Below are 57,671 nucleotides of genomic sequence, written 5' to 3'. Positions count from 1 at the left end.
CGGGTTTTTTTATATCAGTAAAAAGGTAAGATAACTTTCGCTAATACAATAACCTAGGGAACACAATGGAAGATGATAAGCACTTTTATATCGATTTAAAACGAACCCTCATAAAAGATGGACCTAAGTTTTTATCCCACACAGTGATGGCCAAAGGGGATGTTGTATTTTTAAAGCCCACCCTGGGGGCGATGATTTTTTGCATCATCTATATTGTGGTTGGTTTGTTTTTATTGGGCCTGGCAGGCTTAATTTATTGGAATTCTCGTCAATTAGATCTGACTGTTTTTATTGGGATGTTTGGCGGTGCGATTGGTTTGTTTGGGATGGCGCTTATTAAGCCGTTTATGAAACGCGCTCGGTTTGATAAAAATACCGGATTGTTTGATAACAACAAAGACCGAGATGTAAAGCTTAGACACATAGTGTCATTGCAAATCCTAAACAAGATAGTAGAACGAGGGCAAGCGCCTAGTTATCAGTGCTTTGAGCTGAATATGCTGACCAAAAATGGCCGACGTATCAATATTCTCAACCATAATGACTTACCACAAATGCAACTTGATGCGGCTATCTTAGGTAATTTTCTTAAGGCTGAAGTCCTAGATTTACGACGAGAGATTGAGATCTAGGGAATCTGCGAATAAGTCACCTCTTCTCAGTCTTTAAAGAAAAAATATCACACAAGGCGTTACTTTGACGTAATGTAGGTACCTTTCGAGAAGTAACAACACAGGGTGTTACTTTTTCTGAAAGACCCGAAGGGCGTGGTCTAAAAGCCCTATCTTAATGTTGAGGACCTTATCAATAGAATAACTATTAAGTTTCGTTCCTCGCCATAAATCTAGGGGCTTTTATTAACACGCTGAGGCGGGAGGACTTATTCGCAGGTTCCCTAACCCTTAATTTAAAATGAAAGTCTATTCAGTTAGGTGACCTTGAAAGCCTTTTTAAAAATAATCTTAAACGTATTTTTTAACTGAGATAACCTGGTTAATAGTATTAAATTGCTTGAAATATAAACAATTTTTGACCTTTTTACAGTTTGTTTACCTGAACTCTTGATAAAACTACGTAACGTAACAAGACTCTTGTCGATTCTTAGACCGAGACCCTTTTTAATTGATATGTATTTTTAAAAATAGGGTGAGTAGAGTCTATGCAGTTTTTAATTCGATTTTTATCACCACAGCTTGGCGTATTAGTCCTGCTGCCATGTGTTCTTTTAGGCGGCGTCATTTTTTACGATGTATTTCATTCCTATAACAGAATGCAAGATGCTTATGAAGCGGAATACAACGCCTTTATGTCCCACGAAGTACTTAAGGTGGTGCACGAAGTACAAAAAGAGCGTGGAGCAAGTGCTGGCTATATTGGTTCAAAAGGGAGCAAGTTTGGTGATCAATTAAGAGCACAGCGTACTAAGGTGGATCAAACCTATCAAACACTTCTTGCTAAGAATAAAACGTGGCAATTATCTGAGCTGATGCAAGAAGAACTCGATCATTTTACAAGCGCGTTTAATGGGATTAAAAGCATTCGAAGTGACGTAGATGCCCTTAACATTCCGCTTAGAAAAGCCTTAAGCTTTTATACAAATATTAATAGTTTTGGCTTACACAGTGTTATTTTTGCTTCCAAATATAGCGCAGATCCTGTTATTTCTTCTGAACTATTCTCCATTTATAACTTTTCGTTAGCCAAAGAATCGGCAGGTATAGAAAGGGCGGTGTTAGCAAATGTGCTATCGTCAGGGTCATTTACCCCATTGTTAAGAAATAAACATGTGCAGCTGATAACGAAACAGGAAGTGACGTTACAAGAGGCCATTGATGCCGCCCCCCCTGCGATACTCTCTATTTTTTCCCGATTTGCTGACAGTACCTCAAATCAAAATGTGTTGAAGGTGAGAAAAGAAGTCGCAGATAAAGATACTGGCTTTACAACCGATTCTGAAACTTGGTTTTCTTATGCCACCAAGCGCATTGAAGAATTAAAGAGTCTTGAAGAAGAAGCCCTATCTGTGGTTGATAAAACAGCGATACGTATTCAGCAAGATGCTGTGACTGTGCTTGTGGTTGAGGTTGTGGTATTCGTCATTGGCTCTTTGATAACCATTGCTTTATTTTTGATTATTCGAACCAGAAGCAGGCAATCATTAAAAATTGCTGAAGGGATACAAATTGCAATTCAAGACAGAAACATGGCTCATGAAATCGATGTGATTAGCTTTGATGAGCTTGGAGAGGCGGCATCAGGTATAAATCGATTAACCCAATTATTCAGTGAGGATCTCAAGTCATTTGACCATGCTTCGCAGAAAATTTCAGCCTCAACCAATGAAACTTCAATCTCGATTAAACAAAGTAAGGTTAACCTTATAGAGCAAAAGTCTGTCGTGCAAACTATCGCCACGGCGGCTGAGCAAATGGGGGTAAATGTTTCTGTGATTGCTGATTCAATGGAGAGTAATGCCCACTCGGTATCTGAAGTGGTCAGCAATGCTCAAGAAGGCCAGGCAACGGTTAGTAAGGCCGTCGATGTGATTCATCAAGCGGCAAAAGATATGGAAGAGTCCTCTACCGCAATTCATTCATTAAATGAAAGAGTTGGCAGTATTTCGTCTTTAGTGGATATGATTAGAGGTATCGCAGAGCAAACAAACCTATTGGCATTGAACGCAGCGATTGAAGCGGCCAGAGCGGGTGAGCAAGGGCGTGGTTTTGCAGTGGTTGCTGATGAAGTGAGAGGGTTAGCTAATCGAACTCGGGTCTCAACAGATGAAATTGCAGACGTTGTGAGCAAGCTGCAAGAGGATTCAACCAATGCTTTTCGTATTATCGATTTGGGGCAGAAAAATGCCTTACTCGCTTCTGAGCAATCAGAACTGATTAAGATAGTGTTGGATAAAATTACAGGCCAAGTGGAAAATGTGCAATCGGTTACAAGTTCTGTCTCTAAGAATACTCAAGAGCAAGCAACCGCGTTAAGTGCGGTAAACGCCAGCCTAATTAACATTTCAGATCAGGCGAGTGAAAATGTGGCGGGTGCCGAACAAATATCTGTGGCGGCGTCCAGTATTGAGCATTCTGCGATAGACATGAGAGATCAAATTAAACAATATAAAATTTAATCTTTAGCGAGCTGATTGTGAAAACGAGTAAAAAAGAGCGCGTCATTGCGCTCTTTTTTTATGCCTATAAAAGGCTAGTAGAAACCGTTAATAGACACTCCTACTAAGTAAAGTTGATAGGAGAGCCTACAAGGTAAAGTTAATAGACACTCCTACTAGGTAAAGTTAATAGAAGTGCCTATTAGCAGAAAATGATTGAAGCGCTAGGCCGCATAAATTACGAATACTTTGCGCAGCGTTTCATGCACTGTCCAGTTGCCACACCAACCCACTGGGAAGACAGCGCTTGACCCTGCTGTTAAGGTGACCGCGTCACCACCATCTTCCACGACTGTCATGCTACCTGAAAGCACATAAATCACTTCGCCTCGTGTTGTGAACTCCCAGCGAGATTCACCCGGTTCACATTCCCAAGTTCCTGATTTTATAGATTCATCGTCATTGTTATAAAAGGCAAGACTTCGGGTTGTGATCTCTCCTGATAAGGCTTGTGCCGTTGGTTGCTCTAATGGCTTTTCAGTGAGTTCTTGATTCGATAATTCGGCTGCACGGTAATGAATCGTCATTTTCTTGTCCTTTATGTTTGTTTTTTTGATTTGATAGGCAAGATAGCAGTTAGATTTGAGGCTAATTTACTCAGTTACGTCAAAATGTTAATGAAATACACGATGAAAGGGGATGTTGCTTCTGTATAAAATGTATAAGGAAAGACTGAGCTTTCTAGCCTGACGTGTTGTAAATCCTAAATAAAGCTGGCTAGGGTAAGGCTCCTGATCGCTAAGGCTCAGAAGCTTTAGGTGAATCCCATGGGTGTGACGCTTCAAAGAGGTTAGAAAGTCTACCTAGGTTGGAATCAATAAAGTCTTGTGAAAGGTCGTTATTTTTACCCAAAAAAGCCAAAATGATTGAGTTCCTAATGATTTTACTCATCCTTTAGCGTCGCTCTCAATGAATAGGTCATACATGATTGAAAACCTTGAATTACATCATTTAAAAACATTAGATGCCTTGTATCGTAATAGAACCCTCTCTCTTGCTGCAGAATCCCTTAATGTTTCTCAACAAGCCGTGAGTGCCAAATTAAAAAGGCTGAGAGACATATTAGGTGATAGGCTTTTTGTAAGAGAAGGGCATGGTATTGTACCGACGCCATATGCATTAACCATTCAGCCCTTTGTTGAAAAGATTATTCAGCAGCTTAATACTTTTCCTTTACCTCAAGACAATGATATTGCTCAATCTGAGCGTACTTTGGTTATTTCTGCGACGGATTATGGTCAAGAGATTATCATCAAATCATTGGTGTCCAAACTTGAGGCGGCCGCCCCTAACGTTAAGCTGATAGTTTGTAATATTGAAGTGGCGTCATTAACGAAAAAAATGAGCCAAGGCGAAATCAATCTTGCTTTTACAACCTCTGGTTATGTGCCAGATGGTTTGATTAGTGAACCCCTTTTTCAAGAGAAATACCTGTGTGTTGAGTCTTCTCAAGCCGCTGTTGCTGATCTATCTGCTCCTCTTTCGTTACAAGCCCTGATTAAAAGAGAGTTCGTCATTGTTAATCCTGGAGCACCAAGCCTTATCGGTTCGGCAGATTCTTGGTTTGAGCAACAAGGGTTCAAACGTCAAGTGTATATTTCTGTTCCTAGTTTTTATATGGCAAAAACCTATTTGGCATCATCAACAAAAGTGGGTTTTATTCCCGCACGTTTACTCTTGAATGCCAAGCCATTGCGTCAAAGTGAACAAGGGCAATCCTTGAGGAAGATAGCGCTGGAGAAATACCCACCAGGCTTTGAAGTAGTGGCTGTTTATCATGCTAGTGCCAAGCAGGATCCATTAATTCGCTGGGTCATAGAGGCCGTAAAACAATTAGCCTTATGACGACTTAGTGTTAAGGCAGAGGCTTTATTGATACAAGGTGCGTTTGTATCAGTTACATCGTCTGCTTGATCCTGCTTGTTGGCGTTAACCTTTAAGCTTAGCTCTATCAATTAATCACGATTTGGAGCAAGTAATGACACCTTTAAAAATTAATCCTGCAAGTTTATATGATGGCTCGGCTAATGGTTTATCCCATGGGGTTGTTGTTACCTCATTAGGTCTGGTGTTTGTGTCAGGCCAAGTGGATTGGACTAAAGATTTTAGGGTACAAAATAGCAGTATCGAAGGTCAGGCAGATGTTGCCATGCAAAATTTAAAGACGGTACTTGAAGCGGCTGGGTCCTCATTAGAGGATCTGTTACAGGTGCGCATTTATGTAAGAGGTGAAGTTGCTGATCATATGGCAGCCTTAGGTCCTGTATTGGCTAAATATATTGCTCAGTCACGTCCTGCGCTAACAGGTGTTGGGGTCAGCTCTCTCGCAAGCCCTGAAATGTTAATCGAAATAGAAGCCATTGCTCAGCTGTCAGCGAGTTAATCGCAGACTCCTTAGGCTTTTGCTGGCGAGAGCCTGCGATTAAATAAGTAATTAGTAAGTAAGCACAAGATCATGACTGGCGGAATATACATGGGGTAGCTGCCAGTTATGTTTCATTAAAATAGGCTTTTATAAAATCTAAAAACACTCTGACTTTCAAAGGCACATAATCCAGTTTTTGATAATAGGCCCATAATTGAAATTCACCACTGGTCAGTGAGGGTAGCACAGGTATTAGCTTGGCCTGTGCCAGTTCCGCTTCAATAATCATTTCAGGAATATAAATGATTCCTTTCGCCGCAATGGCAGCTTGAATAATCACTTCTGTGTTATTACTGACCAAATTGGCATTCACGTCGACGGCTTCACCATTGGCAAAACGCCAGGTATTTTGGGTCTGTTGACCATAGGTTAAACACGAGTGCTGGCTTAAATCACTTACCGTTTGCGGCATCTTATTGCTTGTACTCACGGCTCTTTGGCTTGTAAGCACTTGCGCTTCATCGTTGAAATAAGTAGGTGCAGCAAATAAACGATTCACATAGGGGCAAATAGGCAAACCGACGGTGGTTGCAGTATCCAAGGTATCTAATTTTCGACAGAGACTGAGGTCCGCTTGATGGTTTGGTAAATCTTCATAATCCCAAGACTGTAAAACCAATTTTATGTGTGGGTAACCTGTTTGAAATTGCGTAACAGCATCAAGTAATACACGGGTTAAGACTGGCTGTGGTGCCGCGAGGGTTAACACACCTTTTGCCTCTTGACCCAGGCTGATTGTTTCATCGATAAGGCTTTGCCATTGTCCTTTTAAATGACGCATTTGTTTGTAAAAAGCCTCACCGGCTTCTGTGAGAGAGATGCGTCTTGTTGTTCTTCGTAACAGCTGCACCCCAAGTTCGGCTTCTAATTCTGCTAAGCGCTTACTGACAACGGAGGGGCTAATGTCCAGTAGGCGCGCCGCTGCCACTAATGAGCCTTGGTCTACCACCTTAATAAATAATGATGCACGCTCAAAATTATCCATATTCATTCCAAAACAAGAATAGTTAAGTTCTATTTTGCTTGATTATCTCTCAAGTGAAAATAAATATCATGATCTCATCTAATGGCAGTGTCTGACAAAGGTAAGCGCCTAGAGATGAGAATAAGTGAGCAGCGTTTAATAAAAAGCGCTTAATAAGCAGTGAAAGACAAGCCTGATACATAACGTATGCATAGGCATTGGCGATACTTTAGAAGGAGAAAATAATGTACGTGACTGAATTACTAAGTTGGCAAGCTAAAGACAAGGTGACCGATCAGGCAATGGTCTTGGCGGTGGAAGCCATGCTTGATGATCTTAGAAGCTTACCGGGTTTTTTATTTCAAAACTTGAGTAAAGATAGCCAAGATAATTGGGTTGAAGTCTATTTTTGGCGTACAGCTGAAGATGCCCATCAATCAAATGAACGTATGGCTAATAAAGCATCACTGCAGCAGCTTATGCAGTTAATCAAGCCTGAAAGCCTTAAAATGGAGGTGATGACGCCTTTGCAGGACTCGGGATTCTTTCTAAAAAATAATATCAGCTTATGAGTAAGTGGTTGTTATTAAATATATTTTTACATAAAAAAAATTCTGGCTAGAAGAGAACTTGATATACTCATTGTCAGTAAAAAATACTATTTTATTGCATGAGTAAGGAGACGAGATTCTGATGAAAGCTGTCATTATTGGTGCGGGTATAGGGGGGCTAACCACAGCCATTGCGTTACAAGAAAAGGGCATCGAGCCCTTGATCTTTGAAGCCGCCGGTGAGTTAACAACTAAAGGTGCTGGGATTTTAATACCTCCCAATGCGATGGCCGTGTTAGACCAATATAATTTGACCGAACAAATTCAATCTATGGCTCAGCCTATTCAGGCGATGCAAATTTTGAACAACCATGGACAGCTTTTAAGTTCATCCCCAACCTTGCATGAGTATCAAGGGCAAGGCTTTCAAACCCATGCCATTCATAGGGGGAGGCTTCAGCAAATTTTACTGAGTAAGGTGTCAAAAGAAGCGATTAAGCTTGATTATAAGTGTCAAAAGCTCGTTTTTAGAGGTGATCAAGCCATAGTCGACTTTCAAAATGGTTATAAACAAGCGGCAGATTTAGTGATAGGGGCAGATGGGCTGCGCTCTAAAATCAGGCATAACCTTTTTCACCCAAGGTCTCCAGAAAAAGCGCTACGTTACTCTGGTCAAATTTGTTGGCGTGGTATTGCAAGTATTGAGTTGAAGGAAAATTGGCAACATCGACTAACAGAAGTCTGGGGGCGAGGAACACGTTTTGGTTTTGTGCAAATCGCACCGGGGGAAATCTATTGGTATGCCACCCAACACCAAAAAGTGCCTTTTACAGAGAGAGTAGATTTAGCGACGTTGCAAAAAACCTTCAAACATTACGTGTCACCCGTCCAAGATATTCTTGCCAGTACTCCAGAGAATAAACTGATTCATGACCATATTTATGACCTTGACCCACTGACGACTTGGTCTCTTAATCGAGCGGTTTTACTCGGTGATGCGGCCCATGCCACTACGCCTAATTTAGGGCAAGGCGGTGCTCAAGCGATTGAAGATGCCTTTGCCTTAGCGCAGGCTTTATCTGCGTCACGTTCTAGTCAATCCGATATAGAAAAAGCCTTTACGGACTATGAACTCGCTAGACGATCTAAAGTGGATAAAGTGGTCCAAGCTTCTTGGCAAATTGGACAAGTCACCAACCTGTCTAATCCTCTTGCCTGTTATATGCGTAACACCGCAGTAAAGCATATGTCGAAACGTATGCTGCAACGTAGCACAAAGCAAATTTATGCTTGGCCTTAGTGATCAAGTATGATTGCCTGAAACGCATGTCTATCGCTTTTTAATGGCCGGTTAGGGAAAAGTAGAATAGCTGCTTTTCCTTTTTCTCTTATCTTTTGTGCTTTATTTCTTAGCTTTTTCTTATTTCATTTCCTTCGCTTGTTTAACGCCATCTTCTCTAATATGGCGCACTTTTCTTTAGCTCTTCTTTAGCTCTTCTTTAGCTCTTCTTTAGCTCTTCTTTTGTTGAAAATGGTTTTCTGTCGCCTAAAGAGAATTCTTCTCTGTGTTTTTTTGCCGCTTAGTGAATCAGTTACTTAAGCTGGTCAATTTATTCTGATTTTTATTAAATTATTTTTATCAAAATTATAAAGAATAGATCTTATTTTATTTTTATATTTTTCAAAGGGTTAAGCGTATTTCTACATGAGTTTAAAGCAGTTTAATTATGCCTATTAGTGAATTGTAAAACACATAATGACTGTATTGTGGTTGACATGTATCGTTTTGCGGTACAGTATTTATTGCAAGAATAGCTAAAAAGATTCGTTAATGACTTCGTTTATTGCGTTTCTTTTTAAGCAAAAAAATAAAAATAAGAGCAATAAAAAATGCAAAATATCAATACAATCGCAGTAATAGGTGCGGGCCTTATGGGCGCTGGCATCGCTCAGGTTTTTGCTAGTCAGGGAAAAGAGGTCAGAGTGTATGACCCAATCGACGCCTCATTGATGAGTTTGGCTAAACGCATTGGCCAAAACTTAGCTTTGCTTGGACAGTCGCAAGATTGTCTCGAAAACCTGGTTATTTCATCTTCTCTAGCTGATACGGTTCGTGATGCTGACATCGTATTTGAAGCCGCACCTGAGCAGCTTGAAATCAAGCGCTCCATTTTTAGAGAGTTACTTCCCTTAGTTAAAGACAGTGCCATTCTGGCCAGTAATACCTCTGTTATTCCTATCAAAGACATTGGACAAGACCTTGATCATAAAGGCCGTCTTGTTGGTACCCATTGGTGGAACCCTGCCTACCTAATTCCGCTTGTTGAAGTTGTACAGTCAACAACCACAAGTGACTGGGTTGTCGCACAGACTATTGCCCTGTTAGAGCAGGTGGGTAAGAAGCCCGTTCATGTCAAAAAAGATGTGGCGGGATTTGTGGGGAATCGACTTCAACATGCTCTTTGGCGTGAGGCCATTGCCTTAATTAATGACGGTGTTTGTGATGCTGAAACCGTCGATATTGTCGTAAAAAACTCTTTTGGTATGCGACTTCCTGTACTCGGTCCCATTGAAAATAGCGATCTGGTTGGCTTAGACCTGACCTTAGATATTCATAATGTCATTTTGAAAGGCATAAACCGTGATGAAACGCCATCTGCTCTTTTACAAGAAAAAGTGGCACTGGGTGAGCTGGGAATGAAGTCAGGAAAAGGCTTTCGACACTGGACTGACCTTGAGGCTGATCAAGTCAGAAATAACCTAGTGGATTACCTGGTTAGGGTGAATCACAAAACTAACACTTGAGTTTTTTATTCCTGAATGTGGCAGTGAAAATTGCCATTTTGATATCAACATTGTTCTAGATCGAGGTTCACTATGTCACTTGACGATAAAGTCATATTAACGGTTGCTTGTACTGGCGCATGGCCTAAAAAAGCGGATTCGCCTTATGTCCCTTTAACACCACAAGAAGAAGCGGATGAAATAGTGCTTTGTGGTGAAGCAGGAGCATCAATTGCCCATATTCATGTGCGTGACGACGAACATAATGCGTCGATGGATTTTGATAAATTTGCTGAAACCGTTGAGTTGGTTCGATCGCGTTCAGACATTGTCATTAATTTAACCACCTCGGGAGGCTTGGGGCTGGATGATGACGTTCGCATGCGACCTTTCCAAGAATTACGTCCTGAAATTGCTTCTTTTGATGCAGGTACCATGAATTGGGCCCATTCCACCATTTTTGAAAACAGTCCAAAGTTTTTAGAAAAATTGGCTATCTCCATGGCGGATTGTCAGGTGAAGCCTGAAATAGAAATCTTTGATGTGGGCATGATTTACAACCTAGTTTATTACATCAAAAAAGGCCTGATTCAAACCCCACCTCATATTCAGTTTGTCTTAGGTGCGCCAGGAGGCATGACCGCCGAAGTTAAAAACTTGATGTTTTTATTAAGTGTTTGCAAGGACAACCTTGGAAATAACTTCACTTGGTCTGCCTTGGGTATTGGCCGCGGACACCTTCCTATTATGTATGCGGCGTTAGCACTGGGTGGCAATGTCAGAGTGGGGATGGAAGACAATATTTTTTATCGCAAAGGCCAGTTAGCAAAATCTAATACCGAATTTGTAGAGCGCACAAAGCGCATGGTCGCTGAGCTAGATAAAAGCATCGCTACCCCAGATGAAACTAGACAAATTTTGAGTTTACAAAACACCCCTGAAATGCGGTTAAAGCGCATATAAGGGATTAAATATTCTATATCAAATCAATCATACATCCACCAAGAAGAGGTGGTTAATTAGTTAATTTCACTATGCAGGAGAGAAATTATGGGTAAGAAAGTACTTGTCGATTTAAGCCATCCATTTGGTTCTAATATGCCAGTGTGGCCATATTTTAAGAAACCAAAAATTGAAACAATGCACGGTCTTTCCAAGGCAGGTGTATTAACACAAAAAGTAGATTTTGTGATGCATTGTGGTACCCATGCGGATTCGCCACGCCATGTTTTGGAACATGAGTTTGATGGGAAGCGTGCGCGTTATACCCATGAAATGGAGCTTGACGAATATTATGGCGATGCTGTTTGTCTCGATGTAAAAATACATCAATGGGGCCTGATCTCGGCGGCAGATCTAGATGATGCGGTTGAACGTTCTGCTGTGACCCATGAAGAGCTTGAAGGCATGATTATTATTATTCGTACCGGTATGCATTTGAAATGGGATGATTCAAAAGACTACTTTCATTATTGCGCGGGAACGGGTGTAGAAGCGGGTCATTGGTTTGTAAAACATAAGGTGAAAACCGTAGGTTTGGACCAACAAGCTCTCGACCATCCACTGCACACGTCAATGGGACTTAACGGCACTAATATGAACCTTGTAGGACGTTCATCTAAGCCAATTACTGAAGAGTACATAGAGAAATTTGGCGAAGAAGCTTATGCCTGGTTCCATAAAGAGACATTTATCAAACTCCATGGACAAGCTGCCTATGACGAAATGTATGGCTTAATCGAAGAAAAGGCAGGCTGTGTTGGGACATGGGAGCCTTGTCATAAACTCATGCTGGGTAACGGCATTACTGGCTGGGAAAATGTTGGTGGAGACCTTGATAAAGTAGTGGGTAAACGCTTCAAAATTATGGGATTTCCTATCCGTTGGGTAGAAGGTGATGGCTCTATGGTTCGCTTAGTGGCTGAAATTGATGAAGCGGATCTGAATGATGTACCAACCCGTGTTTACCCATACGGTGATCACTAGGTTAATGCAAAAATAAACTAGGGAAGTAAACGGATGAGCTTATTCATGTGTTTGATTAAGCTCATCTCATTTCCCTACGCGTTCTATGAGGTGATTAAAAATGAAAAAAGTATCACTAGAAAAGGTTCAGCCTTATAACCCTCCAGCCCATTTCGATATGACAGCCCTTAAGTTACAAGGCAAAGAAGAAACCGGTATTACTCAATTCTGGCAAGGTCTTTCTTACTTTTTACCTAAGGGTGGGGCAGATATGCAGTATGAAAAAGGCAGCTTTGGTGCCGAATTTGAAAAAACCTATTTCATCATTAAGGGCGAACTTACCATCACCAATGCAGAAGGCGACAGTTTGGTTTTATGTGAAGGTGATTCCATTGCCATTTATCCAAACGAAGGTCGCAGTGTGTTTAATCATACCAATAACACCACAAGCGCTTTGGTAACCGTTTCTACAGGTTAATTTAGTCTTTGTATTAATTGATACGGGTTAACACGCCTTATTAAGGCCAAGAATAATAAAAAGTGAGTGCATTATGTCTATGACAGAAACTTGGAGTAATACCTTTGCTCTAAATATTTTTAATTTAAAAGAAAAGGTCGTTGTTATCACGGGGGGAAATGGCACTTTAGGTGCAGCCTATGCGCAAGCCTTCGCGTTACATGGCGCAAAAGTGGTGGTGACAGCGAGAAATATGTCTACCTTAGAAGAAACGGTAGCGAGTGTTAGGCGAGTGGGAGGGGATTGTGTTGCAATCGCATCCGATGTAACCGACCCCATTGGTGTACAAAGCTTGGTTGAAAAAATTGATGCTGACTTTGGCCAAATAGATATTTTGATTAATAACGCCGGAATGGCTTTTCGCGCAGCGGCAGAAGAGATGCCAGCGGATAAATTTAATCAAGTAATGCAAGTGAATGTAACGGGTACCTTGATTCCTTGTCAGGCTTTTGGTCGTTATTTTATGCAGCAGGGGCATGGTAAAATCGTTAATACGTCCTCGGTGAGAGGTTTTAGTGGTCATCCTGATGGCTATACTGCCTATGCCGCTTCTAAAGCTGCGGTTGATAATCTCACTAAACAACTCGCAACTGAGTGGGCATTTAAAGGCAGAGATGCAGGTTTTAACATCAATGTGAACGCGATCGCACCGACGTTAGTTAAATCGCCGCTTACGCAAGAAATTTGTGAAGACCCAGTTCGAATCGCTCCTTTTTTAGCCCGTCTTCCCATGGGGCGTGTGGCAGAAACCCGTGACATGATAGGCGCTGTGCTCTTTCTCTCTGCGCCTGCTTCTAATTTTATGAATGGCCAAACACTTTATGTTGATGGAGGTTGTACCGCTGGCTAGCTTTATATAAGTGAATAAATAACTAGAGATAAAATAAAAATAACATTATCGAGGTTTAATATGAGCAGTATATTACTCATGGTTTTGATCTATAACATCTTTGTCATTGGTGGAATAGGTTGGTACCTAAGATGGAAAGAAAAGCAAACTCACTCAATTACCGATATGGCTTTGGGTGGACGTGATGCTGGTATTGCGATGTTCTCTGTCACGATTGCAATCACATACCTAGGCTCCGCCCATGTTTATGGGTTAATGGAAATGTCCTTTGTGCTAGGGGCGGTTGCTCTTTGGTTTTGCTTTGCTCATACCATATTAATTTGTGTGATTTGTTTAGGCACAGGGCGTTGGATTCGACGTGTCGGCACAGCGACCATTCCCGAATTGATCGGTAAGCTTTATAACAAGCGATTAAGAACCTATACCGCCTGTGTCGGTGCTATGGTGGTTTTTGGCTTGGTGACACTTGAAACTCAGACACTAGGCATAGGTATTTCCGCTATGTCAGATTGGTCATTGGGTTGGTCATCTGTTTTGGGGGCGGTTATTGGTACTGCATATGTTTGCATGGGGGGAATAAAGCAGACTATGTGGGTTAACCTGATTAATGCAGTGGTGATGTATACCTCAATAATAATTGCCGGAATTTACCTTGCCTTTGTCCTGCCAGGTGGCTGGGAAGGGGTCACAGAGCACTATGTTTCAAATGGGCAAGAGTTTAAGTTATCTATTCTTGCAACCCCTGATCTGCTTGTAGGCTTCTCATTAGCCGCTATTTTTTCTGTTGTCTTCTCTCAATCGGTTAATCAGCAGGGGATGCAGTCGGCCATGTCTGCGAAAAATGAAAAGGTCATTAAACGTTCTTTATGGATTGCAGCCCCGATAAATGGCATGTTTGGGGTCTTTCCTGTGCTCGTGGGTCTAGCTGCGGCAACCATTCCAGAATTCGCAGCGTTAGGGCCAAAGCTCGCTGGTGCAACCATGATAGTTGAGCTTTTACCAGCTTGGCTGGTGGTTTTATTGCAAGCTGGATTCTTAGGGGCACTTTTATCAACCTTTGCTATGTCTGCCTTAGCCCCTGCGACTATCTTTGCTAAAGACATTGTTGGAGCCAATGTGAAAGGTGGCTTATCGGCAAAAATGGAACAAAGCTTGATCCGAAATGTCATCATCCTCATTGGTATCATTGCCGCTAGTATGACCTTTTTCTTCCAGCCTAATGTGATTTTGGCTATTACTTGGTTGTTCGCTTGGTTAGTACCTTTCTTCTTCATTATCTTAGCGGGATTGTTCTGGAAACGACATTCAACCGTGGCTCTGATTGTGGTGTTAGCAGCTTGGATAGTGAACCTCTTATGGTCATTTAGTGACATTAAACAGGGTTTAGGATTAGCCGCTTTTGAAAATGCACATATAGTTGCCATAGTGTCACTGATAGCGACGCTTGTGGGGAATGCTTTAGTTAGCAATGCCAAGCCCGGTCTTTTTAAAGAGTCTAATGGTGAAAAACAGCCTTTAACGGCCCAAGCTTAATTAAATAGGAGTAGAGCAGATGAACTTTGCCACAGAACTGTTACTTATTTCGTTTGTTACCATTATGGGAATCGTTTTGGTATCCATTGTTGTTTCTAAAATTATTGAAAAAATGGGGGCTTAGCCATGAGTCTTGATACAGGTACTGAGCTATGGATGCTTGGAGTGAATGGTTTTGGTGTCGTCTTTTATTTAGTTTCCCTTTATTACTCAAAAATCCTTTCTAAAGGGGGATCGAATGACGAGCTTAAAGAGATGTCTAACAAAGAGTAATTAGGTGCAAGCAAGGAATAAAAAATGCCTTTCTTAGAGATAAGAAAGGCATTTTTATATGTAGGAATGAAACAATGAGTAAGTCAGAAAAATTAAGAAACTTTGCCCAAAGCGACTTCAATAATGTCACAGTACTTAAGTAAGACCTTAGCAAGTTTGTCTTCATTACCATAAAAACGAACTGAAGGTACCGGAATCGAAAGAGCAAGATTTTGTCCGTACGGCCCAGAAATACATGCGCCAACAGCACATAGTCCTTGATGATGCTCTTCTAAATCAAATGCAACACCCATTTGGCGAATGTTATCTATCTCTTTTAAAATCTCGTTTTCTTCAATCAACGTCTTGTTGGTAGACTTTTCAAGTGGGTAGCTAAGTAGCTTTTTAATCTCATCATCATTCATAGCTGCCAATACGGCTTTACCATTGGCACAGCTGTGGATGGGGAAGGGCTGCCCGACCGCCGAAACGGCCATTAACCTTTGCTTCTCAGTAATAATTTGATCGATAAAAATCATGGAAGCGCCATCATGAACAGACAGATCGACGGTTTCTTCGATTTCATCTGATAATTGCTTCATATAAGGCAAGATCACTCTATCGATATCTGCTTTAGCAGCCGAACCTAAGGACACGAGACCAGGGCCAAGCCTGACTCTACCAGTTGGTGATGCAGCAATAACAAAACGCTCTTCATCGAGTGCATAGACAATACGTTGAACTGTAGAACGGGCTAAACCCAAGGCTTTTGCAATGGCGCCTAAACTAAGACCATCGGGTTGGTTTTCAAGCACACGTAAAATGGCTGCTGCTCGAGCAATGACTTGAACACCTTGGCGAGAGCTGCTTTCTTTTTCCATAATTTAATATTTATCTTATTAATTTTAATCAGTTTATGACGAAATATCATAACACAGGGTAAAGTTGACCGTTTATAAATAAATTAGATTAAGCTGAGGTTAAACGGCCTAAGTCACTGCTTCTTTAGTGAGGAAAGCGATAGATTATTTGTCTCTACGACTAGGCTTAATGTTTAACCCCTTCCTGATTCATGGTGTGCCTTATTGAGACAGTTCAGCCACCTTTTTTGTGTAAAAATCATAAGCTCCTTGACCATCTATCCCTTTACAATTTGCTTTTTCAATCCAGTCCTCTGTCATGTATTTGGATGCTTGTTTTAGTTGTGCTTCAAAGTCTGGTTTTGCCGTCACAATCTTGCCCCCCTCGTTGCTAAATTCTTTTAATGCTGCTTCGGATGCCTCTTGCCAGTAGCCCGATGCCAGTTGTGAAAAATGTTCTCCACTCACAGACATGATTGCTTTTTTATCCTCTGGGGGGAGTGATTGCCAAACATCTTTATTCATGACTAAAGAAAAGCCGCTGGCATACACATTATTGGTAAAACGCGTCATAGACTTTGTATAAGGAAAGAGCTTAAACGCACTAACATCACTAGGATCAAGACCTATATGCGCGTTTACAACGCCTGTGCTTATTACTTCACTGGATTTTACTGGTGGAATGGCAATGACTTGGGCACCAATTTTATTCATTAAATTTTCTAATACGCCAGGTAAAGACCAAAGGGTGCGAGAAGTAAGCTCGGCCATTGAGTTGATCGGTGTGTCCGTTTGGCTATAAAGCTCGGCAGGAGAGATTACCCATTGGGATAAAAGATGGATTTGATTTAATTCATCAGGAAAAAACGTTCGATTTGTTTGCCATAAGGCAGCGGACATGGCTCTGGCATCATTGGATGCAACAAAAGGTGTCATAGCGACTAATGCTCCCGTTGTGTGCTCGGGAATAAAGCCGTTGAACTGAACGGCAACATCAACAATACCTGCCTCAACTGCTTGCACTTGCTCTTCTGGGCTGGCAGCAGATGTCGCTAATACTTTGCCACTGACTCTGCCTTTAGATGCCTCTTCAACTTGTTTTAACCAATTGGGTAAGACCTCTTGGCAAACCAGGTGCTGGGCAGGCCAAAAGCAATTCACTTTAAGATCTGTTGCATTAATAGAGGTTGACCAAAATGGGCTTGTGATTGAGGCGAGTGTTATGGCTGAAACTTTAATATGGTTTTTCATTATTTTTTTCCCATAGTTAGAAAGTTTAAAAACGTATGATGTATAAATGTTTATTTATTATCAATATTTAACCGTATTGTAGTTCATTTATATTGCTTTGTGGTTAATTTTTAAAATTATTCTAAACAATGGAATGAATAAACAAAATCAAAAATGGTGCATTTTATTTCGCAAGTGGTCTTAAGCCCACTTGCGTTAGATGGTGCCATAAATTATCCATGCGTTTATTTTTTAAAGCGCAATCGTTTTATAAAATGCGACCCTATTATAAAAGTGCAATCAAATAGCCTATACAGGCTAAAAAGGAGCTGAAACTTCTTAGGTGATTCCAGCGAGTCCATTGCACCTTGTACATGAGCCAGATTTGTTGAGCTTCTTTTTCATTTTTGGCATTTTCAAGGCGATTGTTCAAAGGCACGTTAAAAAACAATGTGCAAAGGAACATGCCAACCACATAAATTGCCCCTGCTCCTTTTACCCAAGGCGCTTCTAGTGGGTTATCCACGATAAATATTAACGTTAGAGCCAATAAGCTAGAGCCAAAAAACAAGGGCATAAAGCCAGATGTGAGTATGACTTTATTAATGCTTTGCATGCTAGCAACGGCTGTTGGGCTTGGTAATGCTTTAAATGAATCCATAATGAAAACGGAGAAAGCGAAGTAAATGCCTGCCATCATGCCTGTGCTGATGGCCGCTATCCCTATGGCAAACTCACTGTATAAAACCGGCATTAGTTGTTTTCTGCTGCTGGAGTTGGAAGAGTCCATACACCTGATGCGAAGGCTTTGGTGGCATAGTCGTAGAATGAGGTCGCAGGTCGACCAAGGGCTTTCTCAACCCCATTTTGGGGGTTACGATTACGGCCATCCATGACCACAGTGAATAGTTCATTCATTAACCAAAGCACCTCTTCAGGTAAGCCTTGTTCTGCGAGCGCACTGAGAAATGTTTTAGCTGAAATCGGCATAAATTGAATGTCTCTTTGTGTGACATTCGCAATAATTTTTACACAGTCATTAAAGGTCAGCGCTTCTGGTCCTGTGACTTCAAAGACCTGATTAACCAGGCTTTGTTGTGTCAAACACGCAAAGGCAACATCAGCGATATCATCCACATCAATAAAAGGTTCAGGAATATCGCCAGAGGGGAGAGCAACTTGCCCTGATAAAATGCCATCGATTAAAAATCCTTCGCTAAAGTTTTGTGAAAACCAGCTAGCACGAACCACATTCCAATCAAGACCACTATTTATCAGAATCTTCTCTGCTTGTTGTGCACCTTCTTCACCACGACCTGATAAGAGGACTATGTGCTTAATTCCCGCAATTTTTGCCTGTCGAATAAATTCAGCGATGGCGGCTTGTGCATTAGGCACTGCAAGGTCAGGCTGAAAGCAAACATAGGCGCGAGTACACCCCTGCATTGCTTCAAGCCAATTGTCTGGCGATAGCCAATCAAACGCAGGGCTAGTACTACGAGAGACGGCTCGTGTTTCTTGGCCTGCGGCGATCAGGCGTTCTTCAACACGGCGTCCAGTTTTACCATTTTTACCAATAATTAAGGTGGATATAGTCATAATGTGTACTCTTTGATGATGAATTAGATTTGGTGTTTCTCGTCTATGTGGCTAGTATTCGATAATTGAGATGGATGTTTAATGCTTAAAGATCTAAGTAATTTAACTTTTCGTCTAAAACTGAGTGTCGTCGTCAATGTGTGAGGAGCTAACCTTGAGAGATACTACTAGGCAGATAGGGTCGTCAAAATTTCCTGCTGCCAATGACCCCTTAGGGGAAATACTGCATCAGCTTAGGTTGGATGGCAGCTTATATTGTCGCTCCACCTTGTTTGGTGATTGGTCTTTAGCCATGCCTGTTCTGACTGGAAAAATGATGTTTCATATCATAAGTCATGGTCAATGTTGGCTCACCATTGAAGGGGAAGCGCCGCAATTACTTAAGCAGGGATCATTGGTGCTCGTGCCTCATGGTTTAGGGCATAGCTTGTGTCGAGACCCAGGGCTAGAGGCCACGCCATTATTTGAAGCAGGTATTAAGCAAGTCAGTGAGCGCTATGAGACTTTGCAGATGGGAGAAGAGAGCGAAGGGGAGTTAACCGAACTGACTTGTGGCTTAATTAGCTTTGATCAATTTGCCGCAAAGCAATTGATTCAGATGCTACCACCATTAATTATGTTAGAAACACTCGCTCAAAGTAAGAGTCGCTGGCTCAATGCAAGTTTGGACTTGATTGCAGCAGAAGCCCGTCAGCTTAAACCCGGTGGGGAAACCATTATTACCCACCTTGCTGATATTTTAGTGATACAGCTGATTCGTCATTGGTTGGAAGAATCACCAGAAGCGAATCAAGGTTGGTTAGGAGCGTTAAGGGATAAGCACCTAGGTATTGCTCTAAGAGCGATTCATCATCAACCGCAAAAAAACTGGACGGTAGATTCACTGGCGAGAGAGTGTGGTATGTCCCGTTCGGGCTTCTCTGCGCATTTTACGTCGCTAGTGGGTAATACGGTTAAAAACTATCTGACCCATTGGCGTATGAACTTGGCTTATCAAAGGCTTCAGAAAAAAAGTGAGCCTCTAATTATTTTGGCCGAGGAGTTTGGTTATAGCTCAGAAGCGGCTTTTTCCAGAGCGTTTAAGCGTGTGATGGGGGTGTCTCCCAGCCAGATTGGTTCCTCATTGCTTTGATCTAATGCCCTAATTCTCACCCATGGCGAATAGTCCATGAGCCGCCACTTGTTTTATTAAGGGCTCGATACTGCTTGTCTTATCTTCTCTCTCTGGGCTAAAGTGGACAGTGCCTTTTAGGTTAGATTATCTTTAGGCATTAAATTATTTATGGTAATGAATGGATTCAATTGATTGCAAAGGTCTGCTGCTAGCCATTATGTGTGAGCAATCATATGAACTTAAGATACAAAATATCGCTATCCTTAATTTTTTCTACGCTTGTTCCTGTCTCCCTTATGGTTTTCTTCGTACTTTGGCATGTCACCAATGATGCAGAAGAAAGTGCTAAACAAACCATTCAAAATTACATGCAACTTATGTCAAGTAAACTCACTGACGAGTTTTATACTAGCATTCGTGAAGTTGAAATATATGCGCAGGTTGAGCAGGTTAAATCCATGGAGCCTGCTAATTTTATCCCTTTTCTTAAAAAAGAGTTTTTACGTCAGAATGGGCGTTATGAAAAACTTCTTGTCAGTGATATCGATGGACATTTATACAATACAGCATGTGGAAATCCAGCATTAAACTATAAATGCAGTTTTGATGACAATGACCCTAATTCATCCCCTAAGCTTTTAACTGGCCGACAATATTGGCAAGAAACTGTCGGTAATAATGTATCGAAAACACAAGTCACTTATCTCTCAGATCCCATTATTTCTTATACAACGGGGGTTAGTCAGCTCATTATTGCTAGCACTGTTTTTGATGACAATAATCAGCTTAAAGGAATGATTGGGGCATCCATCGAATGGGCCAGAATTTCTAAGCTGATCACGGATTTATCACAGAAAATTTTTTCCCAATATAGTTGGCAACCAAAAATTATGCTGATCAGTGATAGTGGCACTTATTGGTATCACTGGGATAAAAATAAGCTGGTGCATCTTAAAAAAGATGCTCAAGGAAATGTCATTAAAGATGAGAAAGGCTTACCTATATCTAAAGCGTATAGCATCAATAATGAGCCTGAAACGGCTCTTCATTTAGCGCACAGGGATATGCTGCAAAAAAAATCTGGCATCACTGAGTTTGAACTTGCTGAAACAGGCGACATTCAGTATTTGTTTTACCAACCGATTGAATCAAGTCAATATTCCATTGCCTTGATGGTGTCAGAAAAAGATGTAAACCAAGTCTCCTATGACTTAAAAAGCCTCTATGTGGTTGTTTTTATGATCGCTTTATGTGTGTTTATGTTTGCAGCTATTTGGATTGCTAAAGCAATTACAGATCCTATCGGTCGTCTTATGGGCCAAGCTAATCGCCTAAAAGAAGGGAATTACGCCATAGAAAGTAAACAGTCAGGCAGTGGTGAGCTAAGTGAGTTATCTGAAACCTTTGCCCAAATGGCGACTGTGATTCTTGATAGACAAAAACGCCTTGAAATCAGTGAAGAAAGGTTTGAGTTAGCAATGAAAGGGGCAAATGATGGGCTATGGGATTGGAATTTACTCAATAACGATGTTTATTACTCGCCTCGTTGGAAAAATATGTTGGGCTATGGAGAAGATGAGCTCGACAGTGAGTCAGGTACCTATTTTAGGCTCTTGAATAAGGGAGACTATAAGTACCTAAAAAAAGAAATTAAAGCGGTTCGCTTGTCCGATAAAGATGCTTTTAGCTATAAAATCCGTATGCGACACAAGGCCGGGCATCTTGTTCATATTTTGACTCGGGGTGTTGTCGTAAGGGATGAAAAGGGAATTGCAAAACGTTTTGTTGGTACCCATGTGGACATAACGGAACAGACGTTGAATCAGGAAAAAATTCAAAAGTTGAATGAAGATCTTGAAAAAACAGTCAGAGAAAGAACCCTAAAATTAGAAGTGGCAAATCGACACCTTAACGAGTTAGCCATGCTGGATATGATGTTAAACATAGGTAATCGCAGAGGGTTAGAGCGACACCTAAATCTAACGCATACTCGATTCAAAGAAGAGGGCCAAAATTACGCTGTACTGCTATTTGATGTGGATTATTTTAAAAGATATAACGATTTATTTGGGCATCAAGAGGGTGACAATGTATTAATTAACGTGGTCAATTGTCTGAAGGATAATCTCAACAAATCTGAAAAGATTTACCGTTATGGCGGGGAAGAATTTATTTGTGTGTTACCTGAAAGCAGCCTAAATAAAGCCATAACCTTAGCCCAAAAAATGGTACTGTCGATTGAAAATCTGCAAATCAAACACGCTAAAAGCCATTATGGTGTGGTCACTGTGAGTGTTGGCTGTGCTGAAGTGAGAGCGGATGATATGAGTTGGGAACAACTGATTAGTCGCAGTGATAAAGCCTTGTATGTGGCCAAAGCCAAGGGGCGCAATCAAATCTCTGCTGATAGCTCTCCTTATGAAAGTATGTTTAATAGCTAAGCCATGGGTTTTTACACAGGCATAAAGTTGAGGAACCTGCGATCTAAGGATACTGCGATTAAGTTACCTCTTTTTAGTCCAATCTTTATAGCCTTACACAAAAAAGTGTCAAACAAGGTGTTACTTTTATGTTTGATCTTGACCCTATTAAATTGAGTGGCAAAAAAAGGCTTCCGAAGAAGCCTTGTGAATCTATAAGATAAATCGAAAAACGTATCAATCAACAAATAACACTTTGATAAGCACGATTATTTAATCACTGAATTTAAAATTTCACGAATCTCTTTGAGTGTAATCGCCTGATTCTCGCCAATGGCTAATAGCCCATGGGCCTCAACTTGTTTCATCAAGCGCTCGATGCTGCTGGTCTTATCTTCGCCTTCTGGGCTAAAGCGAGTATCGGCTTTTAGGCTTAAATAAAAGTTCTCTATTGCATCTATGGTCTTAACTGCAAGGTCATCACTCGCTGCTAGACCAAAAACCTGTTGTCCCATTTGCTCTAGCTTGGCACGCTTAGCAGTGAGTTGGTTGCGTAATAGCGCTGGTTGAATCAGGGTTAAAGAGCGAGCATGATCAACGCCATATAAGGCGGTTAATTCATGACCTATCATATGGGTTGCCCAATCTTGAGGAACACCAGCGCCGATTAAGCCGTTAAGCGCTTGGTTTGCTGTCCACATCAGGTTTTCACGCCAGTTATCTGTGTCTCTGTTTTCAAAGCCAGCTGCAAGGGCTAATAAGTTTTTAAGCAAGGTCTCGGCGTAACCATCTTGCACCATGGCACCTGTTGGATAGGTGAGATACTGCTCGCAGACATGAACCCAAGCATCAAGTAAGCCATTAATAAGTTGGCGTTCAGGCAGTGTTTTCATGACATCAGCATCAAGTACGGCAAAAACCGGTCTGACAATAGGGTTATAAAAAGACAGCTTTTCTTGAGTGGCGGCTTTGGTAATGACAGCAGCCGGGTTAGATTCAGAACCCGTGGCAGGTAGGGTGAGAATCGCACCGATCGGTAGGGCTGTTTTAGCTTGATATTTGCCTTGTAAGATATCCCAACCTTCACCTTGGTACAAGCTGGCAGCCGCAACGTATTTTGAACCATCAATGACTGAGCCACCGCCCACTGCAAGTATGTATTGAACCCCTTCTTGTTTTGCGAGAGCAACCGCTTTATCCAAGGTCTCCATGGTTGGGTTAGGCTCAATGCCTGAAAATTCTAGCCAATCATGTTCAGCCAGGGCCTGGACAACTTGATCATAGACACTGTTCTTTTTGATAGAACCACCACCATAAAGCATGAGTACTTTTTGGTCTTTAGGAATGCTATTTTTGATGCTGGCTATTTGACCTTTGCCAAAATGTATTTGAGTTTGGTTAACATATGAAAATTCCATCTTTTACCTCTTTGAGTCTTCTGATAACGAACAAAGACGGACACTTTGCGGTTAAAGTGACTGCCTTTGTTTTATTTTATGATTGCATAATATCAATATGATATTGACTTAAATAGATCATATTATGTATAAAACTTGCCTAATTCTGTTTTGGGTAATATATTCTGCATAAATTCATATCCAATCATACTGTCATATTAGATGGCACTTACAGAAGACGCTTAGAGACACCATGACCCAGCTTGCTAACCTTATGCAATCCTTCGCAGAGGCGAAATCACTCAACACCTTAGATGGTTCTTTTGCGACACAAGTGGAAGGTGTGAGCTTTTTTCGCAGTACCAAAGGGAATGCGAAACAGCCATTTGTTTATCAGTCTGGCATTATCGTTATGGGTCAAGGGAATAAAAAAATTTATCTTGGTGAGCAAAGTGTCACCTATGGTGCAGGTAATTATCTGGTTGTGGGTGTGCCTATGCCATTAGAGTGTGAGGCCTTTATAGAAGCGGATCTACCCATTTTAGGTTTGTCGATTAAGGTCGATGCTCAGGTCTTGCAGAATTTGGTGAACCACTTAAATCAAACGGCTTTTTTCCAGAACCAAGCAAATCAAACGCATGCCCTGTCTTTTCCTTATGATAAGGACAAAGGGCCTTTGGAGCTTGGTATACAGTCTGAAAGTATTAATCAAGATCTAGATGATGCCTTTAAGCGTCTATTAAAGGTGTTGCATTGTGATAGGGATGCCAAGGTGTTAGGGCAAGATATTCTCAAAGAAATTATCTATCGTATTTTGCTTGGACGAAGAGGGCATGTCTTATTCGATTTAGCCCAACATGATGGGCATTATGCCCGTATTGCTAAGGTGCTTAATCATCTTCATCAAGCCTATGCTAAAGAGATTAGAGTTGAGGACTTAGCTGAGCAGGTGCATATGAGTCTATCAGGCTTTCATCGAGCATTTCGTGAAGTCACGGCTGAAACGCCTTTGCAGTATCTCAAAAAGGTCAGGCTGACTAAGGCCAAAGACCTTATCGTACTAGAAGGAAAGCGTGCGAGTGAAGCTGCCTCATTGGTCGGTTATGCCAGTCCTACTCAATTTAGCCGAGAGTTTAAGCGATATTTTAATGGCACCCCCAAATCATTTGGCTAGTTCAACGCCCCTTACTAGGGAAACGTTATAAATCTAGCAGCTTTTATCCACACGCTGAAGCGGGAGGACTTATTCGCAGGACTCCTAGTTCAACGTCAATTGCTTAATTAAAAGTAAGTACTCATTCCCCCAAACTATAAGATGGAAAACGAGATCGATTCTCCATCTTTGCCTCTTCGTTTTAATCTCTTTTATTTATCACTTTCCTAGGATTAAGTTTCTTCCTCACTAAATAAAACTTGTATTTGTATTCAATGTCTAGTTATGAGTTATATTCAATATTTGAATAATATAATATAACGAAAGTTATAGTTTTATTTTCTTTCAAATGAAACTAAATTTTTGTTAAACCTCTTTCTTTGAATATAGATTCAAAATCAAAATGTGATACCAATGGGTTTATATTTTAATCTTTAATTGATTTATTGAAAATTAACCAATGTTATATATGCATTCTGCAAGCATTGAATATGTTTTTTTTATGTCGTTTAGTATAAAAAATCGTTTTTTTTAGCATGTAAGACTAGGGCAAGTAGACCAAGATGAGTCAATTATATTGATACGAATGAGAAGGGAAGAGATTTTTTTATAAAATAACAAAAAAATTATAATTTTTTTATAACTTACTTCTGATTGATTGAATCATGTATGAAAAGTGTAATTTATGCTCGATTCGGACAAATTTTTTAACAAAACTTACACTTCTTAAGTGTTTTTTAAGCTGACTAAAAGGCCAGTTTAAAACTTCTTAGTTAACCTTAACGGAAACATCTAACTCATTGAAACTAGATAGTTTAATTTTTCACTACAAAAAAATATAGAGAGTTAACGCTGATAAGTTAACGATTTAAATATTTTGTCTTTAGTCTTTTAATAAAAAATGATTTTTGTTATTTAAGATTTAATTAATAAAAGCCGCTCTAAGTTTTTATTTAAAGTTTTGATGGTTTATTTGATCTTTATCGCTATTGACAAAATATTTTATCAAATTTAATTTAATCGAAATTAAGCGAACGGCTAATTTAGATATGTTTAAATAATTAGCTAATTAAGAATGATTTTCAAAAACAAGATCTTAAGTAATATTTCGAAATTTCGATTTAACATCTTATCTGGATGGATTTCGTAGTCATTTTTGTCGCCAACTTAATATTTGATTGCTTATATCAATCCTATTTAGGTTGGCATCATGTTCTCATAGCAAAGGTTTTGAGCATGTTAAGGGCAAATGCAAGCGAGTCAGGTTTAAGGGAGTAACGTATATGTTGTACACATTGGCAGATCTATATACCAAGCTAATGGAAAATAGATGGCAAGGAAGGATCGCATGTTATCCAAGTGAGAAGTTGTTTAATCTTGATTCTGTTAAAACGCATACAGAGTACTTAGACAAGGCGTTTTCATCTTATGCCCAGCCACTTCAATTTGGCGAACCTGTTCTTGTTATGGATGAAGTGTGCCCAAAAACCTTGGCAAGTATGTTTTATCTGTGGGCTAAGGGGGCTGTACTTGTTCCTGTTCGCCACACTATGTCTCAAGCCGCTAAGCTGGCGATTGCTAAAGACTGCGGCGCGCGTTTTTGCCTCAATAAAGATGATCTTGTTTTAGTAAATCAAGGCCCAGAAACAGAAACAGAAACAGAAACAAAAAACTCCCGAGGGCCTAGGTTTGCATGTCAGTCAGAGCGACGTATTACCGGTGTTGATTTAGCCCTCATCATTTACACCTCAGGCAGTACTGGTAAACCTAAGGGCATCATGCTCAGTCATACCAATGTACTTAATGCGATGATGTCCATTGGTGATTATCTTGCGCTAAGTGCTGATGAGCATATTTTATGTTTATCCCCATTGTCATTTGATTATGGCTTGTATCAGGTTTTATTTAGCTTGGCGTATGACTGTGAACTCACTTTGTTTGAAGAGGAGTTTCATCCAATTAAAGTGCTTAAATGCCTTGAGCAAAATGAAATTAGTCTCTTACCTGTCGTGCCTGCCATGGCCAGTGCCTTAACAAAGCTCATAAAAGCCTTCAAAAAGCCTTTACCCCATCTGATGAAGCTAACCAATACGGGGGGGCATCTGGCTGAAGATAATATTAGAACGCTCAAGCAACTCCTGCCTCAGCTGCAAATCTTCGCCATGTATGGCCTGACTGAATGTAAGCGAGCCTTGTATTTACCTGCAGAAGCGAGCCTTAGAAAGTTAGGCTCGGTGGGTATCCCTGTACCTGGGTTGGAAGCCAAAATATTCAAGCAAAATAACCACTTGGAGGGAGTGAAGCAGGCCTTGTATGAGGAAGTTGAGCAAGGTGAGGTGGGTGAACTTTTTATTCGTGGCACCAGCTTGATGCAAGGTTACTTCGGTACTGGCAACGCAGGAGCTGCCGTGATTAATGGGGATTATCGAGATGATAATTGGTTAGCAACCGGTGACCTATTTAGCCAGGATGAAGAAGGGTATTTCTATTTCAAAGGGCGTTCGAAAGATTTAATCAAGCAGGCAGGATTCTGTCTTTACCCGGCCGAATTGGAAGCTCAAATAGAACAACATGCGAATGTCTTTTTATGCGCCATCGTCCCCCATAAGGATAAGTGGGGAGATGAAATTGCTTGTCTCAATGTGCAATTGATTGATGCAAGTGAATCTAATCAAACCCAATTTCAGGTGTGGTTGAGTGAGTTGCTTGATACCCATTATCGTCCCAAGCAAGTGATCTTTATTGATGAAATTGCCCTGACCCAAAATGCAAAAGTTGATAAACAGCGTTTAATCGCAGACCTGTCTATCAGCTGACGCTATCCAATGACAATCAATTTTTAAACATCAAAAGATAAGAATCAGGTTAGTACCTAGTTTTACCTACTTAAAATAATAACCGTGTCTTAAGGCCTGTTAACTAAGCCATGACGGCTTGTGCATGTCTTTGACACTTGAGCATAACGCTTTAATAAAAGAATAAAAGGTGAGCAAAATGGATAGGATTTTATCCTTGTTACAGGCTAATGGTGGGCAAATAGAAACCCCGTGTTATCTCTATAGTGTTTCTCAGGTGGCGGCCAATTATCAAGCCCTGACAAGCGCGCTAGGTACCAAACTGATTTATTCTATGAAGGCAAATAATAATGCCGATTTATTGATGCGAGCGAGCCATTATCTTGATGGTGGGATTGAGGTCGCATCAATCGGAGAGTTGAATCTGGTCGCTGGGGGAGACAGTGAAAAATTCATTAATAACCCATCAGCCGACAAGAAGTTCTTACGAGCCGCGGTCGCATCACGCTCAACCATCATAGTGGATAACCTAATCCAACTTGATGCCCTAGAAGAATTTATTGGTAAACGCCCTTTAAAGCCTATTTTATTGCGTCTTAATTCGTCTGTGTTAAAGCGTTTTAACGAGCATCACCCTGGGGTGCGTGCTGACCAATTTGGCATGGATTGGGACACAGTCGAAAAGGCGATTGCGCGCTGCAAAAGCTTGCAAATCCCCTTGGCAGGTTTTCATCTTTTTAATGGTTCCTATAGCTTTGCCAAGGTCGCCACTGCCACGGCTATTGCAGGCATTGCGATACTGCAAGAAGTTGAGCGACTTTATGGCAGCCCCTTGAGTTTTGTTAATTTAGGTGGCGGTTTTTCCGATCATTGGCAAGACCAGCCCTTCGACTTTGAGGCTTATCGGGCGTTATTAAAAGAGTTCCCTAGCCATATTACCTTGGCCCATGAAACGGGGCGCGGCTTGATGGCAAGCGCCGGTTACTTTGCCACGCGAGTGCGCTACACCAAGCAAATTGAAAAAGACTTTTTTGCCATTTGCGATGGTGGCATTAATCAAAACTTCTTATTAGCCCAGACAGAAAATGCCTTTCGACGATTAAAGCAGCCTTTGCTTTGGCGTAAATCCGAGATGCGAGTGGCCGCTGAAAGTGGGCAGGATGCTTCCTCAAATCAAGGGGCCGACACTGAGCAGGATAAAGCGCATCAAACCGCTGGTCCAGAAGCTACGAATGTCTCGGATAAAGGCGCCTGTACTTATGTGGGGAGCTCTTGTTCTAAAGATGATGTGATTGGCAAGCAAAATGATGATCAACCTAGGCCTGAAGCGGGAGATATCTGTGTCTTTGCTGACTGTGGTGCTTATAACGCCAGCTATACCATGACACCGTTTTTAAAGCTTCCCCAAGCGAAAACCTACATTATCGAATAGGCCATTAATATGAACGATTTATCTCAACTATTTGGCGGTTTTATTAGTGACCCTTTAGGCTGCTACGACCCTATACCGCAAGGGCTACTGCAGATCATTAATCAAGCCTGTTTAGGCTTATTGGACTCAGAAATACTCATTGAAGATAACTTTAGTCAGCGTTTGCCTATGGTACCTGCCAAGGTCAAACAGCCTTTACCTCAGTTTGAACAAACCTTTGTCATTGATGAGCTCACCGAAAAAGTGAAAGAAACCGGTTTTGGACCTCAATTTCATCAAATTATCGGTTTGTTTGGTTCCATTATGCTTAATCTGACAGCAACGGATGAGCAGCAGGCGCAAGTGGATGCTTGGCTTGAGCAAGATATTTTTGGCCATTTTTTAATGACAGATGCTGGCGGTCCTAGCTTAGCTAACTGGTCAACCGAGCTATCCGTGAGCCCAGATGAGGCTGGCATGCTTAATCTAAGCGTCAATAAAAAATGGGGCATAGAGGCGCAAGATTTAGGTTTTGTGATGCTGGTTGTTAAACAAGCGGGCAAACCTTATCCCTTAACCTTGATGTTAACCCCAGAGCAAAGTCAGTCCTTATTACAAGAAAAGGTAGGTGCTAGCTACCTTGATGGGGCTTTGCAGCTTGGCAATGTCAAAGGTGAGCTTAAAGTGACACCTGATCAGCTTTTGAAAAAAGGCGGCATGGCCAGTGTTAATCGCTTTTTAACCTTAGTGAGACCACGTTTTGTTAAAGCCTTAATGAATCATCTTTTGTGGCTAGCTCACCAAGATAGGTTGTTAATGGATGACACATTGGCCAGCCACATTGGCTTTATTCAAAGCTATGCGGATCAATTTTTGGCGCAACCAGACTTTTCTATTCACAGTGTGGATCAGGTCTTAGCGCTTAAGTTTGCCAGTAATGAACTCTTGGCCCATGTTGTCGCCAGTAACAAGGTGAAGCGCTTTGAGGATCAGCGGGATCTGCTGGGCTTTACCAAGATGGAAGGCAGCTCATATCGCTGTTTCTTGGAAATTTATGCTAAGCAAAAAAGGGCAAGACGATGAGTGCTTTAACCCTAAGAAGTGTTGCTTTTCAGCCGATCAAGGCGTGTCTATTTGAGTCTGTTAAAAGGCCTGCTATCAGTCAAAGTTTTGATTGGGTAAGCGGGCTTATTCAAGCGCAAACTGAGCAGGTGCTTAGCCAATTAACTGAGGCAGAGAAAGCACAAATTGAACGGCATTTTTTATGCTCAACCATGGTCGAGTTGCCTTTTACGACAGGGGATATTGCTTGGTCTGAGGTCGCACAAAAGCTAACTCAGCAAGGTTTGAATAACCCAGATACCTATATTAATGCTTATGAGTGCGCCTCATGGGGGTATTCGTTACGTCATTACCTTAACTATGCCAAACCTGAACAATCTCGCTTTCTTTTGGTGAGTATTTTGGATGCTAATTTCTATGATTTAACTTTTTGGCGCTACAACGAGAATTGGCATGAGTCAGGCTTTGGGGTCACGACTATTTTATTGGAAGTGACCAAAGAGGTGACCAATGAGCTTATCACCCAGTGTGCTTTAACGCATAACTCGATGGCAGAGTTTGCCACAGTGGTCAGGCGCACAGTCACAGGGAAAGAGGATGTTTGCTTGGCTTTGCCTTTCTTCCCTGAACACATTCAAGAAATGTTCAATAAGTTGCTTGCTAAACAATGGCGTTTACCCGATTTGCATCATAGATGGGGGCATTGTTTTGGCTCTGACCCTTGGCTCTCAATCTTGTGTCATAGCCTAGAGAATCCGCCCCTTGAGGATCAAAAATACATGGCCGCTTCATTAGCACTAAATGGTTATTTTGCCATGGCCGAAGTGGTAGTGAATCAGCATACCCAACTTATTTTAAATGAGGAGGCCGCTTATGTCTGATGAGAGTCGATTGACAGAGCAGCATTTTAGCGGAGTGCTCACCAGAGTGCCTTTTAAAGGGGCCTTATCCGCTGCCTTGGCAAGGTATATGCCCCTTGAAAGTGAAAATGATTTTGAGGTGTTTGCTGAATTACCCGCTAGCGATGCCCCTATCTTTCTCAATTTTACTGAGCATTATCAAATTCTAGATGCCTTGGTGAAGTTCGCCAATCAACTCTGGTCAGAAGATCTGTGCATTCTGATTCGATTGTCTATGCCAGGGGGGATGCGATTACCGGCGGACTTATTACAGGCCAATGTGCTGCTAATGCAAGACGTGGCACCTGAGGTGGCACGTTTAAAAGGTCAGGTGGCTCATCTTTTGGTGATTGATGATCACTTGCTCAGATATCAACTTGAGCAGGGGCATAACCAAATGAGAATTAGCCTTTATAGCCAGGGTGATAAGGGAATAAATCAGCGTCGTTTTGCTCAGTTAATCGCCCCTTTAGCAGACTATGGAATTGAGCCTATATGACTAGTGCAGTAGAGAATGAGAGTTTGGTGATTGACACCTTATGGGTGCAGCAGGTGCTGTCGGTGAAGCATGGTTTAGCCCAGTTAAGCGCTCAATTGAACAAATTGCCTTCTGTCCCTGAGCAGGTGTTACTGATTAGTGCCGGTGAAATAAAGCCATTAATGAATGACAGCATTCGTCAATTTGCCCGTGATTTAGTGACACGGGGCTGCCAACTTCGTTTTGTCAGTGCCGCTTGTACCAGCTTTCATGCGGCGGTGTTTGAGGCCAGTCAATCTCAAAACCAAGACTGCTTGGTGATCGCCCTAGAGCTAGATCAAGGTCTACAGCAGGCGTGTCTAAACTCCCTTGGGGTGGGGAATGAAATCGCTCAGGATGGTTTAACTGTGCTTAATTGTGTGGGTCTTTGCTTGCTGCGTAAAAAGCAGGCTGAGATCAATGACACCATCATAATGCAGTGTGACATTCTCTCTCAGCCACTTGGTATGTCAGGCACACAAAAGTTGCTGCTGCAATTTGAGCGCTATATCAAACGCTTGCCAAAAAATACCCAAACGGTGTCTTTTGCCATTAATTCATTGTGGGGGAAAAAACTTGAACTGGCGCTCAAACATCGCCTGACAGGGCCCTTTGCAATGAGTGCTTGGCTGGCTAGCGCAGAGCAAGGACAGCAACACTTTTTAAGTTTAAAGCCACTGTTTGAGTTGCAAGGTTATCAAGCTGCATTAGCAAAAGGCCCCTTGTTGTTGCTGACATTAGGGGGCGGAGGGCGGCTTGGTTGCTTGTTGATTAGCCGTGGGCAAAAAGCCCTGCATGCCCTTAATCAAGCCTCATTAAGCGAGTTTAGTATGCAGGCTGATCAAAGTGCTTATCAAGCGGCCTTGCATACCAAAGAGGCGTGTCAGGCAAGTTATTACCAGCAAGTTAAGCACACCTTGAAATACCCAAAAAGCCAATATCGTGGCATCAATAATCATTATTTTCGTTGGTCTCAAGAGACCCTCGATTTGTTAACAATGTGACACCTTAGGAGTAGATAGATGAACGGAATGTCTAGTTTTACTGAGCAGGTAAAAGCAGGTCCAGCCTTTACTCAAGCAAACCTAATGACCAAGGTTAAACCAAGTTACGATGTGGTCATTATTGGTGCTGGTTGGGCCGGGTTGACCCTGGCGCGTCAATTGAAAATGAAACAGCCTAACCTTGCCATTTTGCAGCTTGATGCGGCAACGGAATATAAAGCAAAGGTGGGGGAAGCCACGGTTGAAATGACAGGGCATTACTTTATGCACCGTCTTGGCTTGGCGAATTATTTGTATCGTAATCACCTGCCTAAAAATGGTTTACGTTTCTTGTTTGACTCAGAAAATCATGATCTTAGCTTGCATGAAATGAGTGAGCATGGCACCTCCAATATCCCACCGCACCCTGCCTTCCAGTTAGACAGAGCAAGGCTTGAAGAAGATCTGGTTGCCATGAACCGTGAGATGGGCATTGATATTCTGTTAGGGGCAAGGGTAAAAGACCTTGAAATAGATGAAAGTGAAGGCCGAGAACCTCATTTGGTTCAGTTTGACTGTCCTGCGTTAGGGGAAAGCATAGATCCCATGGGGCAAACGGTCAGTGGTCGTTGGCTGGTAGATGCCAGTGGTAAAGCGGGATTGATTGCGAAAAAGTACAAGTTGCATCATAGACGTGATGTGCCTAAAAACGCCTCAACTTGGGCACGTTTTAGCAATATTAAAGATATTGATGCACTTGGGCCAAAAGAATGGCGTCGTAAGGTGAATGGACGTTTCTTGTCGACCATTCACTTTACTGGAGAAGGCTATTGGATCTGGGTGATTCCTTTAAGTGGCGGCTTTACCAGTATTGGGGTGGATTGTGACAAGGACAGAATGAAGAATCGCCCGGTTAAAAAAGAAGACTTTATTGCCTTTTTGAACAGCCATAAGGGCCTTGCTGATTTGCTGGAAAATGCGCAAATGGAAGACTTTGAAGCTTGGGGGCAACTGGCCTATCGAGGTGAGAAGTACATGAGTGAGCACAGGTGGGCGACCACTGGCTTTGCGGCCATGTTTTTAGACCCTTTATTTAGCTTTGGCGGCGATATGATTTCGCTCTTTAACGATGGTATTAGTGAGGCCATTGTTGAAGACTTTGCCCTAGAGGATGAGAGTGAAGCCAATTGGCAATTGGCGAAAAAAGTGCCGATTCAAAATCAACAGGCCCATGAGTTTTATCAAAGAATATTCAGTCATGTGAATAATGTCACCCCAGTGTTGGATTGTGGTGAATTATGCTCGCCTATTTTGGCTTATATCACGGCGACTTACTTCCTTGAAACCGCATGGGATTATATGGCGGATAACTTTATCGACCTTGAAAGGTGGGAGTCTAAAAGTCATTTACGTCGTGGTTATTTAGCGTTGGAGAAAAAGCTTAACCGTCAGATTTTAGAAACAGCGGTGATTATGGAGCAAGAAGGTCGTTACTTTGACCGTAACTTGCTTGGCTTTTTTGAATCCGGTGCTGAAGTGTATCGCTACTTTGTGTTTGAGATGGGAGACAAGGGGAAGGATGGTCGTCGTATCGACCTGCATACCAAGTTATGGGCTAGCATCTATTTGCAAATCACAGGCAGTCGCCTGAATTTACCAAAATTTGCGCAACGTAGTTTGGTGCAAGAGTGCTTAAACCTAGCGGAAATTCTACCAAAAGACAGTGTCACACGGGCAGACTTGCCGCCTTTGCTAGAGGCTTTAGAAGCTAAGTTAATCCAGAAGCTAATCGAAAAAAGCGATCTGGAACTTAACGGTATCCCTCTACAAGTCAAAATAGAGGAATCCTCGTTTGCCTCAGGCGAAGTGACCTTGATGCTAGGTCAATCTGATTTGTCTGACAGTGAGTTGGGGCTGCTGAAAAGGCAAGCAAATGCACTCTGGAATGAAAAGCAAGAATACATTCATATGCCCTTTACTGTGCCTTATTTTCTGCAGTTTTGTCGTCAAACTGATGAAAATATTATGGCGATGCCCATTGTGGATCCTGAAGTGCCTGATCGAAAAGCCGCCCATAAGGTCCTGTTTGGAAAAATGCCTGAAACTCGGGTTAAAAGGGAAATTAAAGGTGCTGATCTAGAAAGTCAGGCACAGGCTCATTCTGCAAAGGCGAGCCTATGTTAATGCAAAAGCAGACATTTTTAGCTCGCGATGGTATTCGTCTTGCTTATGATGACTTCGCCCCTGAAAAGGGGGCGAAAGCCTGTTGTATTTTCTTGCATGGCAGTACTTATAACGCCCGTCGTTATGCCAACCTTGCTAAGGCATTATGTGCAAAAGGCTATCAGGCTTGTTTGCTGAATTGGCGTGGTCATGGTGAGTCCGAAGGCAAACCTGGTGATCTTGATTATGTGGGTCAGCTAGAAGATGATTTGGCTGACATGATAGTGCATCTTAAGCAAAAAAATAGAGGGTGTGACATCGTCATTGGCGGTCATTCTGCTGGTGCTGTGGTGTGTCTGCGTTATATTGATAAATATGGCTGTGATGCAATAAAAGGGGTGTCCATTGTCTCTCCCGCAATAAATGGCCCGTTAGAGACAGTACGTTACCCGCAGCCTTCTTCTGTTTGGCAATATAAGCTGACTTACTTTCGTCAAGCTAAGCCGATTGAGCCGGCACCAGAAGCCGCTTTACAGCATGCTCCCATTCTTAATATGAAAGCCTTTTGGGCTGCAAAATTGCTGCCTTTTATGCGCCATAAGGCCATATTGCGTTTTCCTGCTAGCGAACGTATGGCCAAGCTCGAAGGAAGGGTACTGGATTACAGCTATAACTTGATGCTGTCTTGCGACATTAATGCTTACCCTAGGGCGTTTAATAAGATTAGCGTGCCTGTGATCTTGCTGGTGGGTGAGGAGGATGAGGTTATTCACCCACAGTTAATGGAGACTATTTTTCATTGGCATATTCAGCCTAGCCTGTCTCGAACCTTAATTAAGGTGCCTAAGCTCAATCACATTCGTATCTTACCCGCTGCCTGTCAATTGCTGCCTAATTGGTTGGATCAAGTGTCTGCAATAAGCCTTGAACAAGAAGTGTTTGGAGCTCAAGCGAGCAAAAAGGACAGGCTGGTTAGTCAGTTTGAGGGGCAAAAAAACGCGTCAGCATTGGCGTCAGAACACATCCCAAACAACAGCCCTAAAAACAGTCCAAAAAACATCCCTAAAAAAGGAGTATCTGCATGATATTAGATCATACAAAATTTGCTCTTTATGGGCATATTACAAACCTTGATAGCCTCAAACAAAGTCTAGGATTAACCGGTGATGTTGCTATACAGGCCTTATTAAGCGCTGCTTTTCAAGCGTGGAAATTTGATTTTAATCAAAAGGTTTTGGGTGATTATGCCCTCATTCTGCCCCTCACTAAGGGGTCATCTTCCTCTAAAGAGGCCCATGATAGTTTAAGGGATAAGTTGGCGAATAAGGATGATCAGGCTGAGTGCCTTATCACATGTTCCGGCTTTTCGAGTTATCGTTTGTTCTATCAAGCAGATGAGACCCGTTTTGCGGTGAGTGCGTCACTGGATAGCTTTATGTCTGGGGCTGCGTTAGAGGTGAATGCCATTGGTCAGTTGATGACCCTGTCTTATATTGTGCCGCCGCTTACCTTGGTTAAAGGGGTGCGCCAACTTGCCAATGGTGAGAGTCAAATATGGCAAATCACTTTGGGAAAGACTTCTAAAAACAGCCTTCAAAAACAAACAGCGCAACAAGCCGAAACGGACTTACAAGGATCGTGTGTCAAAGCCAAGTGTCTGGCCCATAAAACGCTCAATTTATGGGAAAAGCTGGCAGGTTTGCCTGCTCAACAGACGCTTGAGTATCAATCCGATTTAACGGTTGGGCTAGATAAGGCTGAACAGCTTGCTGTTAATGCGCTAAAGGAAACTGACTTTAATGGGTTTATGGCCATGCCCTTGTTATCACGCTTATTAAATGAGCCGGTGACACAAAAACGTCAATTACTCATGTTTGAACACTTATTGCACCCAGCTAAGCAGACGAGTGACTCTCAAGTACTTGAAGAGTTTGCAGGGCAAGTGGCTAAAGAGAGTGAAGATGATCAAGAAGGCCATCAAGAGCGCCAAGTGAGTTATGTGAGCTATGAAGGGTTAAGGGCTCTGGGCATAGGTGGGTCTCAATCTTATTTAGGGTCTGTAGCTGAGCAGAATCAGGGCTGGGATAAGACCGCCTTAAAGGCAATAAAGCAGCATAAGGCTTTGTTAAAGCCTTTATTAAGGCGACGTATAAGGGGGGCTTTTAAAGCTCAGCGCCATACCCAGTTGGCCCTAAGGCAAGAGTATCAAACCCAAATGCTCGCGTTTAATGGCAAGCAGGATGAAAGGAGCAGTGAATATACGGTGCCAAGTTTTGAGCTTTGGTTGGCGCTGAGTGTGCGTCTGCCTAACCTGTGGCAGCAAGAAAGGTTGCTGGCCGATCGGTTAGGTCAAAAGGTGAACTTTATCTGTTTAAGTACGGATGTGATCAGACAGGCGTTAAGTTCGAATCAGGCTTATTTTAACAACTATGAGCAGGCGTTACCTTCTCTTGGTGCTTATGAAATGAGTCGTTATTTCAGTCATGAGGATGACAGCCTAGTGAGTCTTTATGATGCTATGCAAAGGTTGATGATGCATGGTTATAAGCCTGTCACCCAGAGGTTATTTAACATAGCTCCCCCTTTGTCAGCCAAATTAATTAAACACACTGAGCAGCAGAAACAAGTGGATGCGTTTTGTATGCAATCCCTGACGTTGGATCATTTGAGTCGTCATTTAAATTGCTCTCTAGGCTCAAATTAACAAGGAGGTGTCACCCAAGGTACAAAGATTAAATCATTAAATTTAAATAGGTTAAGGAACCTGAGATTAAGTCACCTCTTCTCAGTCTTATCAGAAAAAGTGTCAAACAAGGCGTCACTTTGACGTAATGTAGGTACCTTTCAAAAAGGGACAACGTAGAGTGGCATTTTTTCTGAAAGACCCAAAGGGCGTGGTCTAAAAGCCCTATATTTAGGTTGAGGATCTTATCAATAGAGTAACTATTAAGTTGCGCCCCTCGCCATAAATCTAGTTGCTTTTATCCACACGCTGAGGCGGGAGGACTTATTCGCAGGCTCCTTAAGTCCTTTGTAAGGACAAGTTGTTAGTCAGAATTATTAAGCTAAATAAGAATAAAAAGGAAATAAAATGTCAGACAAAAGCCAATTAGTTGAATTACAAAAACAAGTTGCAGAAATGTTAAACAAGGATGCGATTGATGCGGATACCCCTTTAGGTGAATTAGGGGTGGATTCTTTAAATGTTGTCGAAGTGATTTTGATTTGTGAGCAGATCTATACGGATGTCAGTGATCCAGAGGCGCTTATTTTTGACGAATTTACCACCTTGCGTGATATGGATGCTCAGTTACTCGAAGCGTCAGATAACTTTGCTTAACCCCTTATAAACAATCGATTTAGGCGTGACTAGGCAAGAAGTAATGTGGCGCCATGCTTCTTGCTTGTATCTCACGCTTTTAGGTCGATTGTAAAAAAAGTATTCATAACCTGATGAAAAATCGATTAAAACGAATAGGGACATAAGATGAAAAAAGTGCTGAGTTTTGTATTAACCAGTTTCATTATTGGCAATGTGGTGGCTTGGTTTATGGGAGCTGCCCCCATTGATTTTCCTAAGCAAGCTTATAATAAGCAAGATCAAATTAACCTTTCCGCCCTTAAGCAAACCCTAAAATCTGAACCCGATGATTTGGATATTTTAGTTGAGCTGGGTAGCCAATATAGCCTGCATAATGACATTGAGCTTGCGGCGGATTATTTAGAGCAGGCGGTTAGGCTAGCGCCAACAGATGCCCTTGCTATGGCTTGGTACAACGCCAATAGGGCAAAAGAAGCAGGTGCCATGTTCGACCCATCTATGGGTATTTATAAGCTTTATAAGCTAAATAGTGCGTTAACTGGCATTAGCCAAGCGGTCAGTGATGCGCCTAATGATTTAAGTGTGCGACTGATTCGTCTCGCTACCTTTGCCAATATTGGCGAAATTAACCCTTTATTTGATCAGGTGTTTGACGATGAAGTCTGGTTTAAGGATCTGCTTAAGCGACAAGGGCAATACCTGCCTGATGAAATGAAATCTCAATTTTATCTGTCTATGGCACAGGCTTACTTGATGAAGTCTGACGTGAATGACAGTGACAAAATTCAATCTTACCTAGAGCTTTATCAAGCGATTCCTGAGAAAAAAGCCAGTGATCTTGAGCATTTTAGCAAGATGGAAGCTCACTTTATGTCCATTTTAGGCAGTGAGCGAGGCGCAGCATGAAGCTGGTTAATTTAGCCAAGGTGTCGCGCTATTTTACCTTAGGCCAAAACCGAGTCTGCGCCTTAAAGCAAATCGATTTGCAGGTAAATAAAGGCGAGTTCTTGGTACTAAAAGGCGCCAGTGGTAGCGGTAAAAGCACCTTGCTAAACCTCATTGGCGCGATGGATGAAGTGGACGAGGGTGAAATCGCCATTGCTGGCAAAGCACTTGGGCCTATGAGTGACAGACAAAAATCCCATGTGCGCCGCGATCATATCGGCTTTATCTTCCAGTCTTTCAATCTCTTGCCTGTGCTCACTGCCCTTGAGAATGTGCAATATCCACTGTCATTAAGAACGGGGGGCAAAGCGGCGGGGGCTTCTAGTCATAAAGAGAATAAAGCTAAGGCCCTAGCCGCATTAGAAAGAGTAGGGTTGGCGGACTTTGTTAACCACAAACCCAATCAACTCTCTGGCGGGCAAATGCAAAGGGTGGCAATCGCGCGAGCCTTGGTTACAGAGCCAGATATTATCCTAGCGGATGAGCCAACAGCGAACCTGGATTCAGAAAATGCCCAAAGCATTATGGCCCTGATGAAGCAGCTTAATCGCCAAGGCATCACTTTTATTTTTGCCACTCACCATGACTATGTGTTGGAGCAAGCATCTCGTGTGATTGAGCTTAGGGATGGCTGTATCTTGCAAGATAAACAGAGGGTAGCGGCATGAGGCTTTATCAACAGTTTTTATGCTTTAAAAAGCGCTCTAAAGTGCTAACGGTTGGCTTTGCCGTTGCGACAGCGGGATTGCTTACGGCTTGCTCTGACGATGCGACCCTTGAGGTGACTAAAGCGGATGCTCAAGCTTCTTCTCAAACAAGCATTAATCAGGTCGAATCTAAGCAGGCTTATGTACTGGCTGATTATCAATTACCCAGCGCCATAGGGGCTGATCAAGCTGAGCAAGAAGCCTTGTTAAAGCTACTAAATGAAAAAGAAAGCTCAAAGCAAGGGCTGACCCAAGAAGAAATAAAGCAGCAGCTTTTATTAAGATTGACTCTCTTTTCTTCGGATAAAAACCAAACCTTAGCCAAGCTTGAAGCTATTACCCAAGGGTTAACCCGTGCCAGTGAGCTAAGTGCAGAGCAAGGCAAACAAGATTATGAATTGATGGCGGCCATGGGTAGCGCGCTAAGCTATCAATCCATCTTCTATCAAGCGGATCTTGGGCAGATGAATCTCTTATCGCGCAAAGGCATGCGCTATATGGATAGAGCGGTGAAAAAAGCCCCAAACCATCTAGGTGTCAGACTTTTGAGAGGGCTCAGTTATGCCAATATGCCGGCTTTTTTAAACCGAGCGAGCTTTGCGGTTGAAGACCTATCTCTACTCAAAAATGTTCTTTTACGTGGGCAGGGAGAAAGACAAGGTCAGGATTCTAAATTGGCTACTGAATCGGCTAAAAAATCGTCATTCAAAAAACAAGATAAATTATTTATTGAATTTATTGATTATTATTTGGCCTTATCTTTTTATAAAAATGCTCAGTTAGAAAGTGCGAAATCACTCTGGCAGGCACTTTCAAATACGGCTGAAGGCGCTGATTCAGCCTCAGATTCAACATCAGGCCCAGTGTCGCAATCTAAGTGGTCAGCCCTTGCAACTAAAAGGCTAGAGGAGGTTTAAGGCATGTTATCCATTAACTTTTTTCGCTATAAAATCGCACTGTTAAATGTACTGAGAAACCGTCGTCGTAGCCTGATTACCTTGTTATCTATTCAGATTGGTGTCGTGAGCTTGATTCTCTTTGGTGGCTTTGTGGCCTCCATGTACGAAGGTATGCGCGAGAATATGATTCGCTCACAACTAGGCCACTTACAAATCTACCAAGCAGGCTTCAATCAATATGGCCATATTGAGCCAGAGCAGTATTTGTTAACCCAAGAACAAGTACAGCAAGTCTCTAATTTGGTGTCAGGTCTGGCTGAAGTTGAGCTATTAACCCCAAGATTGGACTTTTCTGGCCTGATCACTAACGGCAATCAGTCGGTCGCTGTGGTGGGTAATGGCATAGATCCAGATAAAGAAGCGCTTTTAAGCTCGGCCATCACCTTGATTGAAGGGGAGGATTTGTTCCCAGAAGATCAAGCCGGTGCACTCGTGGGCCAAGGCCTTTATAACGCTTTAAATGCCAATATTGGCGATTACCTTACCTTATTAGCCTCAACGGCGGATGGCGCTGTGAATGCGGTAGATGTGCAAATTGTCGGGGCGATCAATACCGGCACCCGTGAAGTGGATAATCGACTATTGCGTATTAATTTAAGCCACGCTCAAGACCTGCAATTTACTCAAGGGGTCAGTCGCTTAGTTGTGCTACTAAAAGACACGGCGCAAACTCAAATCGTAATGGATAAGTTAAGCCAATTGTTCGAACAAGAAGGGCTCACCCTTGAAATGCGCTCTTGGTCTCAGCTTGCTGATTATTACCATGAAGTGGTGAATTTATTTGATGGCGTCTTCGGTTTTCTAAAAATCATTGTGCTCTTTATCGCCGCTTTAAGTATCGCCAATACCATGATGATGGCCGTGATGGAGCGAACACCTGAGATTGGCTCTATCCGTGCGTTAGGAGCCACTCGTCACGAAGTCATGATGTTGTTTCTCACCGAAGCCAGTTATCTAGGGCTTTTCGGCAGTACGTTAGGGGTGCTACTTGGCATTTTTATGGCCAATAGTATTACCTTGGCAGAGTTCATCATGCCGACACCACCAGGTAGTAGCCAAAGCTATCCCATCCGTATTTTTGTGGAATGGACTGTGGTGTGGCAGACCGCCTTAACCGGTGTGCTGGTGGCTGTGCTTGCGAGTATTTATCCCGCTTTTAAAGCCTCTCGTTTGTTGATTAACCAAGCCATGCGCTCCGCGTAAATTTCTCTAGAGGATAGCAGTATGTTTTTTAATGATTTTTTAAGAGTGTTGTTAAGTGATTTTTTAAGAGCCGCTTTTAATAGGCGTCTTCTGATCTCAAGCGGAATCGCCTTTCTAGCTTGTTTTATAACTGGTGTGAGCCAAGCGCAATCTTCTATCACGGCAGACATATTAGTAGAGAAAATTGATGCTTTTCGTGGCCTTGATAATGCTGGTTTTAGTTTTGATATTACCAATGTGAGTTATAAAGCAGGTCGAGATGCGCGCACAAACCAGCTCAGTGTGGATGTGAAAGCGGTGAAATCTCTGGTGACTTTTGAGTCTCCTGCAAGACAAAAAGGCCGTGTTTTGCTCAAGCAAGATAATGATATGTGGCTTTATATTCCGGGGACTCGCAAGGTCATTCGTATCTCACCTGCGCAGCGTTTGTTGGGTGAAACCAGTAATGGGGATGTGACAGGTTCTAACCTTGCGCTTGATTATGATGCCGCGCTTTCTACTGAAGAAAGTGATCAACCCCAAGGTCAAATTAAGCTGATTTTAACCGCTAAAAATAAGTCGGTCAGCTATCAAAAAGTCGTCTTTTGGTTAGAAGAAAAGGCCCCTTATAAACCAATTCGAAGTGAGTATTATGCACGCTCAGGCAAGTTGCTAAAAACCGCTGATTACAAGGCGTTTAAAGACTTTAATGGCGAGCTTAAAATACACAAGATGTTGCTAACGGACCCGCTAATTGAAGGCAGCTACACTTGGATGCTGTTTGATAACTATCGTGCCACTGACTTGCCCGATGCGCGCTTTAGTAAAGAAGCGATAGTGAACCTATGAGTAAGCTGGTTCAAGGTAAACGTGCTGGTGTGAATTTGTCCTTAATGGACCTTGTCGTGGCCGTGTCTTGCTTGACTTTGTCTGGTTTAGCGTATGCAGAGGCACCTGCTGATCCTTTTGCAAGCTCTAATGCGCCTACTGATCCTTTTGCTAGCGGGAGTGACGCTTCTCAATCTTTAGCTAAAGAGGAAGCTAAGCCTTCTGAATACTCTGTGCTCACCCAAAGTGTCTCAGCCATGACCTATCTTCAGTTGAATGATATCAACCAAGATCATGCATTTAACCCCAACTTGACTCAATTTAATGAGGATAAGCAGCTAAACGCCTTAGATTATGGGGCTAAGTTGAACCTAGAAGATAGCCTTGTTGGATTGAGTGCCCGCACTCGTCTCTTGGCGCAATATGAGGTGCAAGATCTGTTTGCTTCAAGTGATGAAAGAACGGATAGCGATGAGCTAAAAGCACTTGAGGCGTATCTCAACTGGTATTCAAAAGACTATCAATGGCAGGCACAAGCAGGGCGTATCAAAACAGAATGGAGTAATGGTTTTAATTGGAATCTCACTAACTTGTTAAGGCCTTATCGGGATCAGCCTTATTCGGATCAAGATGAGCTTTTACAGCAAGAAGGTTGGATGATGGCAAGCTTGAGCCGCAATCAGGGAGATTGGTTTTATCAGGCCTTAGTGGCCGAGCTTGAAGATGATGATCTTACTAAGGTTAGCTACAGAGCCAATCAGCAATATGTGTTGAGGTTAGGTTATCAAGGTGGCGCCGATGCAGAGCTTATCTTGCATAAGTTACCGGGCCAATCCCTTAATTACGCCCTGAGTGTGAGCCGATTATTAACCGATGCCATGACCTTGCGTGCCCAGTGGAGTTTACAGCACCAAAGAAATCAAGCGGATAGCAGCTTGCTGGCAGACTATAACGGAACAGGCTTTGATGAAAGCACACAAAGTGCTTGGCAACAGGTGTTGTTGGGCGCTGCTTATACCACAGAGTCGGGTGCTAACTTTCGGCTTGAATATCTTCATAGCGAGCACGGATTTAATGACGGGGAGTGGGATTACATCTCATCCAATAGTGATACGGCCTTTACTAATATCAACTCTGGTTTAGGCTTGAGCGCGGATTATGCCTACATGGGCTCTGCGTTAGATAGCTTGAACTTCGCCCAACTTCGGCAAAACTACCTTTATTTTATGTATTCCAGCCCCTTATCTGATGGGCTTTGGCAATACCGACAAAGTGTGCAACTCAACTTGGATGATGACAGCCAATTGCATCGATTGGAATTGCTCAAATCTTGGAATGCCAACCTCACCAGTCGTTTTCAGTTTGAAACCTACCAAGGTTGCAGTGACTGCGAATATGGCTTGAACCCCAATGAAAATACCTTACGGGCGGTGTTTAAATGGGACGTTTAATCACTTGTTAATTAATGGTCTGTTAATCGCCTGTTAATCGCCAATTGGACAAAAAATATCTCAAAAGAATAAGAAAAAGGAAATAACAATGGACGCGACACGCAAACTAGATAAGTCAGCAAAAGAAACGAATGCCTTTCGAGTAGATTTAAGAGACCAGATGTTTTTACTGTGGGAGCAGTTTCGCGCCCAAGACACAGTGCTAGATAGCCAGATTTATCCTGAATTTGACCAAGCTTTCTGCCAATATTTAATCACGCACGCCAAAGATTTTGCCTATCAAGAAATGGGGCCTTTATATCAGGTCAGTGACCGCCAAGGGGCGAAGCTTTCTTATGAAGCTGGTGAGCAGGAAGAGGGTGCTGGTAAGGTTATCTTGCCACCTGGCTTTGAACAACTTTGGCAAAGCTACAAAGAGGCGGGTTGGGGGCGATTAGGCTCCCCGTTAGAATACGATGGCCTAGGTGCGCCTTATCTTATTTCTCAAAGTATTAACGAAATCTTCATGGGGGCGAATCCCGCCTTTATGATTTATTCAGGCTTTGCCAGCCCCGCCTTGTATTTAATCGACAAGTTTGGCGACGATCAGCTTAAATCACGATTCTGCGAGCCTTTAGCCAAGAATGATTTTGCGGCTTGTCTTTGTATGACAGAGCCTGATGCTGGCTCAGATGTGGGTAATATTCGTACCAAGGCCGTCAAACAAGACAATGGTTTGTATCGTATCGAAGGGGAGAAGATCTTCATCTCTGCGGGCATGCATGATTTAAACGACAACATTGCTTATATCGTCCTTGCTAGAGTGGAAGGGGCGAAAAAGGGCACAGTGGGCTTGTCTTGTTTTGTGGTGCCAAGGTATGAGCTTGAAGGTGAGGCGAAAGAGGCGACGACTCCTAATCATGAAGAGAGAGACTCTCGTTTAGGCTCTTTTATAGACTCTCGTTTAGACAACGGCGTGCGTTGTGTCAGGTTAGAGCAAAAGATGGGGTTACATGGCTGTGCCACGGCGCAAATTAGCTTTGGGCAAGCAGCGCCTTGCTACGGCTATCTCTTGGGCGAAAGGGAAAATGTCGGCCTAAAACAACTTATGACCATGATGAACTTGGCCCGTATCGCCACCGGCATTTATGCTTTAGGCATGGCATCTAGTGCTTATCTAAATGCCGCAGAATACGCGGGCAATCGCATTCAAGGCACTAGCTTTAAAGAAGCCTTTAACCCCAGAGCTCAGCGGGTTGCCATTATCGAACACATAGATGTAAAGCGCATGTTGTTGGAGATGAAGAGCAAGGTAGAAGGCTGTCGTGCTCTAATCTTAAAGCTTTGCATGCATCAATCCCAATTGATGAACCTCAATATCAGGCTGGCAAACCCAGAGCAGTTTGAGCAAAGCCCCACAGCAGAAGATAAGGAGAAAATTGAGGCTCAAGCTTACCGCCATCAATCTCTGGTGAATCTACTCACACCCATCGTCAAAGCTTACACCTCAGACCAGGCCTTTCACGTAGCCGAAACCTCGATTCAAGTTTATGGCGGCCATGGTTACATCTCAGATAATCCCGTGGAGCAATATGCTAGAGATATCAAAGTGATGTCACTCTGGGAAGGCACTAACTTTGTGCAATCTGCCGACCTATTTAGAGATAAGCTCGCCATGGGGAGAAACTCGAAACTGTTAGCCCTTTACCAAGAAGAAATCATGAGCTTCTTAACCACAGCTAAAAGCGATGAAGCCACTTTCTCAGCTTTTGCACCACAAGCCAAGCGACTGGAAGATGCATTAAACTGCCTAGTGGATACCCACAAACTCATGGGCAGCTGGATACGACAGCAAAAAATGGAACGCATCTTTGCCGTATCGACCCGTTTCTTAGAAATGATGGCGGAAGTGACCTTAGGTTGGTTACTGCTCGATAGCATGATGGTGGCCAAGCGGGCTTTGTTAGAGATGGACAGCCCTGAGCTCAAAGACAGCCCTGAGCCAAAAGGCAGCCTTGAGCCAGAAGACAGCCTTGGGCCAAAAAAGGCAGAGAGCAGCCTTGAGTCAGAGGAGCAGGCGTTTTATCAGGGGAAGATACAGTCAGGGTTATTTTTTATGAACAATACCTTGCCCAATGTGTTTGCCAAAGCACAGGTGATAGCGCTTGAGGATGATAGTGCAGGAGAGGCGAGTGCGGAGATGTTTTTGAGTAGGCGGGAGGTGTGAGGTTGGTTTGAACCAAAAGCTAATTAATTGATATTAATGCTTTATATTGGGTTTTAAACTGAATTAATATAACTGAACTAGTGTGGCCAGATCGCATTAGAACTCCCTAAACTATAAAAGGAATAGATAGTGAAAAGCCTTAAAATACTTGCTTTAGCTTTAGTTGTATCGCCAGCTCTACATGCACAAGCTGTTTTTACTAGTGCAGATATTGATTATGTGTTTGCTGGATATCCAGATCACAGTATTGGGTTTAAGCCGATAGGTGAAGCTGAAAACCCTGCAAATTGTGATCAAACAGGTGCGTATGCCATGTTACCTTCATATGACACTCAAGGTGCATTGAGTGTGCTTTTGGCTGCGAAAGCAGCAAATAAGGAAGTATATTTCTCTATCCGAGATGATATTTGCCACTCTTTCCCTCAAACAGATAATCCAGGTTCATTTCCTGTCATCCAGCGTATTGCTATTCGTTAACCTTTATTTAGCGACATCAAGACTGGCTTCTTAGTCAGTCTTGATGAGTTAATTAGTAGTTGTTGTGTCTACTTTAAATGGCGTTTTATCGAGAACCCCACCTCAATTCTTGAATCTAGTGATAGTTGGCACGCTTTGTCATTGTGCCCATTTTTAAAATATGTAGAATCAATTAGTTATGAGTAGGGCACGAAAATAACCGTGACCTACAAGCAAAAATAGGAATCGAAATAACGCGCATGCGCGTTTAGCCAGGAAGTTTTTTAGTTGATAAGTCGCCTTTCTTCAAAGATGTGACGTTTTGAGTCCGGTGGATAAGTCGGACAAATCGAGCGTGCGCATTATTAAAATTATGCGTCTTTACTGCGTACAATTACGATAATAATGTTGGGTTAGAGAATTAAATAATGAGTACAAACTTAAAAGATGTAGTCTCAGACTGGGGAGGCTTCGAAGAATTTGTAAAAGAAATTCATGAAGGTGAAGGTGTCATTGTAGAAAGGGATGTGACTCTTACAGGTCTATCTGGTGCCCCTCGGCAAATCGATGTCCATGTAACACATTCGAAAGGTCCCTATAAATACTCCACATTGATTGAGTGCAAACACTGGAAAAACAAGGTCAAGCGCCAACAAGTAGAAAACATGTACGCCAGCATGGAAGATTTGGGTGCTTCTAAAGGAGTTATTTTCACAACGTCAGGTTACCAGTCTGGTGCAGAAATATATGCTAAGGCTAAAAACATTGATATTTATGTTGTTAGAGACCTGAATCCTGAGGAGTGGGGGAAGCCTGGAAGAGCGATTGAGTTTTACATTCAAATTTCATCCAAAAGTATTTTATCCATTGATTGTCAAAATACCATGGTTTCAAAAGTAGTAGGGTCGGATGAAGAACACCACCCAGAACTATCGCTAAATTTTGGAGTTAAAGACAAAACACTTCAAGAAATTGAATCTTTAAACCAAGAGACTGGAGAATTAGAAATAATCTCTGCAGTGGAAAATCAGGTTGTATCTAGTCATAAAGAAAAAGGAGCTACATTAGAAGAATATTTAGAGGTAGCTTCTTCGCATGGTCAAAAATCTATAAATGAGAAGAGTTTTTTAATAAATGGAGGAGCAGACTGTACGCGTTATTTCCAAGTTAATGTCGAAATGCCTTTTAAAGATAAAGGTGAGATGCTAATGGTTATAAGTAAGGGGCAGCTTGTTTATATACCGAAAATAGTTATGGCTGTTGGCGTTAAAATTCATCAATTTAAATTTGCTTACGATAGGGGTAGTAACCTTTTATATGCATTAGCTATAGAAGACTGTATTGGCAGTAAAGCATTTGCAGTAAGTAAAAGAAAGGACCGAGAAACTACTAATTGGTTACCTTTATCTGGGGCGGGATCTCCCAAACAAAATGATTCATTAGTTAATGGATCTATTATGAAAGTAACTACAAGTGGTTTTTTTGACCCTTCAGAAGTGGAGGGGCTAAAAGAAGTCGTATTTAAAGAGAAACCTATTAAATCCGAACACAATTTAAACGGGACACCCACCTCAATTTGATCGAAAAATAGAGAACAATTTAAACGGGACACCCACCTCAATTTGATCGAAAAATAGAGAATATAAAGCGTAGTTAAGTTAGCAAATTAACTGCTTTTTAATAATTGAGATACTCAGTTTTGCTAAGTATAAAATATTGATGACAACACAGCTTGTTCAGTTACTTGGATGCTCTGGGACTAATATCGTTTCTTTAGAAAACGTTAAAATGATTAGAACCAAGTCAGCGAAATTCATAAAGGATAGAGGTTAAAGAGCTCATTTAAAATCCGAATAGATGGCTGCAAAACCTTATTTGTCAGAAGAAATTTTTGCTTGCAAAAAGCGGTGTGTCCATAGATGTTATGAGTCAATTATTACCTAAATAAGCAGTTGTTTTAATGGAATTTATGAAGGAGGCTGTTAGTCTTTCAGGAATTATAAATGGACTTATAGTGGCAGTGTTATTTGAGGTACTACGAAACAATGTTAAATTCTTTCCCTCGCTTACGGTCGTCGATTCTCCAAAATCTAGACCCGTAGAAAGAATTTCTAGAACTCAAAGAAATCGTGAAATTCTATTCAATATAGGATTCTACTTCTTCACTTATATGCTTATATATTTTGCAATCTTATTACCAGCGTCGATAAAGGCTAATTTTAGCGATACAGTTGTATTTTTGAGTCATGCAAAAACTATTGGTTTTTTGCTTCCAGATATTGAAGTTACGCAAGCTAATATACAACTAAAGTTAGCACTGCTAGCTATCGTAGTTTACATTCCACTATTTTTTATAATTAATATTAAATAGGACAGGCATGTAAATTTGGCTACATAATAAGGTAGTTATAAATTGGGTGTCTAAAGCTTGACTGACGATCATTCTTCGCTCATTTTTGACAAGCTTTAATACGCCCCATATTGCGGTGTTAGATTTAAAAGAATCATAGAGGATAGTAAATTGAAAAGAGCAATAATTTTTTTGGCAGCTTTGTTTGCGTTAAGCACTAATGTTTACGCTGGTGTGGTTCAATGCAGCAATTTAGGTATAGAGCGAATCGTTATACAAGGTGATAGGGTTGATGACTTTGTATTGGAAAACAAACTGGTGATCTTATTATCTTCAGAATGTTCGGGTTACAGATATGTCTACGTTAATGAGGGAAGTTCAACCTACAATGCCTTCTTGTCTATGGCTCTATCAGCTTATGCACAGAAAGTTGATATAGGTATAAATATAAATCAAGGGGCAGTAATTGATTCTGCAAATCAGTTGGCGAGTATGTGGCTTCAAAATTAGCGTGAATTTATTACTCAAAAAACTTAACAATCGTAGTAAACACATAACATTTAAATAGGGCAGGCATGCTCATAGGGCATGCCAATTGCGCCCTTTATCGCGGCGTATTACTTCAAGGAGGATTCAGCTTGTCATTTCCCGTTTTAGAGACAAATCGCTTAAAGTTAGATGCATTATCTAAAGACGACTCAACTAGCTTATTTGAGTTGTTCTCGGACAATTCAGTTGTCGAATATTATGATTTGAACGCATTCACTGAGCTGTCACAAGCGATTAACTTAATAGCATTCTTTAACGCTCGCTTTAAAGAGAGCTCTGGTATTCGTTGGGCTATCCGTTTAAAAGAAACAAATGAATTTATAGGTACGTGTGGCTTTAATACTTGGAGTCCTAAAATGAAAAATGCCACACTTGGTTATGATTTATTACCCAAGTATTGGGGTACTCACTGATAGGACACCCACTCTAATTTGATTGTTATTTAACCATGATCTAGCTTTATTGGATTCACTCAAGGATGAGGAATCTAATATGCCTAAACCACGTAAATCTTTAGTTAGTCTTCAAGATACACCTTATTATCACTGTGTTTCCCGTTGTGTGAGACGTGCTTTTCTCTGTGGCCAAGATGAGTTAACAGGTCAAAGCTATGAACACAGACGAGGCTGGATAGAAGATAAAGTATTGTCTCTAGCTGCTGTCTTTGCGATAGATGTCTGTGCTTATGCAGTAATGAGCAATCATACACACCTCGTACTTCATGTGAATGAAGGTGAGGCGCTAAATTGGGATGTGAAACAAGTACTTGAACGTTGGCATAGTCTGCATAAAGGTACCCAGCTCACAGAAAAGTATTTAGAAAACAAAGTGATGGCAGAGTTTGAGCTTGCATCTGTCTATGAGAGTTGTGAGAAGTACCGTGACCGTCTTTGTGACATAAGTTGGTTTATGCGAGAGCTTAATGAACCCATCGCTAGAATGGCAAACAACGAGGATAAATGCACCGGCAGATTTTATTCGCATCCATCCATGGTGCTCACCCTTCGGGCTGCCTAAAGGCATTCAAATCTTTTCCCTAAAAATTTGTGGGAGGGCGGTTTAAATCCCAGGCTTTGCTAGACGAGGCTGCTTTAATTTCATGCATGGCTTACGTCGACTTAAACCCCGTTCGTGCCAAGATGGAAGTAACACCAGAAACCTCAAAGCATACAAGTATCAAAACTCGGATTGAAGTTGCCAAAGCGAATCAAACTCAACCCAAAACTTTATTTCCCTTTATTGGCTATGAAAGGGAAGATCAGCCAGAAGGTTTGCCTTTCAAACTAGCAGATTATCTAGAATTGATTGATCTAACTGGAAGAGTGGTTAGGGAAGATAAAAGAGGTTCATTGGATATATCGCTAGCCCCCATTCTTCAACGTATCAATCTTACCTCAGAGCAATGGTTAGAAGTGAGCACTGGTTTTGAAAAGCACTTTAAAGCAGCTGTTGGTTCAGAAGCTTATTTAGCTGAGTATTGTGAACATACGCAGTTGCAACGACGATCGGGATTAGCGGCTTGTAAGCGACTTCTTTCTTAAGACTTAGCCTATTCCCAGAAGTTCGACTTTATAAAACCTATCATATCGTGATCGCGAGGAATTCTGTTATCTAAAATATGAAAATCTTCATAGAACACTTTTCAGTTAGCCATTAATTTTTAGAAAGCTCTGTGTTTATCAATCATAAAGCATTAAAAAGTACGAAGAGAATGGTATTCAGGTGATGTTCTGTTTGTTCTCTTTTAGAATGGGTGTCTTGATCATATTTTATCGAGACACCCACTCTAATTTGACTGTTATTTAACCATCATCTAGTTTTATTGAATTCACTCAAGGATGAGGGATTTAATATGCCTAAACCACGCAAGTCCCTAATTGAGTATTTTATCGAGACACCCACTCTAATTTGACTGTTATTTAACCATAATATTTTATCAAGACACCCACTCTAATTTGACTGTTATTTAACCATCATCTAGTTTTATTGAATTCACTCAAGGATGAGGGATTTAATATGCCTAAACCACGTAAATCTTTAGTTAGTCTTCAAGATACACCTTATTATCACTGTGTTTCCCGTTGTGTTAGACGTGCTTTTCTCTGTGGCCAAGATGAGTTAACATCACTAATAAGACACCCACTCTAATTTGATTGTTATTTAACCATGATCTAGCTTTATTGGATTCACTCAAGGATGAGGAATCTAATATGCCTAAACCACGTAAATCTTTAGTTAGTCTTCAAGATACACCTTATTATCACTGTGTTTCCCGTTGTGTGAGACGTGCTTTTCTCTGTGGCCAAGATGAGTTAACAGGTCAAAGCTATGAACACAGACGAGGCTGGATAGAAGATAAAGTATTGTCTCTAGCTGCTGTCTTTGCGATAGATGTCTGTGCTTATGCAGTAATGAGCAATCACACACACCTCGTACTTCATGTGAATGAAGATGAGGCGCTAAATTGGGATGTGAAACAAGTACTTGAACGTTGGCATAGTCTGCATAAAGGTACCCAGTTCACAGAAAAGTATTTAGAAAACAGTGTGATGGCAGAGTTTGAGCTTGCATCTGTGTATGAGAGTTGTGAGAAGTACCGTGAGCGTCTTTGTGACATAAGTTGGTTTATGCGAGAGCTTAATGAACCGATTGCTAGAATGGCAAACAACGAGGATAAATGCACCGGCAGATTCTGGGAAGGGCGGTTTAAGTCCCAGGCTTTGCTAGACGAGGCTGCTTTAGTTTCATGCATGGCTTACGTCGACTTAAACCCCGTTCGTGCAAAGATGGAAGTAACGCCAGAAACCTCAAAGCATACAAGTATCAAAACTCGGATTGAAGTTGCCAAAGCGAATCAAACTCAACCCAAAACTTTATTTCCCTTTATTGGCTATGAGAGAGAAGATCAGCCAGAAGGTTTGCCTTTCAAACTCACAGATTATCTAGAGTTGATTGATCTTACTGGAAGAGTTATTAAGGAAGGTAAGAGAGGGAATATTGATATCTCACTCGCTCCAATACTTCAGCGAATTAACCTCACACCAGAGCAATGGATAGAAGTCACAACTGGCTTTGAGAAACACTTTAAAACAGCTGTTGGTTCAGAAGCTTATTTAGCTGAGTATTGCGAACACACTGAATTACAACGACGATCGGGATTAGCCGCTTGTAAGCGACTTCTTTCTTAAGACTTAGTCTATTTCCAAACGTTCGAATTTATAAAACCTATCATATCGTGATCGCGAGGAATTCTGTTATCTAAAATATGAAAATCTTCATAGAACATTTTGCAGTTAGCCATTAATTTTAGAAAGCTCTGTGTTTATCAATCATAAAGCATTAAAAAGTACGAAGAGAATGGTATTCAGGTGATGTTCTGTTTGTTCTCTTTTAGAATGGGTGTTTTGATAAAAAACAAGAATGGGTGTCTTGATAAAAAACACTGTTTGTTCTCTTTTAGAATGGGTGTTTTGATAAAAAACAAGAATGGGTGTCTTGATAAAAAACACTGGTTTAGTTAACTGTAAATCTCTATTAAGTCTTCAACTCTTTTCTAGATAAGTCCTTACTATCACTGTGTTTCTCGACACTTTTAAAATGCCTGTCTTAATAAAAAGATCTTAATAAAAAGATCACCTTAATTTAGGTTAGCTAACAAGCTATTATCAAGGGCAAAATAAAGTTGGCTTTTGCTCTTTCGTCGCTTATTCTAGCCCACTTGATTCGGCCCATTAACAGGGCAATATAAAGTGTTTTTAGAATGGAGCTTTCATTTTGTTATTGAATATACCAGGAAAAGGTAATGTTAAAATTGAAAATGTTATCTTGGATTTTAATGGGACAATTGCAGTCGATGGTGAGTTAATAGAAGGTGTTGCAGATAGAATTAATAAACTGTCTAAATTATTGAATTTTGTTGTTGTAACTGCTGATACATATGAAACCGCAGAACAAGAATTAAAAGGTGTAAATTGCAGGATTGTTAACCTATCTAATTCAAAAGAGTTTAATAGTAAATTAGATGTGCTTACTTCTTTAGGTCAAGAGCAAACTATTTGTGTTGGGAATGGCTTTAATGATCGTATCGTTCTCAAAGATTGCATATTAGGTATTTCAGTATTACAGGATGAAGGGACTAGTATAGAGGCTTTAATTGCTTCAGATTTTGTTTGTAAGTCAATTATGGATGTATTTTCTTGTATAGAGAACCCAAACAGAATTAAAGCAACATTACGAAGCTAAGCACCTTATAAAAAGGTATTAAATAGGACAGGCATGTAAATTTGGGCATGTAAATTTGGCTACATAATAAGGTAGTTATAAATTGGGTGTCTAAAGCTTGACTGACGATCATTCTTCGCTCATTTTTGACAAGCTTTAATACGCCCCATATTGCGGTGTTAGATTTAAAAGAATCATAGAGGATAGTAAATTGAAAAGAGCAATAATTTTTTTGGCAGCTTTGTTTGCGTTAAGCACTAATGTTTACGCTGGTGTGGTTCAATGCAGCAATTTAGGTATAGAGCGAATCGTTATACAAGGTGATAGGGTTGATGACTTTGTATTGGAAAACAAACTGGTGATCTTATTATCTTCAGAATGTTCGGGTTACAGATATGTCTACGTTAATGAGGGAAGTTCAACTTACAATGCTTTCTTGTCTATGGCTCTATCAGCTTATGCACAGAAAGTTGATATAGGTATAAATATAAATCAAGGGGCAGTAATTGATTCTGCAAATCAGTTGGCGAGTATGTGGCTTCAAAATTAGCGTGAATTTATTACTCAAAAAATTTAAAAATCGTAGTAAACGCGATGGCAATAAGTTCCTCGCTTTCTACGAGCGTTACAGTCAAAGGTAAGCTTAATGAGAATAAACATTTAAATAGGACAGGCATGCTCATAGTAAACATTTAAATAGGACAGGCATGCTCATAGGGCGTGCCAATTGCGCTCTTTATCGCGGCGTAATACTTCAAGGAGGATTCAGCTTGTCATTTCCCGTTTTAGAGACAAATCGCTTAAAGTTAGATGCATTATCTAAAGACGACTCAACTAGCTTATTTGAGTTATTCTCGGACAATTCAGTTGTCGAATATTATGATTTGGACGCTTTCACTGAGCTGTCACAAGCGATTAACTTAATAGCATTCTTTAACGCTCGCTTTAAAGGTAGCTCTCGTATTCGTTGGGCTATCCGTTTAAAAGAAACAAATGAATTTATAGGTACGTGTGGCTTTAATACTTGGAGTCCTAAAATGAAAAATGCCACACTTGGTTATGATTTATTACCCAAGTATTGGGGTAACGGATTTACCACTGAAGCTGTTCATCGAATAGTGAAAGCTGCATTTATAGGCGAATTATCTTGCGGTAAGCTTCAGGAACCTGCGAATAAGTCACCTCTTCTCAGTCTACTCTTTTAAGGTAGATAGGGAAAAAGTGTCAAACAAAGCGTCACTTTGCGTTTATTAATAGAAAGTCATTGTAGGTACCTTTCAAGAAGGGACAACGAAGAGTGACATTTTTTCTGAAATGCCGCTTAGGTATTCTTCAAAGACCCGAAGGGCGTGGTCTAAAAGCCCTATCTTTAGGTTGAGGACCTTATCAATAGAATAACTATTAAGTTGCGCCCCTCGCCATAAATCTAGTTGCTTTTATCCACACGCTGAGGCGGGAGGACTTATTCGCAGGTTCCTTAATCGTATTCAAGGAGATACTGTTCCAGGTAACTCTGCTTCTGAGTCGCTCCTTTTAAAAGTGGGTTTCAAAGAAGAAGGTCTAAGGCGTCAAAGTGGTTACTGGAAAAATCAGTTTCACGATCTTAAATGCTTTGGGTTAATTAGATCTGAGTATAGTGAAATATAACAATCAGTTGCTGTCGGCTCCTGCTGTGTTGGAACGGTTTTACTTCGCTTGTTCCTCGCTACGTTTAGAGCCCCACAACAAAAGGTCCTTATTAAGGTCATTAATAAGGTCATTTATAAGATAAGCATGTTAATTTTTTTGTGAATTTTTAGAAAAGGAATGTTTATCCTTTCGAAATACTGTCTTGATTTAAATCGGGAACAGGTGACTGATTAAACTTTATACATTTAAATGGAATTTCAAATATGGACGTTAAAATAAGAAGGGCTGAGCCTTCGGATGCTAGGGCAATAAAAGAAATCTATGAGTGTGAGAATGCCTATAAAGAAACACTGCAGCTTCCTCATCCTTCACTGGCGTTATGGGAAAAGCGTACTTCAAATCTACCAGACAATGTTTATGTGTATGTGGCCTTATTAGATGGTGTCATTGTCGGCGCTTTAGGTTTTGAGGTATGTACTAACCCAAGACGTCGACACGTTGGCTCTTTTGGTATGGGGGTTAAGGATAATGTTCAGGGAAAAGGTGTCGGTAGTGCTCTGTTAGCAGCAATAATCGATTTATCAGACAAATGGCTCAATTTAAGACGGTTGGAACTCACCGTGTTTGTTGATAATGAGCGCGGGATTAACTTGTATCAAAAATTTGGTTTTGAAATCGAAGGTGAGTCAAAAGACTATGCCTTTAGGTTTGGTGAGTATGTCAATGTTTACCATATGGCACGTATTGCAAAAAATATATAACTAAGTGTTAGACATATTTATTAAGGTGAGCATGAAAGTGTTGAGTGTATTTTAAAATGGCTGTTTTGATAAAGTGTTGAATGCTTAGGAGAGCAAATGGATTTATCCTCAAATTTCAGGATGTTAGCCCTGTATGATCAGCGAATGAATAAGCAATTATTAGATGTGTGTCGTCAATTGTCTTATGAGCAATTAGATCAAAAAGCGAACCTAAGCTAGAAGTTTAGTCAAAGGCAAGAATGGTAACTCTCTCCCAAAAGCAATCCCAAAAGTAAGTCGTTACTTGAATAAGCCTTTTATATCTCTCTTTCTTATACAACTCAGCAAATCGAAGTGAGTCTTATTCATATGGTGTGATATATTCTTTTATAATAACTCTCTAATTAAGACGATAAGAATAGGTTGTAAGTAACGATGACGATTAAATGGGTAAAAAAAGCAGCTCGTCACGCCTTTATGAAACCTTTAGTTGAGCCTTTTAAACACCTTGTCGTAGCTTATAAATCGGATCAATTATCACAACATTTTAATCAATACTTAGCCCCAGTTGCTGTCCAAGATAATGACGAGTTAGTGGTGAGCCAGCAGCTTCGTCATTTAGTGTATTGTGAAGAAATGAATTACCTCCCTTTGGTGACTGATAAGACAGAAAAAGACGAGATGGATCATCACGCTTACCACTGCCTTATTCAGCATACTTCAAGCCAAGACTGCGCTGGTACTGTGCGTATAGTGCATTCAAAAGATGAATCGGATTTACTGCCGATTGAGCTTCATTGCAAAGAATTATTAGAGCAGTGTGATATTAAGCCTAGCGACTTTCCACGTGATCAATTGGGTGAAGTCTCTCGTTTGGCGGTGAACCCAAGATTTCGACGAAGAAAACACGATAAATATCAAGGTTTAGCAACAGATACCGGCATTGATGTTAATCGATTTACAGAAAAAGAGATGCGCACCTTTCCATTAATTGCTGTTGGTTTGTATTTATCGGCAGGTAATATTTGTCGAATGAATAATATCGATCATATTTTTGTCATGATGGAACCAGCGCTAGCTAAAAAGCTGAGCCTGCTTGGATTTTCTCTCCAGCAAATTGGACCAAAAATAGAATACCATGGGATGAGAGCGCCATTTTATTGCAAGGTTTCTGATATGGCTAAGCGTATGCCTGTAGGGTTTAGAAAATTATATCGTAATCTAGGGATGGAATTGACTGAGCAATTGGATCAGGCCCACACCAAAAATTAATGTGTTTGCTTTAGGTATGTCAAAGTAATGAGTGAAAAATCCGTTAGTTCAACTGCATTTACTGTCTTGCAAGGTTTGCTTTATGTGGGCTTGTACTCCAGTCATAAGTATTTAGTGAGTGAAGAAACACGTATAAATGCTCAAAAAATCCTATCTATGTCGCAAGAAGGTGCTAAGCGACTGTCTCAGTGCAATAGTGCTTTGTACCATAAAGTTGCAGACGTGCAAGAATGGGCTT

The 57,671-nt window shown here is 41.4% G+C and carries 52 protein-coding genes and 1 pseudogene; 46 read left to right on the top strand and 7 right to left on the bottom strand.

Annotation, left to right across the window (positions count from 1 at the left end; translation table 11 throughout):
- Positions 1–65: 65 nt before the first annotated feature.
- A complete protein-coding gene (locus tag MED121_RS21285) occupies positions 66–632 on the top strand; it encodes a hypothetical protein (RefSeq protein WP_009836026.1) in 567 nt (188 codons plus the stop codon).
- Positions 633–1,159: 527 nt separating this feature from the next.
- A complete protein-coding gene (locus tag MED121_RS21280; protein ID WP_009836027.1) occupies positions 1,160–3,133 on the top strand; it encodes a methyl-accepting chemotaxis protein in 1,974 nt (657 codons plus the stop codon).
- Between the two features lie 203 nt (positions 3,134–3,336).
- Here the strand turns inward: MED121_RS21280 and MED121_RS21275 are convergent, their stop codons facing one another.
- Positions 3,337–3,699, bottom strand: coding sequence for a cupin domain-containing protein (locus MED121_RS21275; RefSeq protein WP_009836028.1), 363 nt, complete (start codon positions 3,697–3,699; stop codon positions 3,337–3,339).
- Positions 3,700–4,096: 397 nt separating this feature from the next.
- On the opposite strand from MED121_RS21275, the gene MED121_RS21270 reads away from it, so the two are divergent.
- Both MED121_RS21270 and MED121_RS21265 read left to right on the top strand, forming a co-directional pair.
- Complete coding sequence (locus MED121_RS21270; protein ID WP_009836031.1) at positions 4,097–5,017, top strand: LysR family transcriptional regulator; 921 nt, start codon at positions 4,097–4,099, stop codon at positions 5,015–5,017.
- A gap of 133 nt (positions 5,018–5,150) precedes the next feature.
- On the top strand, positions 5,151–5,555 hold the full coding sequence (locus tag MED121_RS21265) for a RidA family protein (protein WP_009836032.1): 405 nt from the start codon (positions 5,151–5,153) through the stop codon (positions 5,553–5,555).
- A gap of 106 nt (positions 5,556–5,661) precedes the next feature.
- Here MED121_RS21265 and MED121_RS21260 read toward each other — a convergent pair whose 3' ends face one another.
- A complete protein-coding gene (locus MED121_RS21260) occupies positions 5,662–6,582 on the bottom strand; it encodes a LysR family transcriptional regulator (protein WP_036181478.1) in 921 nt (306 codons plus the stop codon).
- A gap of 224 nt (positions 6,583–6,806) precedes the next feature.
- Here MED121_RS21260 and MED121_RS21255 point away from each other — a divergent pair, with 224 nt between their 5' ends.
- The 9 genes from MED121_RS21255 (at position 6,807) to MED121_RS24490 (ending at position 15,034) form a co-directional block, all read left to right on the top strand.
- Positions 6,807–7,133 (top strand): hypothetical protein, encoded by a 327-nt coding sequence (locus tag MED121_RS21255; RefSeq protein ID WP_009836034.1) that lies wholly within the window; start codon positions 6,807–6,809, stop codon positions 7,131–7,133.
- A 121-nt stretch (positions 7,134–7,254) separates the two neighbouring features.
- Positions 7,255–8,412: an FAD-dependent monooxygenase gene (locus tag MED121_RS21250; RefSeq protein ID WP_009836035.1), complete on the top strand. Its 1,158-nt coding sequence runs from the start codon at positions 7,255–7,257 to the stop codon at positions 8,410–8,412.
- Positions 8,413–9,002: 590 nt separating this feature from the next.
- Complete coding sequence (locus tag MED121_RS21245) at positions 9,003–9,917, top strand: 3-hydroxyacyl-CoA dehydrogenase NAD-binding domain-containing protein (RefSeq protein WP_009836036.1); 915 nt, start codon at positions 9,003–9,005, stop codon at positions 9,915–9,917.
- Positions 9,918–9,989: 72 nt separating this feature from the next.
- A complete protein-coding gene (locus MED121_RS21240) occupies positions 9,990–10,859 on the top strand; it encodes a 3-keto-5-aminohexanoate cleavage protein (protein WP_009836037.1) in 870 nt (289 codons plus the stop codon).
- 87 nt (positions 10,860–10,946) lie between these two features.
- The gene (locus MED121_RS21235) at positions 10,947–11,882 is read left to right on the top strand and encodes a cyclase family protein (protein WP_009836038.1); all 936 of its coding nucleotides are present in this window, start codon (positions 10,947–10,949) and stop codon (positions 11,880–11,882) included.
- Between the two features lie 100 nt (positions 11,883–11,982).
- Positions 11,983–12,339, top strand: coding sequence for a cupin domain-containing protein (locus MED121_RS21230; RefSeq protein WP_009836039.1), 357 nt, complete (start codon positions 11,983–11,985; stop codon positions 12,337–12,339).
- 73 nt (positions 12,340–12,412) lie between these two features.
- Positions 12,413–13,228 (top strand): SDR family oxidoreductase, encoded by an 816-nt coding sequence (locus MED121_RS21225; protein WP_009836040.1) that lies wholly within the window; start codon positions 12,413–12,415, stop codon positions 13,226–13,228.
- 60 nt (positions 13,229–13,288) lie between these two features.
- On the top strand, positions 13,289–14,761 hold the full coding sequence (locus MED121_RS21220) for a sodium:solute symporter family protein (RefSeq protein ID WP_009836041.1): 1,473 nt from the start codon (positions 13,289–13,291) through the stop codon (positions 14,759–14,761).
- Positions 14,762–14,887: 126 nt separating this feature from the next.
- Entirely contained in the window at positions 14,888–15,034 is a 147-nt protein-coding gene (locus tag MED121_RS24490; RefSeq protein WP_009836043.1) for a hypothetical protein, read from the top strand.
- 92 nt (positions 15,035–15,126) lie between these two features.
- Here the strand turns inward: MED121_RS24490 and MED121_RS21215 are convergent, their stop codons facing one another.
- The 4 genes from MED121_RS21215 to MED121_RS21200 form a co-directional block, all read right to left on the bottom strand.
- Positions 15,127–15,894 carry an IclR family transcriptional regulator gene (locus MED121_RS21215; protein ID WP_009836044.1) on the bottom strand — a complete coding sequence of 256 codons (768 nt, stop codon included), beginning with the start codon at positions 15,892–15,894 and terminating at the stop codon, positions 15,127–15,129.
- Positions 15,895–16,095: 201 nt separating this feature from the next.
- A complete protein-coding gene (locus MED121_RS21210; protein ID WP_009836045.1) occupies positions 16,096–17,124 on the bottom strand; it encodes a TRAP transporter substrate-binding protein in 1,029 nt (342 codons plus the stop codon).
- A gap of 265 nt (positions 17,125–17,389) precedes the next feature.
- Positions 17,390–17,857, bottom strand: coding sequence for an anthrone oxygenase family protein (locus MED121_RS21205; RefSeq protein ID WP_009836046.1), 468 nt, complete (start codon positions 17,855–17,857; stop codon positions 17,390–17,392).
- Complete coding sequence (locus MED121_RS21200; RefSeq protein WP_009836047.1) at positions 17,857–18,702, bottom strand: NAD(P)H-binding protein; 846 nt, start codon at positions 18,700–18,702, stop codon at positions 17,857–17,859. Before MED121_RS21200 ends, MED121_RS21205 begins: the two co-directional genes overlap by 1 nt.
- 154 nt (positions 18,703–18,856) lie before the next feature.
- Between MED121_RS21200 and MED121_RS21195 the strand changes: the two genes are divergently transcribed.
- Together MED121_RS21195 and MED121_RS21190 are read left to right on the top strand one after the other, a co-directional pair.
- Positions 18,857–19,834, top strand: a complete 978-nt coding sequence (locus tag MED121_RS21195) for an AraC family transcriptional regulator (protein ID WP_207382851.1) — start codon at positions 18,857–18,859, stop codon at positions 19,832–19,834.
- Positions 19,835–20,049: 215 nt separating this feature from the next.
- A complete protein-coding gene (locus MED121_RS21190; RefSeq protein ID WP_036181473.1) occupies positions 20,050–22,257 on the top strand; it encodes a diguanylate cyclase in 2,208 nt (735 codons plus the stop codon).
- Positions 22,258–22,505: 248 nt separating this feature from the next.
- Here MED121_RS21190 and MED121_RS21185 read toward each other — a convergent pair whose 3' ends face one another.
- On the bottom strand, positions 22,506–23,654 hold the full coding sequence (locus tag MED121_RS21185) for an iron-containing alcohol dehydrogenase (protein ID WP_009836050.1): 1,149 nt from the start codon (positions 23,652–23,654) through the stop codon (positions 22,506–22,508).
- A gap of 232 nt (positions 23,655–23,886) precedes the next feature.
- Here MED121_RS21185 and MED121_RS21180 point away from each other — a divergent pair, with 232 nt between their 5' ends.
- The 31 genes and pseudogenes from MED121_RS21180 to MED121_RS21030 all read left to right on the top strand — a co-directional run.
- The gene (locus MED121_RS21180) at positions 23,887–24,807 is read left to right on the top strand and encodes an AraC family transcriptional regulator (protein WP_009836051.1); all 921 of its coding nucleotides are present in this window, start codon (positions 23,887–23,889) and stop codon (positions 24,805–24,807) included.
- 1,262 nt (positions 24,808–26,069) lie between these two features.
- Positions 26,070–27,602 (top strand): class I adenylate-forming enzyme family protein, encoded by a 1,533-nt coding sequence (locus tag MED121_RS23930; RefSeq protein WP_050764637.1) that lies wholly within the window; start codon positions 26,070–26,072, stop codon positions 27,600–27,602.
- Between the two features lie 178 nt (positions 27,603–27,780).
- Positions 27,781–29,013, top strand: coding sequence for a PLP-dependent decarboxylase (locus tag MED121_RS21170; protein WP_009836054.1), 1,233 nt, complete (start codon positions 27,781–27,783; stop codon positions 29,011–29,013).
- Positions 29,014–29,022: 9 nt separating this feature from the next.
- On the top strand, positions 29,023–30,075 hold the full coding sequence (locus MED121_RS21165; RefSeq protein WP_009836055.1) for a hypothetical protein: 1,053 nt from the start codon (positions 29,023–29,025) through the stop codon (positions 30,073–30,075).
- Positions 30,072–30,935, top strand: coding sequence for a hypothetical protein (locus MED121_RS21160; RefSeq protein ID WP_009836056.1), 864 nt, complete (start codon positions 30,072–30,074; stop codon positions 30,933–30,935). Before MED121_RS21165 ends, MED121_RS21160 begins: the two co-directional genes overlap by 4 nt.
- Positions 30,928–31,452, top strand: a complete 525-nt coding sequence (locus MED121_RS21155; RefSeq protein WP_009836057.1) for a hypothetical protein — start codon at positions 30,928–30,930, stop codon at positions 31,450–31,452. Before MED121_RS21160 ends, MED121_RS21155 begins: the two co-directional genes overlap by 8 nt.
- A complete protein-coding gene (locus MED121_RS21150; protein ID WP_009836058.1) occupies positions 31,449–32,474 on the top strand; it encodes a hypothetical protein in 1,026 nt (341 codons plus the stop codon). Before MED121_RS21155 ends, MED121_RS21150 begins: the two co-directional genes overlap by 4 nt.
- Before the next feature lie 18 nt (positions 32,475–32,492).
- On the top strand, positions 32,493–34,637 hold the full coding sequence (locus MED121_RS21145; RefSeq protein WP_116371686.1) for a tryptophan 7-halogenase: 2,145 nt from the start codon (positions 32,493–32,495) through the stop codon (positions 34,635–34,637).
- Complete coding sequence (locus MED121_RS21140; RefSeq protein WP_009836060.1) at positions 34,631–35,701, top strand: alpha/beta fold hydrolase; 1,071 nt, start codon at positions 34,631–34,633, stop codon at positions 35,699–35,701. Before MED121_RS21145 ends, MED121_RS21140 begins: the two co-directional genes overlap by 7 nt.
- Positions 35,698–37,320: a hypothetical protein gene (locus tag MED121_RS21135; protein ID WP_009836061.1), complete on the top strand. Its 1,623-nt coding sequence runs from the start codon at positions 35,698–35,700 to the stop codon at positions 37,318–37,320. Before MED121_RS21140 ends, MED121_RS21135 begins: the two co-directional genes overlap by 4 nt.
- 387 nt (positions 37,321–37,707) lie before the next feature.
- Positions 37,708–37,956 carry an acyl carrier protein gene (locus MED121_RS21130; protein WP_009836062.1) on the top strand — a complete coding sequence of 83 codons (249 nt, stop codon included), beginning with the start codon at positions 37,708–37,710 and terminating at the stop codon, positions 37,954–37,956.
- A 147-nt stretch (positions 37,957–38,103) separates the two neighbouring features.
- Positions 38,104–38,844: a hypothetical protein gene (locus MED121_RS21125; RefSeq protein ID WP_009836063.1), complete on the top strand. Its 741-nt coding sequence runs from the start codon at positions 38,104–38,106 to the stop codon at positions 38,842–38,844.
- Entirely contained in the window at positions 38,841–39,551 is a 711-nt protein-coding gene (locus tag MED121_RS21120; protein WP_009836064.1) for an ABC transporter ATP-binding protein, read from the top strand. Before MED121_RS21125 ends, MED121_RS21120 begins: the two co-directional genes overlap by 4 nt.
- Positions 39,548–40,507, top strand: coding sequence for a hypothetical protein (locus MED121_RS21115; RefSeq protein WP_009836065.1), 960 nt, complete (start codon positions 39,548–39,550; stop codon positions 40,505–40,507). The genes MED121_RS21120 and MED121_RS21115 overlap by 4 nt, the downstream gene beginning before the upstream one ends.
- A 3-nt stretch (positions 40,508–40,510) precedes the next feature.
- Positions 40,511–41,752: an FtsX-like permease family protein gene (locus tag MED121_RS21110; RefSeq protein WP_009836066.1), complete on the top strand. Its 1,242-nt coding sequence runs from the start codon at positions 40,511–40,513 to the stop codon at positions 41,750–41,752.
- A gap of 21 nt (positions 41,753–41,773) precedes the next feature.
- Positions 41,774–42,580, top strand: a complete 807-nt coding sequence (locus tag MED121_RS21105; RefSeq protein ID WP_009836067.1) for an outer membrane lipoprotein-sorting protein — start codon at positions 41,774–41,776, stop codon at positions 42,578–42,580.
- Positions 42,577–44,010 (top strand): hypothetical protein, encoded by a 1,434-nt coding sequence (locus MED121_RS21100; RefSeq protein WP_009836068.1) that lies wholly within the window; start codon positions 42,577–42,579, stop codon positions 44,008–44,010. Before MED121_RS21105 ends, MED121_RS21100 begins: the two co-directional genes overlap by 4 nt.
- 88 nt (positions 44,011–44,098) lie before the next feature.
- Positions 44,099–46,216: an acyl-CoA dehydrogenase gene (locus tag MED121_RS21095; RefSeq protein WP_009836069.1), complete on the top strand. Its 2,118-nt coding sequence runs from the start codon at positions 44,099–44,101 to the stop codon at positions 46,214–46,216.
- Between the two features lie 129 nt (positions 46,217–46,345).
- On the top strand, positions 46,346–46,693 hold the full coding sequence (locus MED121_RS21090; RefSeq protein WP_009836070.1) for a hypothetical protein: 348 nt from the start codon (positions 46,346–46,348) through the stop codon (positions 46,691–46,693).
- 407 nt (positions 46,694–47,100) lie between these two features.
- Positions 47,101–48,252 (top strand): restriction endonuclease, encoded by a 1,152-nt coding sequence (locus tag MED121_RS21085; RefSeq protein ID WP_009836071.1) that lies wholly within the window; start codon positions 47,101–47,103, stop codon positions 48,250–48,252.
- A gap of 941 nt (positions 48,253–49,193) precedes the next feature.
- Entirely contained in the window at positions 49,194–49,532 is a 339-nt protein-coding gene (locus MED121_RS21075; protein ID WP_009836073.1) for a hypothetical protein, read from the top strand.
- Between the two features lie 128 nt (positions 49,533–49,660).
- Positions 49,661–49,984 (top strand): GNAT family N-acetyltransferase, encoded by a 324-nt coding sequence (locus tag MED121_RS21070; RefSeq protein WP_242603236.1) that lies wholly within the window; start codon positions 49,661–49,663, stop codon positions 49,982–49,984.
- A gap of 79 nt (positions 49,985–50,063) precedes the next feature.
- A pseudogene (locus tag MED121_RS21065) lies at positions 50,064–51,112 on the top strand (transposase).
- Between the two features lie 669 nt (positions 51,113–51,781).
- Positions 51,782–52,759, top strand: a complete 978-nt coding sequence (locus MED121_RS21060) for a transposase (protein ID WP_036181470.1) — start codon at positions 51,782–51,784, stop codon at positions 52,757–52,759.
- 586 nt (positions 52,760–53,345) lie between these two features.
- Positions 53,346–53,813 (top strand): HAD family hydrolase, encoded by a 468-nt coding sequence (locus tag MED121_RS21055; RefSeq protein WP_009836078.1) that lies wholly within the window; start codon positions 53,346–53,348, stop codon positions 53,811–53,813.
- Positions 53,814–54,003: 190 nt separating this feature from the next.
- On the top strand, positions 54,004–54,342 hold the full coding sequence (locus tag MED121_RS21050; protein ID WP_009836073.1) for a hypothetical protein: 339 nt from the start codon (positions 54,004–54,006) through the stop codon (positions 54,340–54,342).
- A 220-nt stretch (positions 54,343–54,562) separates the two neighbouring features.
- The gene (locus MED121_RS21045) at positions 54,563–54,997 is read left to right on the top strand and encodes a GNAT family N-acetyltransferase (RefSeq protein WP_242603235.1); all 435 of its coding nucleotides are present in this window, start codon (positions 54,563–54,565) and stop codon (positions 54,995–54,997) included.
- Positions 54,998–55,684: 687 nt separating this feature from the next.
- Positions 55,685–56,182 carry a GNAT family N-acetyltransferase gene (locus MED121_RS21040; protein WP_009836080.1) on the top strand — a complete coding sequence of 166 codons (498 nt, stop codon included), beginning with the start codon at positions 55,685–55,687 and terminating at the stop codon, positions 56,180–56,182.
- A gap of 96 nt (positions 56,183–56,278) precedes the next feature.
- Positions 56,279–56,401, top strand: coding sequence for a hypothetical protein (locus tag MED121_RS24765; protein ID WP_278043835.1), 123 nt, complete (start codon positions 56,279–56,281; stop codon positions 56,399–56,401).
- Positions 56,402–56,596: 195 nt separating this feature from the next.
- On the top strand, positions 56,597–57,433 hold the full coding sequence (locus tag MED121_RS21035) for a PEP-CTERM/exosortase system-associated acyltransferase (protein ID WP_009836082.1): 837 nt from the start codon (positions 56,597–56,599) through the stop codon (positions 57,431–57,433).
- Positions 57,434–57,460: 27 nt separating this feature from the next.
- Positions 57,461–57,671: hypothetical protein (locus MED121_RS21030; protein ID WP_009836083.1), on the top strand; the 211-nt coding region annotated here is incomplete at its 3' end.

It is taken from the genome of Marinomonas sp. MED121 (genome assembly GCF_000153025.1).
Taxonomy (GTDB): domain Bacteria; phylum Pseudomonadota; class Gammaproteobacteria; order Pseudomonadales; family Marinomonadaceae; genus Marinomonas.
This window is presented reverse-complemented; position numbering and strand designations above follow the sequence as displayed.

Excerpts from the sequence above, each read along its gene's own strand:
- MED121_RS21125 (WP_009836063.1), top strand. The coding sequence starts at position 38,104 with ATGAAAAAAGTGCTGAGTTTTGTATTAACCAGTTTCATTATTGGCAAT.
- MED121_RS21215 (WP_009836044.1), bottom strand. The coding sequence starts at position 15,894 with ATGGAAAAAGAAAGCAGCTCTCGCCAAGGTGTTCAAGTCATTGCTCGA.
- MED121_RS21160 (WP_009836056.1), top strand. The coding sequence starts at position 30,072 with ATGAGTGCTTTAACCCTAAGAAGTGTTGCTTTTCAGCCGATCAAGGCG.
- MED121_RS21225 (WP_009836040.1), top strand. The coding sequence starts at position 12,413 with ATGTCTATGACAGAAACTTGGAGTAATACCTTTGCTCTAAATATTTTT.
- MED121_RS21035 (WP_009836082.1), top strand. The coding sequence starts at position 56,597 with ATGACGATTAAATGGGTAAAAAAAGCAGCTCGTCACGCCTTTATGAAA.
- MED121_RS21245 (WP_009836036.1), top strand. The coding sequence starts at position 9,003 with ATGCAAAATATCAATACAATCGCAGTAATAGGTGCGGGCCTTATGGGC.
- MED121_RS21145 (WP_116371686.1), top strand. The coding sequence starts at position 32,493 with ATGAACGGAATGTCTAGTTTTACTGAGCAGGTAAAAGCAGGTCCAGCC.
- MED121_RS21235 (WP_009836038.1), top strand. The coding sequence starts at position 10,947 with ATGGGTAAGAAAGTACTTGTCGATTTAAGCCATCCATTTGGTTCTAAT.
- MED121_RS21150 (WP_009836058.1), top strand. The coding sequence starts at position 31,449 with ATGACTAGTGCAGTAGAGAATGAGAGTTTGGTGATTGACACCTTATGG.
- MED121_RS21250 (WP_009836035.1), top strand. The coding sequence starts at position 7,255 with ATGAAAGCTGTCATTATTGGTGCGGGTATAGGGGGGCTAACCACAGCC.
- MED121_RS21185 (WP_009836050.1), bottom strand. The coding sequence starts at position 23,654 with ATGGAATTTTCATATGTTAACCAAACTCAAATACATTTTGGCAAAGGT.
- MED121_RS21210 (WP_009836045.1), bottom strand. The coding sequence starts at position 17,124 with ATGAAAAACCATATTAAAGTTTCAGCCATAACACTCGCCTCAATCACA.
- MED121_RS21085 (WP_009836071.1), top strand. The coding sequence starts at position 47,101 with ATGAGTACAAACTTAAAAGATGTAGTCTCAGACTGGGGAGGCTTCGAA.
- MED121_RS21110 (WP_009836066.1), top strand. The coding sequence starts at position 40,511 with ATGTTATCCATTAACTTTTTTCGCTATAAAATCGCACTGTTAAATGTA.
- MED121_RS21275 (WP_009836028.1), bottom strand. The coding sequence starts at position 3,699 with ATGACGATTCATTACCGTGCAGCCGAATTATCGAATCAAGAACTCACT.
- MED121_RS21100 (WP_009836068.1), top strand. The coding sequence starts at position 42,577 with ATGAGTAAGCTGGTTCAAGGTAAACGTGCTGGTGTGAATTTGTCCTTA.
- MED121_RS23930 (WP_050764637.1), top strand. The coding sequence starts at position 26,070 with ATGTTGTACACATTGGCAGATCTATATACCAAGCTAATGGAAAATAGA.
- MED121_RS21060 (WP_036181470.1), top strand. The coding sequence starts at position 51,782 with ATGCCTAAACCACGTAAATCTTTAGTTAGTCTTCAAGATACACCTTAT.
- MED121_RS21285 (WP_009836026.1), top strand. The coding sequence starts at position 66 with ATGGAAGATGATAAGCACTTTTATATCGATTTAAAACGAACCCTCATA.
- MED121_RS21135 (WP_009836061.1), top strand. The coding sequence starts at position 35,698 with ATGATATTAGATCATACAAAATTTGCTCTTTATGGGCATATTACAAAC.
- MED121_RS21260 (WP_036181478.1), bottom strand. The coding sequence starts at position 6,582 with ATGGATAATTTTGAGCGTGCATCATTATTTATTAAGGTGGTAGACCAA.
- MED121_RS21155 (WP_009836057.1), top strand. The coding sequence starts at position 30,928 with ATGTCTGATGAGAGTCGATTGACAGAGCAGCATTTTAGCGGAGTGCTC.
- MED121_RS21200 (WP_009836047.1), bottom strand. The coding sequence starts at position 18,702 with ATGACTATATCCACCTTAATTATTGGTAAAAATGGTAAAACTGGACGC.
- MED121_RS21140 (WP_009836060.1), top strand. The coding sequence starts at position 34,631 with ATGTTAATGCAAAAGCAGACATTTTTAGCTCGCGATGGTATTCGTCTT.
- MED121_RS21105 (WP_009836067.1), top strand. The coding sequence starts at position 41,774 with ATGTTTTTTAATGATTTTTTAAGAGTGTTGTTAAGTGATTTTTTAAGA.
- MED121_RS21270 (WP_009836031.1), top strand. The coding sequence starts at position 4,097 with ATGATTGAAAACCTTGAATTACATCATTTAAAAACATTAGATGCCTTG.
- MED121_RS21205 (WP_009836046.1), bottom strand. The coding sequence starts at position 17,857 with ATGCCGGTTTTATACAGTGAGTTTGCCATAGGGATAGCGGCCATCAGC.
- MED121_RS24490 (WP_009836043.1), top strand. The coding sequence starts at position 14,888 with ATGAGTCTTGATACAGGTACTGAGCTATGGATGCTTGGAGTGAATGGT.
- MED121_RS24765 (WP_278043835.1), top strand. The coding sequence starts at position 56,279 with ATGGATTTATCCTCAAATTTCAGGATGTTAGCCCTGTATGATCAGCGA.
- MED121_RS21115 (WP_009836065.1), top strand. The coding sequence starts at position 39,548 with ATGAGGCTTTATCAACAGTTTTTATGCTTTAAAAAGCGCTCTAAAGTG.
- MED121_RS21170 (WP_009836054.1), top strand. The coding sequence starts at position 27,781 with ATGGATAGGATTTTATCCTTGTTACAGGCTAATGGTGGGCAAATAGAA.
- MED121_RS21095 (WP_009836069.1), top strand. The coding sequence starts at position 44,099 with ATGGACGCGACACGCAAACTAGATAAGTCAGCAAAAGAAACGAATGCC.
- MED121_RS21190 (WP_036181473.1), top strand. The coding sequence starts at position 20,050 with ATGAACTTAAGATACAAAATATCGCTATCCTTAATTTTTTCTACGCTT.
- MED121_RS21130 (WP_009836062.1), top strand. The coding sequence starts at position 37,708 with ATGTCAGACAAAAGCCAATTAGTTGAATTACAAAAACAAGTTGCAGAA.
- MED121_RS21165 (WP_009836055.1), top strand. The coding sequence starts at position 29,023 with ATGAACGATTTATCTCAACTATTTGGCGGTTTTATTAGTGACCCTTTA.
- MED121_RS21180 (WP_009836051.1), top strand. The coding sequence starts at position 23,887 with ATGACCCAGCTTGCTAACCTTATGCAATCCTTCGCAGAGGCGAAATCA.
- MED121_RS21230 (WP_009836039.1), top strand. The coding sequence starts at position 11,983 with ATGAAAAAAGTATCACTAGAAAAGGTTCAGCCTTATAACCCTCCAGCC.
- MED121_RS21280 (WP_009836027.1), top strand. The coding sequence starts at position 1,160 with ATGCAGTTTTTAATTCGATTTTTATCACCACAGCTTGGCGTATTAGTC.
- MED121_RS21240 (WP_009836037.1), top strand. The coding sequence starts at position 9,990 with ATGTCACTTGACGATAAAGTCATATTAACGGTTGCTTGTACTGGCGCA.
- MED121_RS21120 (WP_009836064.1), top strand. The coding sequence starts at position 38,841 with ATGAAGCTGGTTAATTTAGCCAAGGTGTCGCGCTATTTTACCTTAGGC.
- MED121_RS21040 (WP_009836080.1), top strand. The coding sequence starts at position 55,685 with ATGGACGTTAAAATAAGAAGGGCTGAGCCTTCGGATGCTAGGGCAATA.
- MED121_RS21220 (WP_009836041.1), top strand. The coding sequence starts at position 13,289 with ATGAGCAGTATATTACTCATGGTTTTGATCTATAACATCTTTGTCATT.
- MED121_RS21265 (WP_009836032.1), top strand. The coding sequence starts at position 5,151 with ATGACACCTTTAAAAATTAATCCTGCAAGTTTATATGATGGCTCGGCT.
- MED121_RS21255 (WP_009836034.1), top strand. The coding sequence starts at position 6,807 with ATGTACGTGACTGAATTACTAAGTTGGCAAGCTAAAGACAAGGTGACC.